Origin of the sequence: Streptomyces violaceorubidus (assembly GCF_000717995.1) — a bacterium.
Classification (GTDB): domain Bacteria; phylum Actinomycetota; class Actinomycetes; order Streptomycetales; family Streptomycetaceae; genus Streptomyces; species Streptomyces violaceorubidus.
The window spans coordinates 1-55,876 of sequence record NZ_JODM01000048.1 but is presented as its reverse complement, the minus strand read 5'-3'; the positions used below and the strand labels follow the sequence as shown (position 1 = coordinate 55,876).

At 72.3% G+C, this 55,876-nt stretch carries 25 protein-coding genes and 3 pseudogenes; 7 read left to right on the top strand and 21 right to left on the bottom strand.

From position 1 onward, the window contains the following. Both IE94_RS41355 and IE94_RS36405 read left to right on the top strand, forming a co-directional pair. On the top strand, positions 1-118 hold a 118-nt coding region (locus tag IE94_RS41355; RefSeq protein ID WP_245235365.1), incomplete at its 5' end, for a CAP domain-containing protein. A gap of 161 nt (positions 119-279) precedes the next feature. Continuing rightward, a pseudogene (locus IE94_RS36405) lies at positions 280-1,735 on the top strand (NF041680 family putative transposase). A gap of 383 nt (positions 1,736-2,118) precedes the next feature. Here the strand turns inward: IE94_RS36405 and IE94_RS0132560 are convergent. The 7 genes and pseudogenes from IE94_RS0132560 to IE94_RS0132535 form a co-directional block, all read right to left on the bottom strand. Then, positions 2,119-2,313: pseudogene (locus tag IE94_RS0132560) on the bottom strand (IS3 family transposase); the annotation flags it as partial. After that, positions 2,311-2,385, bottom strand: a pseudogene (locus tag IE94_RS40675) (GNAT family N-acetyltransferase); the annotation flags it as partial. The pseudogenes IE94_RS40675 and IE94_RS0132560, both read right to left, overlap by 3 nt. Before the next feature lie 609 nt (positions 2,386-2,994). Beyond that, entirely contained in the window at positions 2,995-3,882 is an 888-nt protein-coding gene (locus IE94_RS38640) for an LAETG motif-containing sortase-dependent surface protein (protein WP_245235364.1), read from the bottom strand. 480 nt (positions 3,883-4,362) lie between these two features. Further along, the gene (locus IE94_RS39655; protein ID WP_030191599.1) at positions 4,363-4,923 is read right to left on the bottom strand and encodes an ATP-binding protein; all 561 of its coding nucleotides are present in this window, start codon (positions 4,921-4,923) and stop codon (positions 4,363-4,365) included. Positions 4,924-5,048: 125 nt separating this feature from the next. Continuing rightward, complete coding sequence (locus IE94_RS0132545; RefSeq protein ID WP_037924276.1) at positions 5,049-5,333, bottom strand: WhiB family transcriptional regulator; 285 nt, start codon at positions 5,331-5,333, stop codon at positions 5,049-5,051. Between the two features lie 249 nt (positions 5,334-5,582). Beyond that, positions 5,583-5,906 carry a hypothetical protein gene (locus tag IE94_RS0132540; RefSeq protein WP_030191595.1) on the bottom strand — a complete coding sequence of 108 codons (324 nt, stop codon included), beginning with the start codon at positions 5,904-5,906 and terminating at the stop codon, positions 5,583-5,585. An 18-nt stretch (positions 5,907-5,924) separates the two neighbouring features. Then, the gene (locus IE94_RS0132535; RefSeq protein WP_030191594.1) at positions 5,925-6,329 is read right to left on the bottom strand and encodes a PGPGW domain-containing protein; all 405 of its coding nucleotides are present in this window, start codon (positions 6,327-6,329) and stop codon (positions 5,925-5,927) included. A gap of 329 nt (positions 6,330-6,658) precedes the next feature. Between IE94_RS0132535 and IE94_RS0132530 the strand changes: the two genes are divergently transcribed. Continuing rightward, complete coding sequence (locus IE94_RS0132530; protein WP_030191591.1) at positions 6,659-8,020, top strand: FAD-binding oxidoreductase; 1,362 nt, start codon at positions 6,659-6,661, stop codon at positions 8,018-8,020. A 258-nt stretch (positions 8,021-8,278) separates the two neighbouring features. Further along, a complete protein-coding gene (locus IE94_RS0132525; RefSeq protein ID WP_030191588.1) occupies positions 8,279-9,676 on the top strand; it encodes a CHASE3 domain-containing protein in 1,398 nt (465 codons plus the stop codon). Positions 9,677-9,709: 33 nt separating this feature from the next. Here the strand turns inward: IE94_RS0132525 and IE94_RS0132520 are convergent, their stop codons facing one another. The 3 genes from IE94_RS0132520 to IE94_RS0132510 form a co-directional block, all read right to left on the bottom strand. Next, positions 9,710-11,425 (bottom strand): ATP-dependent metallopeptidase FtsH/Yme1/Tma family protein, encoded by a 1,716-nt coding sequence (locus tag IE94_RS0132520; RefSeq protein WP_051777815.1) that lies wholly within the window; start codon positions 11,423-11,425, stop codon positions 9,710-9,712. Positions 11,426-11,908: 483 nt separating this feature from the next. Continuing rightward, entirely contained in the window at positions 11,909-12,316 is a 408-nt protein-coding gene (locus tag IE94_RS0132515) for an SsgA family sporulation/cell division regulator (protein ID WP_030191584.1), read from the bottom strand. Positions 12,317-12,394: 78 nt separating this feature from the next. Next, complete coding sequence (locus tag IE94_RS0132510) at positions 12,395-13,009, bottom strand: hypothetical protein (protein WP_030191582.1); 615 nt, start codon at positions 13,007-13,009, stop codon at positions 12,395-12,397. Positions 13,010-13,749: 740 nt separating this feature from the next. On the opposite strand from IE94_RS0132510, the gene IE94_RS0132505 reads away from it, so the two are divergent. Continuing rightward, positions 13,750-14,409, top strand: a complete 660-nt coding sequence (locus tag IE94_RS0132505; RefSeq protein ID WP_030191579.1) for a response regulator transcription factor — start codon at positions 13,750-13,752, stop codon at positions 14,407-14,409. 81 nt (positions 14,410-14,490) lie between these two features. Here the strand turns inward: IE94_RS0132505 and IE94_RS0132500 are convergent, their stop codons facing one another. Both IE94_RS0132500 and IE94_RS0132495 read right to left on the bottom strand, forming a co-directional pair. After that, entirely contained in the window at positions 14,491-14,856 is a 366-nt protein-coding gene (locus IE94_RS0132500; RefSeq protein WP_030191578.1) for a response regulator, read from the bottom strand. Between the two features lie 188 nt (positions 14,857-15,044). Next, positions 15,045-15,506, bottom strand: coding sequence for a cupin domain-containing protein (locus tag IE94_RS0132495; protein WP_030191576.1), 462 nt, complete (start codon positions 15,504-15,506; stop codon positions 15,045-15,047). A 262-nt stretch (positions 15,507-15,768) separates the two neighbouring features. Between IE94_RS0132495 and IE94_RS39650 the strand changes: the two genes are divergently transcribed. Beyond that, entirely contained in the window at positions 15,769-16,050 is a 282-nt protein-coding gene (locus IE94_RS39650; RefSeq protein WP_037924270.1) for a hypothetical protein, read from the top strand. Between the two features lie 115 nt (positions 16,051-16,165). Here IE94_RS39650 and IE94_RS0132485 read toward each other — a convergent pair whose 3' ends face one another. The 5 genes from IE94_RS0132485 to IE94_RS0132465 form a co-directional block, all read right to left on the bottom strand. Beyond that, positions 16,166-17,821: an MDR family MFS transporter gene (locus IE94_RS0132485; RefSeq protein WP_245235363.1), complete on the bottom strand. Its 1,656-nt coding sequence runs from the start codon at positions 17,819-17,821 to the stop codon at positions 16,166-16,168. 82 nt (positions 17,822-17,903) lie between these two features. Further along, a complete protein-coding gene (locus IE94_RS0132480) occupies positions 17,904-18,434 on the bottom strand; it encodes a MarR family winged helix-turn-helix transcriptional regulator (protein WP_030191572.1) in 531 nt (176 codons plus the stop codon). A gap of 127 nt (positions 18,435-18,561) precedes the next feature. Continuing rightward, positions 18,562-20,295 carry a ubiquinone-dependent pyruvate dehydrogenase gene (poxB, locus tag IE94_RS0132475; RefSeq protein WP_030191569.1) on the bottom strand — a complete coding sequence of 578 codons (1,734 nt, stop codon included), beginning with the start codon at positions 20,293-20,295 and terminating at the stop codon, positions 18,562-18,564. 288 nt (positions 20,296-20,583) lie between these two features. Next, positions 20,584-21,564 carry a class I SAM-dependent methyltransferase gene (locus IE94_RS0132470; RefSeq protein WP_030191567.1) on the bottom strand — a complete coding sequence of 327 codons (981 nt, stop codon included), beginning with the start codon at positions 21,562-21,564 and terminating at the stop codon, positions 20,584-20,586. An 11-nt stretch (positions 21,565-21,575) separates the two neighbouring features. Next, positions 21,576-21,758: a hypothetical protein gene (locus tag IE94_RS0132465; protein ID WP_030191566.1), complete on the bottom strand. Its 183-nt coding sequence runs from the start codon at positions 21,756-21,758 to the stop codon at positions 21,576-21,578. A 179-nt stretch (positions 21,759-21,937) separates the two neighbouring features. Here IE94_RS0132465 and IE94_RS0132460 point away from each other — a divergent pair, with 179 nt between their 5' ends. Next, positions 21,938-22,375, top strand: coding sequence for a DUF6924 domain-containing protein (locus IE94_RS0132460; protein WP_051777813.1), 438 nt, complete (start codon positions 21,938-21,940; stop codon positions 22,373-22,375). Between the two features lie 88 nt (positions 22,376-22,463). Here the strand turns inward: IE94_RS0132460 and IE94_RS37365 are convergent, their stop codons facing one another. From IE94_RS37365 to IE94_RS0132440, 4 genes are all read right to left on the bottom strand, one after another. After that, a complete protein-coding gene (locus IE94_RS37365; RefSeq protein ID WP_157849418.1) occupies positions 22,464-23,867 on the bottom strand; it encodes an RICIN domain-containing protein in 1,404 nt (467 codons plus the stop codon). A 195-nt stretch (positions 23,868-24,062) separates the two neighbouring features. Then, the gene (locus IE94_RS0132450) at positions 24,063-24,803 is read right to left on the bottom strand and encodes a type VII secretion system-associated protein (protein ID WP_245235362.1); all 741 of its coding nucleotides are present in this window, start codon (positions 24,801-24,803) and stop codon (positions 24,063-24,065) included. 66 nt (positions 24,804-24,869) lie between these two features. Further along, positions 24,870-38,840 carry a hypothetical protein gene (locus IE94_RS36390; RefSeq protein ID WP_157849417.1) on the bottom strand — a complete coding sequence of 4,657 codons (13,971 nt, stop codon included), beginning with the start codon at positions 38,838-38,840 and terminating at the stop codon, positions 24,870-24,872. Positions 38,841-38,943: 103 nt separating this feature from the next. Beyond that, positions 38,944-55,860: a hypothetical protein gene (locus IE94_RS0132440; protein ID WP_030191555.1), complete on the bottom strand. Its 16,917-nt coding sequence runs from the start codon at positions 55,858-55,860 to the stop codon at positions 38,944-38,946. Between the last annotated feature and the right edge of the window lie 16 nt (positions 55,861-55,876).

Sequence of the window (55,876 nt, the reverse complement as noted above, 5' to 3'; positions counted from 1 at the left end):
CTGGATGGACAGCCCCGGCCATCGGGCGAACATCCTGTGCCCGGACTTCGCCACTATCGGCGTAGGCGTCCACATTGGCGTACGGGGCCATTGGTGGACGCAGAACTTCGGCTACTGAGATAACCGCTGGTCAGAGGACTAGCTTGATCTTTAACCTCGGACGTCGAACGGCTTCTCGTACTTGATCACCCGGTCTGGTAACCACCGTACGTACAGGCGGCCTTCCGCTGAGCATGTGCTCCGACCAAGGAACACACACTCAGCACGAAGGCCGTGGGGATGAGTCTGCTGCATGATGCGGTCCGGCAGGATCCGTTCGCGGAACTGTCACGCTTCCGGGGCGAGTTCTACTCCTGCCTGACCAGACGTGCGGACGCTCTGTTCGAGCTGACCGACGCCGTGTTGTGTGCGGACGGCCCGGTCCGGCCGCTGGTGGAGCTGTCGCTGGTGGGCGAACACCGGCGTGGGCACGGCGGGCTCTACGACGCCCTGGCCGCAGGCCGGGTGGAGGTGGCCCGACTGCGTCGGGCACTCGCCGCGGTGCCTTTGCCACGGGCGGCGGACGGGCGGCTGGTGCTCGCCGCCGACATCACCTGCTGGCTGCGGCCCGACGCGCACACCTCACCGCAGCGGATCCTGTGCCACACCTACGGACGCGGCAAGGACCAGCACATTCCCGTCCCCGGCTGGCCGTACTCGGTGATCTGCGCACTGGAGACGGGCCGCAGCTCGTGGACCGCTCCGTTGGACGCACTGCGTCTGGCACCGGGTGACGACGCCGCCACGGTCACCGCTGGACAGATGCGTGAACTGATCGAGCGGCTCGTCGGCGCCGGGCAGTGGCGAGGCGGCGACCCGGACATCCTGATCGTGGTGGACGCCGGTACGACGTGCCCCGCCTGGCCTTCCTGCTCAGGGACCTGCCGGTGCAGGTGCTGGGCCGGATGCGCTCGGACCGCGTCCTGCGCCGTGCGGCACCGCCCCGTGAGCCCGGCACCCGGGGCCGCCCGCCCCGCCATGGTGGCGAGTTCGTCTTCGGCGACCCCGCCACCTGGAACACCCCTGACGCGGCGACCGTGACCGAGACCCGCCTCTACGGCGTCGCAGCCGCCCGGGCCTGGGACCGGCTCCACCCGAGGCTGACACCTCGCTCCGCCTGGACCGCCCAGCTGGGTGCGCTGCCGGTGATCGAGGGCACCGTGATCCTCCTGAGGGTCGAGGGCCTGCCCAGCGGCGCCATCCCCAAGCCGGTATGGCTGTGGTGGTCGGGCACCGACGCCACCGCCGCCCAGGTCGACCTGGTCTGGCAGGCATTCCTGCGACGCTTCGACATCGAGCACACCTTCCGCCTGTTCAAGCAGACCCTGGGCTGGACCTGTCCGAAGATCCGAACCCCGGAGGCCGCCGACCGCTGGACCTGGCTGATCCTCGCGGCCTTCACCCAGCTCCGGCTCGCCCGCCCGCTCGCCGCCGACCTTCGCCCGCCGTGGGAGAAACCGGCCCCGACCGACAGACTCACCCCTGCCCGGGTCCGCCGCGACTTCCGGCACCTCCGCCCGAAGGCCACCTGTTCCGCCAGAGCACCGAAACCCTCCCGCCCCGGTCCGGACGACCACCCGGACGCAAGAACCCCCGGCCGACCCCACGCCACGACGTCCACACAGTCCGCAAAACAGGCATCACGAAACCGAAAGCGAAGAAGTCCGCTTCTCCTCGCCCACGCCGCACAGGTTAAAGATCAAGCTAGGCGCCCTCGTGGGCCGTGTCCGGGTCGTCAGCGTCAGGCTCCCCCTCCGAGAAGACGCGGGCCACGGCGGCCCGGGTCCGGGTCCCGCTCGACGGCCTCAGGTGCGTGTACGTCCGCAGCGTGAAGCCGGGGTCGCGGTGACCCCGGTACTCGCTGCGAGCCTGCGTGCAGGCGGAGACGGCTCTCCACCGACTCACGGGTGAGCAGATCCGGATCTAACGAGGCCATCCACTCAGTGGCTTACTGCTCGAACGTGACGTTGCCAGCTACGAGGTCTACGTAGGCGCCGCGCGACATGTCGGCCTCGATGTTGGCCAACCACTGCTCCGCCTTGCGCTTGGGACTGCTGCAGGGTTGGGTGACAGCGGGGTTTATGCAGCCAGGGCTGCGGCTGGGGTCATGATGGTCTCGTACTCGACGGGGGTCAATCGGGCCAGGCGTCTCTGCCGCCGGCGTCGGTGGTAGGTACGCTCGATCCAGGTCACGATCGCGATCCGGAGTTCTTCGCGGGTGGACCAGGTACGGCGGTCGAGGACGTTCTTCTGCAGCAGCGCGAAGAAGACCTCGGGCTCACGCAGCACGAGCCTCTCGGTCCTGATCGGTGCAGGCGGCCACGCAACGGGTCCGAGATCATTCATGTTGGCCAGCCAATCAGCGGCCAGTGGTGATCAAGACTCACGGTCCCTCTTGACTTCTTATCCTCCTGAGATGACTTTCGGCGCCGCACCCTCGGCGCCGCCGCTGTCGGCCGTCCACTGGCAGACCACCTGTCTCGACGCGGCTGTCTCCTCGCCTCCGGCGCCGGCACGGAGACACGCCGAGCCGTCGAACGCGACCTGCTGGACGCCTATGTCGACGGGCTGAAGGAGGGCCAAGGCGTGGGAAAGTCATCGCGCCGCGTCCCTGTCACCGTTCCTGCTGGCCGTCTTCACGTCCGTCGGGGCGCCGCACAACTCTGCCTTTGAGCAGCCCGGACGCATCCTCCCCTGCGTGATGCTGTGGAGGCCGGACAGCGCCTCCTTATCCCCCCACGGCGAGCCCGTGCGGCGTCGACGCCGCACGGCAGCAGTCTGCCCCGCTGAGAAGTCTCTCAGCGGGGCAGGGCATGGAGCGGCCGGCCAGGCTGCGGTGTGCGCCGAGCTGCCGACTTGGTCTTCACCTGCCTGACAGAGCCCCGAGATGGCCGTTTGTGTCTCGTGATCACGCGAGCGCGGCGCACCGTCACAGCACAGGGAGGAAGGCGGATCTCAGTGCTTGCGGGCCGCCTGCCGGCGACGAGTTGCGAGGAACAGTCCGCCACCGGCGGCCAGCAGGGCTGCCGCACCGGCCATCAGCGGTACCGCGTTGCTGCTGCCGGTATGGGCGAGTGAGCCGCCCTCACTCTTCGACGGACTCGGCAGTGCCGTCGGCGTGGAGGACGAGGAGGTGGCAACGGGCGTGGCCGCCGGAGCCGTGGTAGCCGGCGGAGCGGAAGCAGTCGGCGTGGAGGGCGCCGACGTGGAGGGCGCCGGCGTGGAAGCCGGCGTGGAGGGCGCCGAGGTGGAGGGCGCCGGCGTGGAAGCCGGCGGGACGGAGGCAGGCGGGGACGGCTGGGTTGTGTCGCACGTCTTGGTCCCGCCGTGCCAGGCGGCGATCAGGCCGTTCCCGAAGACAGGGTGATCGGGGCCTTCGGGAAGGTCGGCGCTCACACCGTCGTGCTTGGTGTCACCGACATAGAGGTCGATCTGCGCGAAACATTCGGGGCCGGGCACAGTGATGTCGAGCGTGTCGGTCACACGGTGGGCGACCGTGACGGTGTCGAAGTCCAGGAGCACCTGCTTCCCAGACGTCTGCCATGTCGATCCCTGGGCTCCGTAGGAGGCGAGGGAGACGGTGCACCCGTCGCCCTCACCGCCGCGCACCGCGATGTGTACCTGTCCAGTGCTGTCGGATGCCAGCGCACCCGTGCGGAACTGGGCCGCGGACATCCACGTGTCGCCGTCGAGAGAGAAACGACAGGAGTCCGCGTCGTTCTTGCCGGCACCCAGGCTGGACTGGTAGCTGGTGTGGCCGGCAGCATCCGGGTGTCGGCCCGTGGCGTGCGCGGTGGTCGCGCCTATCGCCGTCACGGCCAGCGCGGCGGCACCAGTCCCCACAAGGGCTCTCAGGGCAGCACGACTTCTTGTTGACATAGATGATCCCATTCATGTTTCGGCGCCCTCGCTGTGCCCGGAGCGGTCGGCTGTACGGGCCGGCGGCGGACACCGGCGGTCAAACGGTGAGCTGTGGTTCGGCAACAGAGAGGAGTCGCCGGTTCCGTTGGGGAATCGACTGCCGGACTACCTGAACGGCCCCTCCGTCCCCGTCACGAAGTCGCCGCCGGCGATCAGCCACGATCCTCCACATCACGTGGACGAAGCATGGCCTGCACGGGTTCACCGCTCTGCAACACGAGTTGATCACGGAGACGGCACCTTTCCTACCACTGCTCGTCCGATGAACCGTGCAGATACGGGTTCGTCAGCAGACCTTCCCCGGTGGATCGGACCTACGGCCGGCTGCGGACACACGGCATGAACGACAGGGCTTTCCACACCACGAACTGCGACCCCGTGTACTGGGCTGACGTGCGCGGCTCAATGCCCGACCTCGTCCCAAGCGGCCGACCGCGCGCTGCCCATGCAGCCCGGCAAGGGCAAGGTCCCCAGCCTGGTTGTGCCGGTGCTGCTCGGGCCGGACGAGACGGCGGACATGTCGAGCCGACCGAGGACCTCGGCGAGGGCGCGGAAGAGGCGGTGCCGCACGGCGGTAGCGTCGTCCAGCGGTTCGGGCGCGGGCGGCAGGTCATCGGCCCACTCGGGGATCAGCGGGCGCAGTGCCCCGCGCAGGCCGCTCAGACCCAGTCCCGCGACGCTGCCGACGCCGTCGGCGCCGCGTCCACTACCGCGCCGAGCGTGGACGGCACCCTCAGCTCCGGGCAGGCACCGACCAGCGCGCGGTATCCGGCGCTCCGCCCGGGTGGCGAGGAACTCCCGCAGCAGGCAGGTCTTGCCGATGCCCGCCTCGCCGTCGAGCAGGACGACGGCCGGCTCTTCGAGCAGCGAGTAGAGCGCGGCCGTCTCGTCCCGCCTGCCGACGAAGCGCGGTGCGCGGAAGGCGGGGTGCTGTCCGGACTCGGTGTCCGTACTCTCCGTCAATGTCCGCCCCCTTGCTCGCGTCGCGCCGTACGCCGTTGCGGACTCTACGGGGTGGGCGGCTTGAGGTGTGAGGTGTCAGAGCGAGGTAATCGGCCCGAAACGGGGGGTGCGGCGGGCGGTGGTCCTCACACGTCCGCCGTGCGGGAGGCGGCAGCGGCCCGGGCGGCGCCACGGCGGATCAGGCGGCGGTCCCCCTCGTCCGTCCCGCCCCATATGCCGTGGACCTCTCCGGCGTCCATCGCCCACCGCAGGCAGGCCTCGGTGACGGAGCACAGGCGGCACACGGCCTTGGCGTCCGCGGCCTGCAAGAGGGCCGGGCCGCTGTCGCCCACGGGGAAGAACAGTTCTGGGTCCTCGCCTCTGCAGGCGCTGCGGGTCTGCCAGTCGCCGGTGAGGAAGTCGCGGTACATCGGTGCCTCGCAAAAAGGGGTCGGGAGACGTCTCCGAGGGCGGGTGTCCTGGAGGGCGTCGCGGCTCGTCGTCGACGGCCGCACGAGGTGGACGGAGCGGGGAAGGCGGACACCGGGCAGGGGTCGACACCTTCGTGAGCAGCACGCAGGTCACGCAATAGACTGTTTATATCAGGCCATTGAGGTACATAGGGCGGTTGTCCGTCATTCGCTCACATGTCATTTACTGACACGGCATCCGCCCACACGTCATTCGCCCCGGTGCCCGCGGGTACGCCGCTGCCGAAACCGCTCCGCGTAACCGACCAGGGCGAACACGCAGGCGACGAGCACCCAGTTGGCCAGGACGAACAGCGCGCCGCGCACGGTGCCGAGGCGGGACCGTGCGGCCAGCGCCATGAGGACGCCGATCGGCGTGCTCGCGCACAGGGCGAGGACGACGGGCCGCCGGGCGGCGAACACCTGGACGACGGTCGGTGGTCTGTCGTTCCGCGCGGCGGCGGCCTCAATGATACGTGTGACCAGGCGTTTCCACCCGGGAGTCATCCGCCGGAGGAAGCCCGTGGATCGCATGTCCCGCATCCTAGGGCCTCAAGGTGTGTGCGGGTGCCGTACCCGGCGGTGGCTCCACACCAGCAGGGCGAGGAGGACCACTCCGGACAGGAGCAGACCGGCCCCCGTGGCCCAGCCGCCGAACGGCAGTCGGGGCCGCAGCCCCCAGGTCAGGCCCGCGGCCAGGAGCGCCGCGCCGGCCAGCACGGAGGCGGCGATCCGCAGGGGCGAGGACACGCTGTCCTCGGCGGCCCGCAGGGCGCGTTCGCGCACCGGGTCCACATACCTGGCGAAGACGGGAAACTGCCGGGAGAGGACCACGAGTCCGGCGAGGACGAGGAGGAGGCCGGGTCCGGGCAGGACGAGCAGCGCGACACCGGTCAGCAGCAGGGCGCCGCCCCCGACGAGGGCGGCGGCGCGGCGCACCGCGTTGCTCTTGTGCATGCCGTTCTCCGTCCTGCCGTACGTCCGCGGGGCGGACGATGCCGGTCCGATCGGACCTGACGGACATTTTCACCACCCCATGCGTCACCTGTCAAGACGGTGACGATATGAGATGTCGGGCAGGCGGGACCGAAGACGTGTGAACTCCGGGTCCCCGCGCTCCGTGCTTGTGGTGAGCAGGCTTTCCCCTCCCCCCGATCCGCCGCGAGACGCGCGCGTGCGATCGGGCCCGGCGGGCGGACGGGCCTCGGCGACCAGGCGGAACCGAGAGGCAGATGAGCGGGGAACTTCGTGGACGGCCGGTGCCGTCCCTCAGGACGCAGGACGTGATGCGACTGGTCCTGCGGGATGTGGCCGGCCCCGTGCTGACTCCCGGCTCGGACGGCTACGCCGCCGAGTGCGCCACCGCCGACCCTGACCGGCCCCTGCGGCCCACCGCCGTGGTCGGGGCCACCGGCGAGGACGACGTGCGCAAGGCGGTCTCCTTCGCCGCCTGGCAGGGACTGCCCGTCGCCGTGAAGTCCGCCGCCCACCAGGTCGTCGGGTCCGCCGACGGCGGCCTGCTCATCACCACCGGACGGATGAAGAGCCTGTCCGTCGAGGCGGCCACCCGCAGCGTACGGGCCGGGGCCGGTGTGCTCTGGGACGAGGTCGTCGCACGCACCGCGCCCCTCGGCCTCGCGCCCGTCATGGGCTCCGCCCCGGGCGTCGGAGTGGTCGGCTACACCCTGGGGGGCGGGCTGAGCCCCCTGCTGGGCCGGACGCACGGGTACGCCGCCGACCACGTGCTGCGCGTCAAGGTGGTCACGGCGGACGGGGAACTGCGCACCGTCACGCCCGAGCGGGAGCCGTCCCTGTTCTGGGCGCTGCTCGGCGGCAAGGGCAACTTCGGTGTGGTGACCGAGATCGAGTTCCGGGTCTTCCCGGTGACCCGCTTCCAGGGCGGGGGGATCTTCTTCGCCGGCGAGCGGCTCGCCGGGGTGCTGGAGGCGTGGCGCCGGTGGGTGGCGACCGTACCGGAGGAGATGTCCTCGTCCCTCGCCGTCCGGCCGATGCCCGGCCTTGCCTCGGTGCCGCGGGCGCTGCGCGGCAGCTCCGTCGTCCATGTCCGCGTCGGCCACCTGGGCGCCGCCGAGGAGTGCGACCGGCTCGTCGCACCGCTGCGCGCGGCGGCTCCCGTCCTGCTCGACACGGTGGGGACCAGGCCCGTCACCGCGTTCGGGGAGATCCACCAGGACGCGGACCCGCTGCCCCCGGTCCACCGCACCGTGGCCCTGCGGGCGTTACCTCGGGAGGCGGCGGACGTCCTGGTGCGGCTGGCCGGTCCCGGCTCCGTCCGCCGACCGGCGCGGCTGGAGATCCGCGCCCTCGGCGGCGCCCTGGACCGGGAGCCGGAGGTGCCCAACGCGGTGGCGTCCCGGGGGGTGCCCTTCGTGGTGGTGGTCTCGGCCGCGGGCGGCGGCGAGCGGGCCGGGGCGCTCGGGGAGGAGCTCGCCCAGGCCGTCGGCGGGCTCGCTCCCTGGGCCGCCGACCGGAGCGTGGTCAACTTCCTGTCGGCGCAGGAGGCCACCGACGAGGAGGCGGTGCGGGCGGCGTACGGCCCGGTGCGGTATTCGAGGCTGGCCGAGGTCAAGCGGCACTACGACCCTGCCAACCTGTTCCGCTTCAACCACAACATCCGGCCGGTCTGAGACGGGGTCGCCGGCCCCCACGGGGCCCCGGTGACCGAATCGGCCCGGTCCGTCACACGGATACGTGTCGCCGCCCGGATGACGCGTCCCGGCCACGGCGACCACGGCCGATCCGCTCGCGACGCGTACGGAGGGATGCCGGGCCGGGGACGCTCCGGATGTGTTTCGGTGCTCACTTTCCGGACATGTCTTCTGCTCTGGCCGGATACATTGCACACTTTGCCTGTCTCATTCTCATCCACGGGGGCAGGGCGGACCATGAGTGCTGGGCGTGACCACAGACGTCGGACGCTGGGGCTGACAAGTCTCACGGTCGCGGCGAGCGGACTGCTCGCCGCGCTGATCGGTGTCGCGTTCGCCGTCCTGCTGTGGGCGATCAACGACGCCAACAACTCGACTTCGGCCCGGCGGGCCTCGCGGACCGCCCTCGTCAAGGCCGGCGGCATGGAACAGCTCCTCGTCGACCTGGAGACCGGGCAGCGCGGCTTCGTGATCACCAAGCACGACGAATTCCTCGAACCGTGGCAGGCGGCGCGCAAGGCGCTGCCCCTGGAGGCCCGGCAGTTCACCGACAGCACGACCTCGGTGGAGCAGCGGCGCGCCGCCGAGCGGATCACCCGGGGGGTGCGGTCCTTCCTCGACGACTACTCGGTGCCGCTGGTCGCCAAGGTCCGGGCGGGAGATCCCACGGCCGGTTCGCTCGAGGAGGCGACCGAGGGCAAGCGGCGGGTGGACGGGCTGCGGGCCCAGTTCGACCAGTACATGGCCGACGAGCGTGTCCAGCTCGCCGAGCGCACCGACGCCGCGGGGGCCAACAGCCACCAGGCGGTGACCGCCGCCGCGGTCGGTCTCGCGGCGTCCATGGCGCTGTTCGCCGTCTTCACCGTCCTCCAGCACCGCGCGGTGGTCCGTCCGGTGCGCGGGGCGGCGTCGGCGGCCCAGGAGCTGGCGGGCGGTGACCTCAGCGTGCGGGTCGCCCCCAGCAGAATCGCGGAGATCGGAGCGCTGGGCACCTCCTTCAACAGCATGGCCGCCTCCCTCCAGGACAGCCGCCGGCGCATCATGGAGAGCACCGAGGCCGTCCACCGGCGCACCGCCCGGGATCTGCACGACGGGGCGCAGCAGCGGCTGGTCAGTCTGATGATCGGCCTGCGGCTGGCGCGCGAGCTGCTGCCCGAGACCGAGACGACCGCGATCGACCTGCTCGACCAGTCGATCGACAACGCGCAGACCGCGATCAACGAGCTGCGGGAGCTGGCCTCGGGGATCTATCCGCTGGTGCTCACCGTCAAGGGCCTGGTGGCGGCGGTGAGGGACCTGGCCTCCCGGTGCCCGGTGCCCACGGTCGTGGAGTGCGAGAACGAGCGCAGGATCTCCTCCACGGTCGAGTCGAACGCGTACTTCGTGGTGGCCGAGGCCGTGACCAACGCGGTCAAGCACGCCCGGGCGTCCCGGATCGACGTCCGCGTGGAGTTCGGGGAGGTTTTGCGGATCAAGGTCGCCGACGACGGGATCGGCGGCGTGGGCAAGGCGACCGCGGGCAGCGGGATGACCGGCCTGGCCGACCGCGTGGCCGCTTTCGACGGCAAGCTGACCATCGACTCCCCGCCCGGCCGGGGCACCACCCTCCTGATCCAGATCCCGATACGGGACTGAGGCGGGCGGTGCCCGGCGCGGCGCGCGCTCGCGTCAGGCGCTCCGGTCGGCCCGCGCGGTGGCCCGTTCCCCGGCGGGACCCGCGGTGAGGGACGGGACGCCCGCGATGCGGTAGGCGTCCGCCTCGTCCAGCGTCTCGTGCTCCAGCAGGGCCTCGGCCAGGGCGTCCAGGCGGTGGCGGTTGTCCCGGAGGGTCCGCCAGGCCTCGGCGTGGCACTCCTCGACGATCCGGCGGACCTCGGCGTCGACCAGGTCCAGGGTCTGCGGGGCGGCCGACATGCCGTACGGCTGCTGCGAGTCGGCGGGCAGCACCGAGACCGGGTCGGCGCCCGGCTGGAGCATGCCCAGCAGGGCGTGCCCGCTCTCGTGGTAGGCGGTGCGCCGGCGCTCCTCCTCCGGCATCACCAGCGGACGCTGGGCGCCGAGCTGGATCTTCTCCAGGGCGTCGGACAGGTCGCCTCCGGTGACCCGGTCCCGGGCGTGCCGGACCGCGCAGAGGGCGGCCTCGTTGGCGAGGTTGGCGAGTTCAGCGCCGGTCATGCCCGGTGTCGTACGGGCCACCCGGGCCAGGTCGACGTCCGGGGCGAGCGGCATGGCGCGGGTGTGGATGCGCAGGATGGCCTCGCGGCCGTCGCGGTCGGGCGGGGAGACGGTCACCACACGGTCGAACCGGCCGGGCCGGGTCAGCGCCGCGTCCAGGATCTCGGCCCGGTTGGTCGCGGCGACCACCACGACGCCGTCGGAGGCGGTGAAGCCGTCCATCTCGGTGAGGATCTGGTTGAGCGTCTGCTCCCGCTCGTCGTGGCCGCCGACCGCCGAACCGGTGCGGGCCCGGCCGATGGTGTCGATCTCGTCGATGAAGACGATGGCCGGCGCGACCTTGCGGGCCTCGGCGAACAGCTCCCGCACCCGGGAGGCGCCCACCCCCACGATCATCTCGATGAACTCGGAGGCGGACGCCGAGAAGAACGGCACCCCCGCCTCACCGGCGACCGCGCGCGCCAGGAGCGTCTTCCCGGTGCCCGGCGGGCCCGCGAGCAGCACGCCCCGGGGCATCTTGGCACCGAGCCGGTGATAGGCCTCCGGGCGCCGGAGGAAGTCGACCACCTCGCTCAGTTCGCCCTTGACCTCGTCGATGCCGGCCACGTCGGCGAAGCTGGTGCGGCCCTCCTCCGCCTGGACCGGCTTGGGCGGCTTGCGGCCCAGCACCCCGCGCGTGCCGCCGAGCCCGCCGCCGGCCCTGCGGGCCACGAACAGCCACACGCCGATCAGCAGGGCGGTGGGCAGCAGCGACACCAGCAGGGACTGGCCGAGACCCGGCCCCCGGGCCACCGGCGAGGCGGAGACCGAGACCTTCTTCTCGGTGATCTCGCGCCACAACTGGGCGGAGTCGGCGAAGGCGGGCTTGTACGTCTTGAACTTCCGGTACGTGGTGCCGTCGCCGTCGCCGGGCACCTCGCGCTCCTTCTTCAGCGTGCCCTGGATCTCGGAGCCGCGGGAGTAGACGGTCCGGACGTTGCCCGCGTCCAACTGCGCGGTGAAGGCGGTGTAGTCGACGGACGTGGTGCCGTCGCCGTGCATGCCGTTGTAGACCAGCCCCGTCGCCAGGTAGATCACGACGAAGATGACCACCTGCGCCAGACAGCCCAGGCGGCGGCGCCGGCCGTCGGGGGGCGGGCCCCCGCCCGGTACTCCCTCGGAGCGCCAGGGGGACCGGGGGTCGGGGCGGGGCGGGACGGGTGCGGCCATCGGACTTTCTCCTTGCGGGGACGCGGGTCCCGTCGGGGGACGGGGCCGGGCGTTGGTACAGCGGTGGGGGGTTCGGGGGGGTGCGGGGCGCCGGCGGTGCTCGGGGCCGGGCCGGCTGGTCGGGGCGGTGGCGCAGGGGGTCGCGGGCGGCGCGCGCCCTTCCGGCGGGCGGTCGTCCCGGCCGGCCGGGACGGCAGGGGAGCGCACCGGGGAGCGGGGCGAGGAGGCCGGGGCCACGCCGCCGGTTCCGGCCGTCCGGCCCGGAGCGCGGGCCACCACCCACCGGGCGACGGCGCCCTGCGCGCACCGGTCACCGCGAGGGCGGCACTCGGGCCGGTCCCGCGCGGCGGGGCCACCGTGAACCGGGTGTCGCCGTCCCCCGGCACGGCCTCGCGGCGCGGGAACCGGGCCGCGGGCGGTGCCGTCCGACTGCCGGTCGTCGTTCGAGGGGCGGCGTCGAACCGGTTCCCGTGGACGGTTGCATCACTCTGCCAGCTGGACGAGCTCGTCCCAGTCGACGCCGTCCAGTTCGGTCCCCAGGGGCACCATGTTCCAGGTGCGGGCGAGCCACTGGCCGACCGGCTCGATGGGGATCTCGAAGAGGGCCGTGCGGTCGCCCGCCCCCACCCGCATGCAGAAGGTGGACCGCTCGCCGTCGCTGTCGAACAGCGGCCAGAGGATGACTTCGCCCTCGCCGACGCGGGAGACCAGGCCGTCGGCCAGGAGCTGGCGGCAGAAGATCCATCGCACCGGCCGTTCGCCGTCGCTGTCCAGGACCAGGGTGACGGCCAGCGGGTCACTGCTGTCGTAGGTGAACTCGCAGTTCAGGTCCAGGGAGAGTTCGGACGTCACCCAGTGGGTGATCTCCAGGGTGAGGTGGCACTTCTTCATGGTCGCCTCCAAGGGGGGTCGGCCGGTCGACCGGCCTGGACGTGTGTGGTCGTGCGCTGCCCCGAACCGGGGCCCGCCTCAGTCGATGGCGCGCAGGGTGCGGGGGTGCCGACGGGCGGCGGCGATCGCCTCGACGACACCGATGACCATCAGTGCCGAGCCGCCGACGTGGGTCAGCGTCCCGAGGGACGAGAAGGGGAACGCGGTCATGAACAGACCCGCCGAGACGATCGCCGCGTTCAGCAGGTCGTCGTAGACGAAGACGTGGCTCACCGAGGAGGAGGTGACGGAGAGGGCCATGGTGAGCCCGCGCAGCAGCCAGCCGCAGCCCGTCCACACTCCGAGCAGGAACACGGTGTCCACCCAGCCGTGGACGAGGGCCGCGCCCAGCAGCAGGGCGGCGACACCTCCGGCGAACAGCAGTCGGCCGACCGGCTTCGACGCCCCGGAGTCGTGGACGGCGAGCAGTTGCAGTGCTCCCTGCACGGCCATGTGCACCCCGAAGAACGCTCCGGCCGCCGTCACCGTGCCGACGGGCGCGACGACCAGTACGCCGCCCACCAGGGAGGAGACCAGGGCACCGGCCAGCATGGCCGCCCTGGTGAGGGCGCCGCCCGGGCCGGCGACCACGCGGCCGCGGGATCGGTCCGGCACGTTCCGGACCTCGTCCCGGGTGGTGTCCAGCCGTGTCATGTCTACTTCCGTTCCTCGGCACATGTGTGCGTGGTTCGCGCGGGGCGTCCTGGTCCTGCCTGGTGGGGCCCGCCGGTGCGGACGGGCCCGGTCGGCCCGAAAGGTTTCCGACGGTGGCGCCCGTGCCTCGTGTGGTGTTTCCTGGTGCTTACCGGAGCGACTCCCTCCGATTCGCTCGGCGGAGCCTGGTGCCTGGTGCCTGGTGCCTGGTGCCTGGTGCCTGGTGCCCGGCCGGGAACTCCCGGTCCAGGCGCCAAGTTTCGGCCGGGGCGGCCACAGGGTCTGTCGTGTGGCCCCTCGGCCTTCCTCGGGGCTCCCCCAGGGCGCCGTAGGGCACACCCCACGTCGGTCCGCGGACACGTCTCCTGACGTGCGGCGCAACCTCCACGCACGGCGCGCCGGGCTGCTCTCGGAGGGGCGGGCGCACACCCGAACCTCGGGTTAACCCCACAACGGACGTGCGGTGTGCCCGCAGGACATGTCAGGTGCCCTTGACAGTCGGCGTGCGTCCGCCCGGCACATCCTGGGACGGACGGATGGCACACATGTGCCCGTCCGGGACGACGCGGGCGGCATGCGCGGGAAGACGGCCCGCGGCCGGCTCGCGGACGCCCCGCACCCGCCGAGGAGGTGAGGTGACGGCCGGGCCGGCGGTCGCCGGGTGCCGCGCCCCGCGAGAGGGCCGGCACCGCATCCGCTCGTCGTATCGGCGCAATATGTGCGCGCGCTAGGATGCCGTCATGAAGGAACCACGTCGGGCGGTACTCGGTGAGGACCAGCCGATCGTCCGCGAAGGCATCGCGACCATTCTGCGCACGGCGGGCATCGACGTGGTCGCCGCCGTGGACAACGCGGTCGACCTCGTGCGCGCGGCCGAGGAGCACCTCCCCGACGTGGTGATCACGGACATCCGGATGCCGCCGGCCCTGGAGGCGGACGGGCTGGACGCCGTGCGCAAGATCCGTGCGGCGCGGCCGGAGACCGCGGTGATCGTCCTGTCCCAGTTCCTCGACGCCTCCTACGCGCTGGACCTGGTCGGGGACGATCCGAGCGGGGTGGGCTACCTGCTGAAGGAGAAGGTGGCCAGCCCCCAGCTCCTCATCGACGCCGTGGAACGGGTCGTGGCCCGGGACTCCGCCCTCGACCCGGACGTCATATCGGCGCTGCTGGGCCGCAAGCGCCCCGAGGACCCCTTGGCCGGGCTGACGCCCAAGGAGCGCCAGGTCCTGGCGCTGATGGCCGAGGGCCACTCCAACACGGGGATCTCCGAGCAGCTCTTCGTGAGCGTGGCGGCCGTGGAGCGGCACGTGACCGGCATCTTCATGAAGCTGGGCCTCAACCAGACGGCGACCGGACAGCACCGGCGCGTGCTGGCGGTGCTGCGCTACCTCGGGCAGTAGCCCGCACGCACGCCGTCACGGCGGCCAGGGGCGGGACGGGGAACCGCCCGCCCCCGCCCGTCCCCGGCCGCCGCCGGGAGGTCAGGGCGTCGGTGCGGTGAACAGGCCCCGCAGATCCGCGTCGAACAGCTTGTCCTTGGCCACGAAGCACTCGATGCCCGCCCGGTCCAGCTCCTCCCGCGCCCACAGGGACCTGTCGGTGGAGGTCAGCACGATCCGCGGCGCGTCCCCCTCCTCGGTCAGACGCCGGGCCACGCTGAGTCCGTCGAGGTCGGGCAGGTGCAGATCCATCAGCACGCCGTGCGGACGGTGCGCCCGCACGGCGTCCAGGGCCGAGGCACCGTCCCATGATTCCGCGACGACACGCAGGCCCCGTGCCGTCAGCAGCGTCGTGGCGATGCGGCGGAACCCCGGGTCGTCGTCTACGACGACGATATTGATGCACATGCTCTCAGCATGCAGGGCGGCGCGGTGCCCGGACCATAGGGGGAGCCCTACGGTTTGTGTATGACTCACGCATGGGAGTCCCGCACCCGCGTCCGCGGCACTCCCCCGGCAGCACCCCGGCAGTTCCCCGGCAGCTTCCGGCGACACCCCGGCAGTTCCCCGGCAGCTTCCCGGTCACCAGGGGGCATCTAGTACGTGGTCACGAGGGGCTTGGTCTCGTCGACCACGTACGTGGAGAGCATCATCGTCGTGACCCTGCCGACGTTGCGGGCGTTGTGGATCACGCCGTCCGGGATGAAGAAGGGGTCCCCGGTGCGCAGGCGCAGGGGCGGCCTGTCGTCGAACTCCATGAGGACGTCGCCCCGGACGATGTATCCCACCTCCACACCGGGGTGGCTGTGCCGGCCGGACTCCTTGTGCCGCGGGATCTGCACCAGCGTCTGTACGGCCTCCCAGCCCTCGGCGGGCGAGGGGTGTTCCTGGAGCAGGGTGCGGGTGACGCCCTCGGTGGGGTCGGTGTCCGAGGGGGCGGGGGCCACGCCGTGACGGGAGGACTCCGCGGCCTCGGCGGAGGCGGGCAGAGCGGCACCGAGTGCGCCGGCCGCTGCCGCGACGCCGCTGGTGCGGAGGAGGGCACGCCTGTCGATCATCTTGGTTCCCTTCGCGCTGAGCGGAAAGCCCGTTCTGTCCGCACACGCAAACACGTGTGCATACGCTCTCGCAAGGGTCAAAGTCGGCCACCGACACATGTGTGCGAAAGCGGGTGTCGGGGCGAAGGACTGCCGCGGGATGTGGTGTCCCGCGGCGTGAACCCCGGGCCGGTGCACTTCCGTTGAGCCACTTGGGGGACTCTCCACGCGCCTGTGACCCCCATGGGTGTAGCGGGCGCCGGCCGGAATTCGAGGAAGAGCCATGCAGTCAGGTCAGGAACCGCTGGAGCGGGCCCGTGCGGTGTACGAGGACCATGTGCGGGAGTGTCGCTTCTGCGCGGGCAGAGGCGCCGTGTGCCAGGCGTCGAAGATCCTCAGACGCACCTACAACAACTTGCTGAGAGCGGCCGGTCCGCGCGCCGAGTCCGTCGGCCCGCAGGCCGCGACGCCCCCGGCCCCCGTTCCCGCACTGCCGGCGTCCGATCCGGCGCACGCCCCGGGTCCGGACACGGCCCCGGTCACCGCTCCGGAGGGAGCGTCCTGACGGGGCGTCCTGATGGGGTGCTCTGACGGGGCGTCCTGACGGGGCGTGCGTCCGGCGCCGCCGTGCCGGTGCTCGGCACGGCGGCGCCGTGAACGGCCTGCCATGAGCAGGGAGGTCAGCGTGTCCGCTCGACCCGGGGGTCCTCGCCCGCGTCACCGGGGGTCCGCGCGGCGTCGGTCTCGGCGGCTTCGTCCACAGCCTCCGCCACCAGGGGCGCGCCGGAAACGGCCTCGGCGTCCTGCATGGCGGCCTGGGCCGCCTGGTCCAGGCCGCTGGAGGCGCGCAGCGGGACCTCCTTGATGAACAGGGTCACCAGGAAGGCGAGGAGGGCGACGGGCGCCGCGTACAGGAAGACGTCGCCGATGCCGTGCCCGTAGGCGCCCTCCAGCCAGTCGCGGACCGGGGCGGGCAGCATCGCGAGGTCGGGCAGCTTTCCGCTGCCGGAGGCCTGCGCGGCGGTCGCCTGGTCCTGCGGGGCGAGCTGGGTGATGGTCTCGCGGGCGTAGTGGCCGATACGGGTGGTGAGGACCGAGCCGAGCACCGAGACGCCGACCGCGCCGCCGAGGGACCGGAAGAAGGTCACCGTCGAGGAGGCGGCCCCCAGGTCGGCCGGGGTGACCTGGTTCTGCGTGCACAGGACCAGGTTCTGCAGGGTCATGCCGACGCCGAGGCCCATCAGCGCCATGCAGGAGGCTATGTACAGGTACGGGGTGTCGTAGCGGAGCATGCCCAGCAGGGCCAGCCCCGCGGTCAGCAGGACGCCGCCCGTGAGCAGCCAGCCCTTCCACTTGCCGGTGCGGGTGATGACGCGGCCGGAGAACGTGGAGGAGAGGAACAGGCCCGCGATGAACGGGATCGTCATCAGGCCCGACTTGGTGGGCGAGTCGCCGCGCGCGAGCTGGAAGTACTGGCTGAAGAAGACCGTGCCCGCGAACAGCGCGATGCCGACGAACAGGGAGGCGACCGAGGCGAGGGCGATGGTCGGGTTGCGGAACAGCCGCAGCGGGATGATCGGCTCGGCGGCCTTCGTCTCGACGAACAGGAAGGCCAGTGTCAGCACGGCCGACAGGCCGACCAGGGTGTAGGTCTGCCAGGACAGCCAGTCGTACTTGTCGTCGGCGAAGGTGACCCAGATCAGCAGGGTGCACACGGCCGCGGTGACGAAGAAGGCGCCGGCCCAGTCGACCTTGACCTTGCGCCTGACCACCGGCAGGTTCAGGGTCCGCTGGAGCACGATCAGCGCGACGACGGCGAAGGGGATGCCGACGAAGAGGCACCAGCGCCAGCCGAGCCAGCTGGTGTCGGTGATGACGCCGCCGAGCAGCGGGCCGCCGACGGTCGCGACGGCGAAGGTCGCGCCCAGGTAGCCGGAGTAGCGTCCGCGTTCGCGCGGGGAGATCATCGCCGCCAGCACGACCTGGGCGAGGGCGGACAGACCGCCGCCGCCCAGTCCCTGGATGACCCGGGCGGTGATCAGCGTCGCCGGGTTGGGGGCCAGGCCGGCCACCAGGGACCCGATGACGTAGACGATCAGCGCCGACTGCACCAGGACCTTCTTGCTGAACTGGTCGGCGAGCTTGCCCCACAGCGGGGTCGACGCGGTGACCGCCAGCAGGGAGGAGGTGACGACCCAGGTGTAGGCGGACTGGCCGCCGCCCAGGTCGTTGATGATCCTGGGCAGCGCGTTGGTGACGACGGTCGAGGACAGGATCGCGCAGAACAGGCCGAGCAGCAGTCCGGAGAGCGCGCGCATGATCTGCGCGTGCGTCATGGACTCCTGGGGTGTTCCTCCCGCGCTGGGGCTTGAGGCCCGCACACCGGCTTGCGGGGTGGATGTCATGAGTGTTCTTTCCTTACGTGGTGACAACGGTCGTCCGGGCGGGCGGGACGCCCGGGGACGTCTCGGAGGGCGGGGCGTCCGGGGACGTCCCGGGGGGCGGGCCGCCCGGGTGGGTCCTCGGGTCGTCGAAGCCGGCCCGGAGCCGGGCCAGGAGCCCGGTCAGCAGCTCGACGTCCTCGTCGCTCCAGCCGCTCAGCCGTTCGGCGAGCAACCGGGCGGTCCGGCCGGAGAGTTCGGTGAGCCGCTCACGGCCCTCGGGGGTCAGGCGCAGGATGCGCGAGCGCCGGTCCGCCGGGTCGGGGCTGCGGTCGATCCAGCCCAGCTCGGCCAGGTGCGTGACGTGGCGGCTGGTGACCGACATGTCGACGGCGAGCAGTTCCGCGAGCCGGCCGATGCGCATGTCGCCGTCGCGGCCGAGCAGCGCCAGGACCGCGGCGGATCCGCTGGAGCAGTCGGCCGGCAGGGACCGGGCCAGCTCTCGGCGTACGGACCCGATGGCGCTCAGCTGCCGCATCAGCTCCTCGAAGTCGGGTTTGCCGGCCACACATGCCTCCAGGTTCATTGCTCAAGGCAACTATGCGGTTAGTTGGTTGATTCAGGCAAATGTTTTGAGGGTGTGCTGCGACACATGTGTGCAGCATGTGTGTGGGTGGATGTGCGGGCTCCGCCGGTCAGCGCAGGATGCGGCGGGCGACGTTCGTGGAGACCAGGTCGAGGAGTTCCCCGCCCCGGCCGTCCAGGATGGTGCGGATGGCGTAGAGGGTGAACCCCTTGGCCTGCTCCACCGTGATCGCCGGCGGCACGGACAGTTCCTGCCGCGCGGTCATCACCTCCACCAGTGCCGGGCCGTCGTGCGCGAAGGCGCCCTTGAGGGCGTCCTCCAGGTCGCCGGGACGCTCCACCCGCCGGGCCCACAGACCGACCGCCGCGGCCACCTCGGCGAGCTGCGGATTGTCCAGCTCGGTGGCGTAGTTGACGATGCCCGCCGCCTTCATCTCCAGTTCCACGAAGTTCAGCGACCCGTTGTTGAAGACGACGATCTTGGCGGGCAGGCCGTTCTGCCGCAGCGTGAACAGCTCGCCGAGCAGCATGGTCAGCCCGCCGTCACCGGACAGCGACACCACCTGCCGGCCCGGGTGTGCCGCCTGTGCGCCCACGGCGTGCGGCAGCGCGCAGGCCATGGTGCCGTGGTTGAACGAGCCGACCAGCCGACGGTGGCCGTTGAAGGTGAGGTAGCGGGCCGCCCACACCACCGGGGAACCGACGTCGACCGTGAAGACCGCGTCCCGGTCGGCGAGGCGGTCCAGGGTGCTCGCCACGAACTGCGGGTGGATCGGAGTGCGCTCGTGGTCGTTGACGGCGAGCGAGTCCAGCGACTTGCGGGTGCGGGCGTAGTGCGCGAGGGCCCCGTCGAGGTGCCGGCGGTCCGTCTTCGCGCTCAGCAGGGGCAGCAGCGCGGGCAGGGTGTCGCGCACACTTCCGACCAGGGGCAGGTCGACGCGGGTGCGCCGGCCGATCTGCTCGCCGCGGATGTCGAGCTGGATCACCTTCGCGTGCTGCGGATAGAACTGCCGGTAGGGGAAGTCCGTGCCCAGCATCAGCAGGGTGTCGGCCTCCTCGATGGCCTTGTAGCCGGAGGCGAAGCCCAGCAGACCGGTCAGACCCACGTCGTAGGGGTTGTCGTAGGCGACGTGCTCCTTGCCGCGCAGGGCGTGCACCACGGGTGCCTTGAGGGTCTCGGCCAGTCGTACCAGGTCGTCGTGGGCGCCGGCGGCTCCCGCGCCCGCCAGGATGGTCACCCGGCGCGCGTCGTCCAGCAGGGCGGCGGCCGCGCGCAGGGAGTCGTCGTCGGGGCGCGTCACGGTGCGGGCCGGACGGACCACGGTGGGCGCGAGGTCGCGGTCCGTCCGGCCGAGGAAGATCTCGCCGGGGACCACCACGACCGCCACTCCCCTGCGCTCGACGGCCGCCCGCATCGCGTTCTCGAGGATGCGCGGACCGAACTCCGCGCTGGTGACGACCTCCGCGTAGACGCTGCAGTCGGCGAAGAGCTCCTGAGGGCGGGTCTCCTGGAAGTAGCCGGAGCCGACCTCGGACCCGGGGATCTGGGCGGCGATCGCGAGGACCGGCACCCGGCTGCGCTGGGCGTCGAAGAGCCCGTTGATCAGGTGCAGGTTGCCGGGGCCGCAGCTGCCGACGCAGACGGTCAGCTCGCCCGTCAGCCCGGCCTCGGCCGCCGCCGCGAGAGCGGCGCTCTCCTCGTGCCTGACGTGCACCCAGTCGACACCGTCGGTGCGGCGGAGGGAGTCCGTCAGCCCGTTGAGCGAGTCACCTGGCAGGCCGTACAGGCGGCGCACTCCGGAGGCCTTGAGCGAGGCGACGACGTGGTCCGCGAAGGTGGGCATATCGGTTGCCTTTCGTCGGGAGCGCGTCCGGTGGGCGGCGGGACGCCGCGCGCGGCGGAAAGCGCCGGGCGAGCCGGACGCCGCTCGGTCTGCGCCCAGTCTCCGGGGGTGGACATTACGCACACATCCGTCGAATGACTGCGTCACGGGTGCCGGGGTGTGTTCCGTCGCTGGGTCGGACTACTGACGTCCGCCCCCGCCCCCTCGGTCACGGTCGCCCCGCACGCGACGTCCCCGGGGCCCGGAGGGGCGCCGGGGACGTCCGTCGCCCCAGGGGGTGTGTGACGGTCAGTGGGTCGGGCCCCACTGCGCGGCGACCAGCACGGGGCCGCCCGGCACCGTGGGGAAGGTCCGTACCTCCGAGGCTCCCGCGGCGGTGAGCGTCTCCACCATGCGGTCGGTGTCCAGCGAGTTGCCGCCGCTGCGCACGGCGTTCCACCCGGCGACGGCCCGGCGCAGGGGGTCGGCCACCGCGGGGTTCGTGCCCACCACGATCCAGCCCCCGGGCCGCAGGGCGTCGGTGAGGCGGGGTACGGCGGCGGTCAGCGCGTCCTGGGACAGGAAGGGGGCGGGCAGCCAGGCCAGGTCGTAGGCGGCCCGCTCGGTCAGGTCCGCGACGTCGAGGTGGCGCAGGGTGACCCGGCCCGCGACCTCCGCCTCGGCGTTCGCCAGTTCCCCGGCGGCCAGTGCCAGGACGCGCTCCATGACATCGATGCCCACGACCTCGGCGTGCGGGAAGCCCCGCGCCAGGGCGAGCGCCAGCGCGGCCACGCCGGTGCCGACGTCGAGGATGCGGCTGCCTTCGCGAGCCAGCCGGTCGGCCAGACCGGGCAGGGCCGGGACCACCCGGCCGGCGAGCGCCCGGCCGGTCATCGCGGAGGCCCGGCCCTGGCTCAGCAGCACGGCGTCGTCCTGGTCCGCCCAGGTGCCGCCCGACCCGTCCGCGAGGCCGGAGGCGGCGCTGACGGCCTGGCGCAGCGAACTCAGACGTGCCTGGGCGGCGCTGTGGGCCGTCGGCCCGTCGGCGTACACCAGGGACGGGTGGGGTGTGAGGGTGTCCCCCGTCCTGCTGACCAGTCGTGCGGCCTCGAGTACGGCGGTACGCGCCGGATCGGCCCTCAGTACCTCGGCAAGGGGCTTCGTCGCCGCCTCCTCGATGGTGGCGACCAGGGCCGCCAGGGCCCATGCCGCGGCGTCCAGCAGGGCCGCCGGATCGTCGCCGAGGGGCAGGGCGGGACCGTTCGCGGCGTCGGGTGCTCCGGGTGCCATGTCCGCGGGGCTCACAGGACGGCGCCGAGATAGGTGACCGCCGCGAGCCGGCGGGTCCTGAGGGTGTACTCCTCAGCCTCGCCGTCCCGGGGCTCCCGCCTGTCGTTGCAGTTCACCCGGCGGAGCAGTTCGTGCAGAGCTTCCTCCTCCCGGCCCAGACGGCCGGGGAAGAGGGGGTACTCGTAGGCATGCATGCGGGGTCCCTTCGTACTCTTCGCTTCTTCGGGTTCACCCTGCCCACCAGAGCGTCACCTGTCAAGGGGGTGACGCCGCGAGTCGGCCACGGGAGACATGTACCTAACATATGTTCCACGTACATACCGAACGACGTTTGCCGCGCCCCCGACACCCGTGCGCACGAGGAGCCCCAGCCATGACGAAACTCCCGAAGAGCGAAGACACCCTGCTGATCCGCACCGACTTCTCCGACGAGGCCGCCTGGCAGGACCTGCGCGTCGCGGTCACCACTCCGACCGACGATGACGCCGACTTCCTCGCCGTGCTCCACATCGTGGACGACCGCGCCTACGAGGGTCTGACCACGCGGGAGATCGTCGCGCTCGCGCCCGAGGAGGACGAACTGCTGATCGTGGCGGACCGGAGGGCCAGGGGCGAGCCCGAGATGCCGCTGCTGGCCGTACATGTGAGCGCGCAGGACGCCGGGGACCGGGACGCGCCATTCGGCGGCACCGACGAGCTGCGGGTCGTCGCGCGCGAGCTGTGGTCCGTGGAGAACAACATCGCCATGGCCAACATGGACTGGGAGGAGTTCGTCGAGGCCGCCGACGACGACGTCTTCAGGGGCTTCTGAGACCCGCGGCCCGTGCTGGACCTACGAGGGTGCCCGCCCCCTCGGACGGAGCGGGCACCCTCCCGGTGCACCTGGGTGCGGAGACCGGCTAGGGAGTGCGCGTGCTCCACTTCTGGTTGGGGGTGCCGTAGCACTGCCACAACTGGAGACGCGCCCCGTTGTCCGTCCGTTGGTCGATCACGTCGACGCACTTGTTGCCGGACTGGGGGTTCGTCAGGTCGTGCGAAGAGTTGAGCCGGAACTGCTGGGCGCCCGAGCCGTTGCAGGTGGTCCAGTTGATGACGGCGCCGTTGTTCGTCGCCCCACCGCTGACGTTCATGCACTTGCCCTCGGACCGCACGGTGCCGTCGACGAACTTCCAGCGCTGGTAGGACTCGTTGTAGCAGTCCCAGATCACCAGCTTGGATCCGACGGGCGCGTTCGGGCTGTTGGCGACGCCGATGCAGCGGTTGGAGGCATGGCTGTAAATCTGGACGCCCCCGGACCACGGATCGCTCGGGGCCTGGCCCGAGTTCTCCGTCTTCGACGAGCCCGAATCAGAGCCGGAACCGGTACCAGAACCGGAAGACGTGTCGGTCGACGTGCCCCCGGAACCGGAGGAGGTGTCGCCCCCGCCCGACGTCCCCCCGGAACCGGAGACGGTCTTGGCCGGCTTCCCCTCCTGCGTGGTGGCGCCCGTCGCGCCCCCTTGCGCGTCCTTCTTCCCACCGCCCGTCGCACTCGCCTTCGGTGACACGGTCACCACGACGGGCTTGCCGTCCGGTCCGGTGGTGATGACGGTCTTCGGCTGCGCGCCGCCCTTCTTGGAGGCGTGCGGCGAGGGCGACTCGGAACCGACCACGCCGGGCGCGGCGCCCGCCAGCTCGTCCAGCACCGTGCCCGGAGTGGCGCCCGGCTTCGCGGACGACCGTCCGTCGTCGCCGTCGCCGCCACTGATCAGGAAGGGTACGGAGATCAGCAGCGCGCCGACGATGGCGGCGCCCGCGAGCAGGCCCTTGTGCGGCCGGCCGGGAGCGGCCTTGACCTTCGTGCGCGCGGAGTCCCCGGCGTCGGTGCCCGAGGACGCTTTCGCCACCGTCTCCGCGGTCTCCGCGGAAGCCTCGGCCGAGGCGGCCTTCCCCGACGCCGCGGTGGCGGACGCCTCCGTTTCGGCGGTCGTGCCCGAAGCGGTCGCCGCGGTCTCCTCCGCTGCCTCCGCCTCTTCCGCCTCTTGTGCTTCCTCTGCTTCCTCTGCCTCTTCTGCTCCGTCTGCCTCTTCTGCTTCCTTTCTCCCTGTGGTCGCCTTCCCTGATACAGGCTCAGGTTCCGGCTCGGCCAAGGCGGACGGCACGGCCGATCGCCCGGTGGACGATACGGAGGTGAGGATGCGCTTCGCCGTTTCAGCGGCGGTTCCCGGCTTCCCCTCGGCTTCTTCGACGGCCTCGGCCCCGGCCTGCGCGGAGGCCACGGCTGTCGGCTCGTCGGGAGAGTCGTTGGGTTTGGAAGTCGTCATGACACCTTTCCGGTGTGGTCGGCGTGACATGTGGTTACGACACTCTTGCAACACGTCGGGCAGGCAGGCCTGGTGCGCCGCTTGCGTCAGCGCACCTGCTGTCGATGCTCTGCCGAGTGTTCAGTGGTTGATTCTAGGGTTCATCGCGATCCTCATGTACACACTTGGTCGGGGACAGGTGTGTACCGGCTTCGCTTACTGCGCCTGTCCGTTCAGCACGTTGACGAGGTGTTGCCGGGTGGAGGCGCCTGCTTCACCCTCCTGCTGAACGGCCTCCGGCTCCGGCTCGGAGTCCGGCAGGTTGAGGTTCTCCACAGGGCGTGCCGGGGAGTCCGTCGCGGCCGGAGCCTCCTGGGGAGGACCGTCGGCGGTCGGCGGCAGCAGGTCCTCGGGGTCGACGGTCATGCTGACCGCGCCCGCAGGGTTCACGAGGACAAGCGTGTCCTCACCCACTTCCCGCACGAGGTCCCGTACCCGGACGGTACGCGCCGCGTAGCGTCCGCCGGCGCGGAGCTGGGGCTCCGACGTGAAGACGGGGACCACTGGAGTGCCGTCCGGGCTGCACGCCTCGACCGGCGCCCCGTCAGGAGCGATCATGACGCCGACCTCCGCTTCGCCGAGCAGGCGCAGGACATCGTCCTCGGAACCGTAGCCGGTCACGGCCAGCTGAATGGCCTCGTCGACCGGATCAGTGGGCCGCGGCCAGCCGTTGGCGTCGGGCGAGGGCCGGTAGTCGTCGTTGTACTGCCACTTCACCACCTCCCCCTCGGCGTTGGACCGGTACTGCCCGACCACCGCCCACCGCGGCGGGACGCCCTCCCCCCGCCATGCCGGATCGACCATGCCGAACCAGTGGTCGGGGGCTTCCCTGGCGGCCTTGAGGATGGACTCGGGAACGTCCGCCAGGGGTTCCTCGCGCTCAGGTGTCTCGGTCACGTCAGGCACTTGTCTCCAACCTCTCACGAACAAAACGGCACATCGGCGGAGCCGTCTCGGCAGGCATCAGGCCGTCACCTCCCCCTCCGGCGCGTCGGTCCCGGCCGGCACCTCGCCCGGGGCGGTGGATCCGATCGCCGGCCGGGGCGAGAAGCGGAGCCACTCGCCGTGCCCACCGTCCGGCCTCAGCAACCCGTCGACCGTCCCGTCAACGGCGTACACCTCCTTCCCGATGTGGTTCGCGACCGTCTGGGCGACGGCCGGCTGCGTACCCTCCTCGATGCCGGCGTTGCAGCAGACCATCACGACAGCCGCCGAGCCCAGGCTGGGGCGACGGCGCAGGAACCGGCCCAGCTCGCCGGGAGCGGCGCGCCTCTCCGCATCCCCATCCAAGGCCAAGCGGACCTTGCCCGTTCGCCCGTGACTGTCCCAGAAGTAGGTTCGCTCCGGTGTCTGCCCGGCGGTCGTCCAAGGCAGCGGCCGCCGCTCGCCCGCCGGGCTCTCATATTCGGTCTGCGTGGGCCACCTGCCCTGGCCCCACTGCGCCCGCGTTTGGAAGGGCCGCAAGTGGGAGGACCGGCCGGTCGGCCGGAAGGTGGCCGGATCCTGCAGGGTGGTCGTCTCTACGTAGGCGTCCGGGAGCACCAGCCCGTCCTCCATCACGACCACGTCGGGTGTCCGGCCGCCCAGCGACGCGTTCCGGAGATCATCCGGTTCGCTGAGGATCCACCTGCCGTCCACGCCGTCCTCGCCGTGCAAGCCGGCGAACGCGGTCACCCGCGTGACGCTCCCGTCCGTGCTCGGGAACACGTCGAGGTCCCGGGTGAAGGCCCAGACCCGACGTCCGCTGCGGGCCGCGAGTCGGCGTGGCGTCTCCAGCTGGCCCGCCCCGCCGTAAGGCACGAGCAGGACGATGGGACCGGGTGCGGTGTCGGAGGGGATGTCGGCGGCGACCAGGGTGGCGAACTCCCGCGCGGAAAGGTCGCGCGTCACACCGTTGTCGAACTGCACGGACGTGTGCTCGGGGACACGGCCCCGGGCGGCCCTCACGAAGAGGGGCCGTCCCTCGAACCGTGTCCAGGGCGCTCCGTCGGGGTCGACGTGAACGGTATGTCCGGTGTCCGGGTAGGTCAGGTGCAGCGAGTCCGTCTCCAGGCCACGCAGCGCGGTGTCCCTGGCGCGGTTGACCGGGGAGTAGTCGAACCCGAGGAGGGCGCCGCCTCGCACGACGGGGGTGCGGACCGGAGCCGGGGGAGTCGACGCAACGAGGGGCGGGCTGCACGGCACGCACCCGACGGCCAGTTCGAGGCCCGTTCCGCGGGCGAAGTCCCCCACTCGCCTCGCTGTTTCCTTGGCTCGCCGCAGTGACTCGGCGTCCCAAAACGGAACGGTCACCACCTCCACGTCCCGCCAGTCCAGTTCGCCCGGGAGTACGAAACCGAAGCGGGTGGCGGTGCCCAGGCGGTCCGCACGGTACTCGCGGTAGAGGACCGGGTCGTGGGCGAACGCGGTCGCCATGGCCAGCGCGAGCCGTACAGCCTCCTCGTCGCCGCGGACGAGGAGGGCGTGCATCGACGTGGGGGTGAAGCAGGTCCGGAAGCCGGCGGGAACCGAGTCGGGGTTCGCTTCGGCCGTGCGGGCCGTGCGGACCGTGCGGGCCGTGACGGGCGTGTACAGGGCGTGCTCGCGCAGAGCGTGCCTCCAGTGGAGGGCGATGCCGTCGTACGGCATCGCCCCCTCGCTCTGCCAGTTCGCCGGCATCAGTTCGCCCACCACCGCCCTGAAGGGCCGCGCGCCGGGAGTGCCCGGGTCCGTCGGCACGCCGAGCAGGTCGTCCAGGCGTACGTCGGGGCCGGCCGTCAGCCGCTCCACGAGGCCGCCGTCCACGTGTGTCACCGGCACCATGTCGGGTGAGGCGAGGTGTTCGTGCAGCGTCGCCAGCAGCGGGCCGGAGCGCTCGGGGTCGTCGAAGGCGTAGGTCGTGCCCCACTGCTGGTTCAGGTGCCGCAGTCGGTGCAGCGCGGCACGCTCCATGTCCGGCCGGAGCTGCTGCGTGTGCAGCTCGGCGGCGACCAGCTCGCGCCGCAGGTCCTGCCCGGCGCCGTCCCACAGGAACTGTCGGTCGGACAGCGCGGAGAAGACACTCCTCGCCAGCGCCAGATCGTCGCGACGCCGGGCCAGTTCGTCCGCGTCGAATCCTGGAAGGTCCGCATCACCACGGCTCCCCCGGCGGATCACCGCGTCCAGGCCCTCGCCAAGGGCCTGCATGGATTCCGCCGCGTCGGCGAGACCCGTCTCGTCCTGGGCCCTGTCCAGCAGCCACTGCACGCGGGGGTCCCGCTCCGCGCTCTGCGCACGGCCGCGTCGCAGCAGTTCCTTGCGGATCCCGGCCGTCTGCCGGTCCAGGAACGCGCTGTAGCGCTGGGCGATCTCCCGGGCATAGTAGTCACCGTCCCCGACGAGCTGCGCCGTGGCGAGTCGCAGTTCCGCGAGCCATTCCTGACGTTCCTTCAGGGCTTGGCGAAGATGTGTGGAGGGGCCGGTCAGGAAGTCCCTCGTGAGCATGGCCGCGGCACGGGCCCGCTCCCTCTCCACGCCTTGGTCGATCAGACGCGTTCTTGCTTCGAAGTCCTCCGACGCGGAGCCGTGGCCCTGGCCGTCCGGGTGGTGACGCCGGGCCCGCGCGACCGTACCCAGCAGGCGCCACGCGTCGAAACGTCGACGGCCGTGCGCGAGCGGGTCGACGCCGAATGCCGCAAGGTCGCGGTGCTGCTGCTCGACGGGCGCGTCCGGGCCCGGGGGCATCTCTCCCAGCATGCGCAGGAACGACATCAGCGCCTCGGGGGAGCCGTCGCCGGGGAAGTCGGGTGTCGCCGTGTCGTCGCTGTCCTCGTCGGAGGACACGTCCTCGTCGCTGCTCGGCGGGTCCTCCTCGGCCACCGGCTGGTCCGGCTCGTTCCCGTCGGGGAACGGCGCGCCGAGGGCGGAGCGGTGTCCGGCCCGGTCCGCCGTCTCGTCGGCGTGGCCGTCGGAGCGTGCGGCGCTGTCCGGCACTCCCCGCGTGGCCAGGTCGCCTGCGGAGCGCCTACCCGGGACGGGGGAGGGGGCGCCACCGCCCGGGGCACGGGCGGGGGACGCGTCAGGCGCCGCTTCGCCGGCCGCCGGTCGCGGGGAGAATCGCAGCCACTCCGGCTGCTCCGCCCCCTGCCGTTCCTCGATGTCCAGGCTGTCCCGTACTGGCGCGTTGGCGGCGAACACTTCGTTGCCCAGTACGTCCGCCACGCGCTGGGCGTACCGCGGGGCGTCGCCGTTCTCCGCGCCCGTCTGACAGCTCACCAGCACGACGCTCGCGGCGCCCACACTGGGACGACGCCGCAGGTACCGCCCCGGCTCAGCGGGGCCCACGTCGACGACGAGGCCGTTGCGCAGCGGTACCTTGACGGCGCTCGGCGTTCCGTGACTGTCCCAGAAGTACGGGGCGTCCCTGGTGACGGCTTCGCCGGAGCGGACCCAGGGCAGGGTCCACCTCGTCCCGGGCTGCTGGGAGTCGGCGGTCCGCACGACGCCGTAGTCGGCGCGCTCGCCCAGGCTCGTCTGTTCGGCCTCGTCCATCTCGAAGGGGACGTGCGCCGATCGGCCGATGGGCCGGAACGTACTTCGGTCGGGGATCGGCGTGGTCAGCAGGAAGTCGTCGGGTACGGCCGAGCCGCTCTCGAGCAGGATTACGTCCGGCGCCGACTGCCCCACGGCTGCCCGCCGAAGGTCGTCTGGAGTGCTGAGTACCCACCGGCCCTGTTTGCCCTCGGGGCTCCCCAAGGCCGTCACCAGGAGGGCCTCGCCACCGGGCTCCCGCACCGTCTCCAGGTCACGGGTGAACGCCCAGACGTGGCGTCCGGTGCGGGCCGCGAGGTGGCGCGGCAGCGTGAGGTGCCCCGCGCCCCCTCCGGGGACGAGCAGGACGACGGGCCCGGGGGCGGTGTCCGCGGGGATGTCGGCGGCGATTTGGGCGGCGAACCGGTGGGCGGGCATGCCGCGGGTGGCACCGCTGCCGTACTGGACGAGTACGTGGTCGGAGACGTCGGAGTGGTCGGCCCGGACGAACAGGGGCCGCTCACCCCCCGGTGACCCCGTCCACGGCGCGTCGCCCGCGGCTCGCACGGTCCACGGCTCCGGCCCCCCGTCCGCCTGCAGCGTGCCCGGTCCGTTCGGAGTGGCCTCGTAGAACCTGTCCGCCACCAGACCGCGAAGCGCGTCGGCCGAGCGTCGGCCCACCGGAAGGTAGTCGAGCGCGAGGCCGTCCTCCCCCAGCCTGACGGGCGTGTGCACCGGCTCGTACGGACCGGACGCCGGAAGCGGAGGCGCCGTCTCGACGACCCGGACCCGGAATCCGACGCCGTGCGCCGCGGAGAAGTCCTCCAGCCGCGCCGCCAGGGCCTGGGCGTCCTCCCGCGTCGTGCCGTCCCAGTGGTTCACCACCACGGCGTCGACGTCCGACCAGCCGAGCGGCCCCGGGAGATACGCCCCGAAGTGGCCGAGGGAGGGGAATCGGCCGCCGGCACGCACCCGCAGCAACGGGGGGTCGTGGGCGAAGTCGGTGGCCTCCGCCAGGGCAAGCCGTACGGCGTCCTCGTCGCCGCGGACGACGAGCGCGTGCAGGGACGTCGGCGTGAAGCCGGCCCGGAAGTCCCCCGGGATGGCGTCGGTGCCGTCCGCGTCGGCGGGGAGGGCGGGCACCGGGGTGTACAGGGCGTGCCCGCGCCGGTCCTGGTTCCAGTGGAGGGCGACGCCGGAGTGCGGGTCTGCCCCGGCCTGGTGCAGGCGCGCCGACATGAGGGCCGCGGGCACCGCGTCGAACGGTGCGGAGTCCGACGGTCCCAGGCGCGTCGGCCGGCCGAGCAGGGCGTCCATCGGCGCGGCCGGATCGGCGAGGAGGTCGAGAAGTACCTCTGTGTCGACGTTGGTCACCGCCGTCATGTGCGACGAGGTGAGGCGGTCGTGCAGCATCCGTAGCAGCTCGGCCGCCCGCCGCGGGGTGTCGAAACCGTAGTTGGTCCCCCACCGCCGCTCCAGGTGACGCAGTCGGTTCAGCGCCGCCTCGATCATGCGGGGCCTCAGCTCGCGCGAGGACAGCTCGGCCGTGACCAGCCCCAGTCGCGCGTCCGGACGCAGCCCGGACCACGGAACGCCTGTCGCGGACAGATCCGAAAGGACGTGCAGCGCGGTGACCACCTGTTCGTGGCGCCGTTCCAGGATGGAGAGGTCGGCTCCCGCGCCCAGGACGCTTCCACGTGTCCGGCGGATCAGGTCGGCCAGCATATGTGCGGTGACCCACATGTCGCGCACGGCGGCAGGCAGCTCCCTCTCCGCGGTCCGCTCCGCGATCCACCGCGCACGCGGATCGCGTTGCCCGAGTCCCGCCGTTTCGCGCTCGCGCAGCTCGGCGCCGAGGAGGGCCAGTTCCTTGCGGAGGTCTTCGACCCGCATGCGGGAGACCCGCCTGCTGTAGGAGTCCTCGGGATCGGTCAGACGCAGGGAGACGTCCAGCTCGGTCAGCCACTGCTGGCGGTCCGCCACGCTCTCGATCAGTTGAGAGGTGGGGTTCCCGGTCAGGAAGCCGGCCGGGAACGCGACACGGGCGTGTTTCCTGGCCTTCTTCCGCGCGGCCTCGACCATCTCCGTCCGGGCACGGAAGCCGGTCGCCGCCGGGTCATCGCCCGTGCCGGCCGGGTCCTGCTCCCGCTGCTCCTTGACCGTGCCCAGGGTGCGCCACAGGAGGTCGCCCTGCCTGACGGCCGGGAGCGGATCGCTGACGAACGGCGCGTCCTCACGGTGGTGCCGGCCGGCCTCCGGATCCGGCACGTCCGGGATCAGCCCGGTGGCCGAATCCACCCACTCGGCCAGCGCGGCCACGCTGCCGTCGCCCGCGACGACGGGGGGCGCCGTGTCGATCGTCCGGTTGGGCGCACCGACCACCACGGCGGTGAAGGCGTCGTCCACGGACGTCTCCGCCACCATGAGGTCATGGAAGGACTTACCGTCCGCGGGACGCACCAGACGCAGGCGCCACGGCCGGCCGCCGTCCCCGAGGCTCTCTCCGTCGAGGATCGCCTCCAAGGCGGCCAGGGCTGCGGCCTCCCGCGCCCGCACGGCGTCCGCGTCGGCCCGGCGGTCGAACGCGGACAGCAGGTCGAGCATCCGTGTGACGGCGGTCAGCCTGGCCTCGGCGTGGGCCCGCGCCTCGGGCGACCCCGCCGCTCGAGACCGCGCGTGCAGAGAGGTGCGCAGGGACTCCAGGCCGTCTCGTCCCAGGCTGTCGATGTTCTGGTAGACCGCGCGCAGGAACAGTTCCCCGCGCGAGCCGTGGTCCGTGAGGTTCTCCAGCGTGATGTGGGAGCCTCGGTCCTCGCTCTCCAGGACGACGACCCCGTAGTGGTAGCCGTGGGTGCCGTCGAACGTGTGCCCGTGCCGGTCGAGCTGCTCGCCCGTCTCCTCCGCGCTGGCGAGGGACTGGAGGACGTAGCCCTCCCCCAGCTTCGCCGTCGCCGCCGCGTTCACACCGAGGTTGCCCGCCAGCCGGCCCAGGGCGTCGCGGCGGGCGTTCAGGTCACGCCTGCGCGGCGGCGCTGACTCCGCGGGCCGGGCGGTGGCCTGGGCCGCCCAGTCCGCGTCGGGGAAGTGCCGGGAGTGGGTTCCCTGCTCCAGGGTGTCGGCCAGTGCGGACGCGAGGTGGTGGAGCTCCTCCAGCCGTCCGGTGGACTCGATGCCGGCCGTCGAGGTGGCGCCGTGGACGTCCCGGAAGACGAGGCGGTCGGGCGGTCCACCGAACGCGAGGGCGGCCAGGGACCGCGCGTCGCCGTCGCTTCGGCCGGGCACCTGGGGTGTCACCCGCAGGAGCCTCAGCGCCTCGCCGCGCCGGCGGCCCGGGACGTCGACATGGCCGCCGTCCGTGCGGAGCCGGACCGCGCTGCCCGCCGCGGCCAGCGCCGCGTTGGCCCGCTCTATGGCTCCGGCGGTCGCGAACGCCGACTGGAAGGGGCCGTCGGAGCTGACGGCGACGGTGCGGTCCCCCGAGTAGGTCAGCCCGGTGTGCCGGTCGGGTCCACGGCGCACCGTGACGAGACCGCCGCCTTCCTCGGGCACGGCGAGTTCGAGGAGGGCGGATCCGGTGAAGGCGGCTTCCGCCGTGTCGGTCACCGCCGCACGGCCATGAGAGGGACTGGGGGCATGCTCATGATTCCCCGGCACCGAATCGTTCGGGTGGGTGGCACCCGGCTCGCTGGACCGGGCGGAGCGTTCGCTCAGGCCGTTCGAGCCCGCGGCCGCGGGCGCCCGAGCGCTTCCCAGGGCGCGCCGCAGGAGTTCCCGTTCCGCCGGGTCGGAGGTGGTCAGGAAGCGGTTCATGAGGGGGCCTGTAACGGGGGCGCCGGTTTGCGCCGTCATAACCAGCGGGTTGTTGCCGTCGGCCCGGGTCGGGACACGGGGGTCCCGCAGGCCGACCACCAGGTCGGCGAGATACTGCGCGCCCTGGCCGACGGGGTCCGCCACGTCTTGGGCGAGTACCTGCACCAGGAGGGCGATCTCCATCTCGTCGGTGAGGGGCCACAGCCGTAGCTCGCCCTCGACGTGCCGGCGCAGGGTGTCGAGGAACTCCTGCAGGGTGACACCCTGGAGCAGGTAGGGCATTGCTTCGCCGCGTTCGGCGGCCAGCGCGGTCCGGTGCTGGTACGCCGCTTCCAGCCGTCCTTGCAGCACCCGGTTGACGGCGCCGGCCACGACGTCGGCCGTCTGCGGCGCGACCGCGGGGCCGGGCTGCTCTGCTCGGGGCCGCTGCGCGGCAGGGCGCGCCGCGAGTCGCTCGGGGTCGGCGGACGGAGACGCACCCGCCCGCGCGGCGGTGGGCTCCGAGGCGGCGGGCAGGGGCAGGTCGGGGTTCTCGGCCCGCAGCCGGGCCACCTCCGCCGCGTCGAGCTCGGCCAGCAGACCCGGGTCGGGCACGGCCGGCGACCAGTGCTCGCCGAACGGTCCCTGCGGGGTGGTCCGGAACTCGCGGACCATGCGTACGACGAGCGGGCCGTCGCCGACCGGGAAGGCGGAGACCTGCGGCTCACCGGACTCCGGGATCGCGAACTGCGTCACCCTGATACGGACGTTCCACAGCATGGCGGCCAGCGGCGGCATCACGTCGCCCGCGGTGCTCATCCACTGTCCCGGCCGGGCGATCAGGTCCGCGAAGGCCTGCCGGTGGGCGTCGGCAACGCCGCCGTCCGCCAGCAGCGCGGCCGTCGCGCTGTCGATGCTCTCCCGCCAGTTCAGTCCGGCGTCACCGGCGCCCGCCTGGTCGGCCAGCGCCATCGACTCGGCGGTGTGCTGCAGCACCGCCGGCTCCAGCACGGGCCACAGCTCGCGCTCCTCGGAAACCCGGCGCAGGTCGTCCATCAGAGCCCGCGCCATGGCGGCGCGGACCTGGGCACCGGTCCACGGCTGGTTCTGGGCCAGCTCCAGCACCCGGGCGAAGGAGGCGACGAAGCAGTCGCCGTCGCCGGGCACCACCTCGGTGCGCAGCCCTCGCCGGGCCGCCGCCCCGGCCACCGTCCACGCTTCGGCGGGCGGCTGAGCGCTCGGGCGGGGGGCCACCGTTTCCGGCCGGGTCCCGGCGCCCGCCTTCTGACGGCCGGTCGTGCGGCCGGTGCGGACCGGGCCGGTGCTGGTCGACGTGGCGGCTGCGGCGCGTGCGCCGCGGGGAGCCCGGGGACGGGTCCCCCAGCGCATGCCCAGCGCATCCAGCTCCGCGATCACTTCGGGTTCCAGGTCGCCACGGCGGGCTCGGGCGTTGCTCAACCAGTGCCCGAGGTTGGCCCGCTGCCCGTCCACAATCTCGTAGTCCTTGTATTTGACGCCCGCGATCGAGTTTCCGTGGTCGGCGGCGTATTGCCGGGCGGCGGCCAGGTGCAGCACGATCTTCGAGGTGGGCCGCCTGGTCCACCGCATGCCCAGCTCATTGAGGATGGCCTCGGTCGCCTGGTCCAGGTGGTGGTTGCCGCGATTGGTGCTGATCCAGTGGCCCAGGGGGACCTCAGTGCCGTTGACCAGCTCGGGGTGGTTAAACGGGACCTCGGCGATCGAGCCGTGTATCGCGTGATACTGGCGGGCGGCGAGAACGTAGACGTCCGTCTTGATCTGCTGCCGTTTGTTCCAGCGCATGCGCAGCGCGTTCAGGGCGTCCCGGGTCTGCGAGGTGATGTCGCGCTCGCCGCCACGCACCCGGTCCAGCCAGAGGCCGAGCTGCACCTCCTGCCCACCGACGACGTCGACATGGTCCAAGGGAACGCCCGCGATGGAGCCGCCGTGATCGTCGGCGTACCGCTGGGCGGCGGTGAGGAAGACGTCGACCGTCGGTTCGTCCAGGTCCCAGCGCATGGAGTAACCGTTCAGCAGGGCCCGGGTAAGACGGTCGATCCGCGCCCGCCCGTTGCGCACGTCATCCAGCCATTGCCCCAGTGGGACCCCGGTGGTGCCAACTTGCTCGACGTGTGTGGAGGGCACGTCGGCGAGCGAGCCGCCTTGGGCGGCCGCGTACTGCCGTGCGGCGGTGAGCCGGGCTCTGCGGGAGGACGACCAGCCCGGCATCCGCAGCCCGACCAGAGCCTCCAGCACCTCATGGGGCACTTTCATTCTGCCGCGGCGTACCTTGCGCAGCCAGTAGCCGAGTTGGAGCGCGGTCCCGTTGACGGTCTCCACGTGCTCACGCGGCATATTCGCGATGCTGTCGCCGTTCCTGGCGGCGTATTGCTGGGCGGCGGCCAGGTAGTCCTGCGGTGAGGGATCCGTCCACCGCATCCCCAGGCGGTTCAGCTCGGCCCGGGCTTCGTCGTCGATCCGGCGGCCATCCCGGACTCTGGACAGCCATCGACCGAGGTAGACATCGACGCCGTTGATCGTCTCGACGCTGTCAACACGCACGTCGGCGATGGTGCCGCCGTGGCTCTCGGCGTACTGCCGGGCGGCGGCGAGCAACCTCTGGGCACGGTTGCCACGGCGGAGGGCGGTCCTCCAGTGCAGCAAGTCGAGGGTCCGCAGGGTCTCCGTGTCGAGGTGGAAGTTTCCGGCGCGGATGCTGGTGAGCCACTGGCCGAGTTCGACGTTCATGCCGTCGACCTCCTCCATGTGTCCGCGGTCGACTCCCCCGAGGGAGCCGCCGTGATCACGCGCGTACTGACGGGCGGCGGTCAGGAGCGTCTCCCAGCGCTCCGAGACGGGCGTGGTCCAGCGCATGCCCAATCCGTCAAGGACTGCCCGGGTGTCCGCGCTGACCCGGTAGTGACCCTCACGGACGTCGCCGAGCCACTGACCCAGTCGCACGGGCTTGCCGTTGACCTGCTCGACGTGCGTGAACGGGGTCGCGGTCAGGGAGCCGCCGTGGGCACGGGCGTACTGGCGCGCCGCGGCCAGGTTCCGCATGAGGTCGAGGTGCCTGCGGCCGTCCTCGGTGGCGCGCCCCAGCGCGTGGTAGTGCTGGTGCAGCCTGTGAATGTCCCCCACGGGGAGCCGGATGCCGTAGGTGGCCCGGATGTGGTCCCACACGCCGCCGACGGAGGCGGCATGGTGGGCGAGGGCGGTGCGGAACACCTCCTCAGTGCGGTGGATGTCCAGCCGCACCGGCACCTTCCCGGCGCGCTGCCAGGGAACCCGCACCGGCGAGGCCACGTGCCAGTGCAGGAACGCCGCCTCGCCCAGGGCGGCCACGGCCTCATTGCTGGGCTGCTCGGCGACGTACGCGTCGACGTCGAAGACCGAGGTGTCGCGGGAGGCGGAGGGCGCCGGAGACGGCTCCCCTGTCGGATCGCGGCGGACGGCGGGGACCGGCTGGCCAGCCGGGAGGATCGGCAGGCCGGCCGGGGGAATCGGCAGGGCTAGGCCCGAGGAGGGCAGCGCCAGCGTGGGGGAGGGCGGCGCGCTGGGGCCGAAGAGGTCGTCGTCCTCCTCGTCCGATGGAGAGAACAGACCGGTGGGTGAGGGCGGTTCGGTCTCCGATTCGGTGTCCGGGTCCACGTCCTCGGGCGCGCCGCCGAGCACCGGAATGCGGGGCGCGGTCAGGCCGAGGGTGTCCCGGGCCTGGATGGCGAGTGCCTCGGCGGCCCTGCCGCCCTGCTCCCTCGCGACGACGACGAGGGCCCGCTCCAGGGTGTGCAGCAATGCGGTGGGGGCACGGCCCACCGCTCCGGGCAGCGGCGGCAGTTCGATGTTCTTGCGCCACATGAGCCGCCGGGCCGCGGCGAACCGGGCGGCCTCCTCAGTGGTGTCCGGGTGCGCCCCGTCCGGGTCGCCGTCCAACTGTGCGGCAAGCCGTTCCAGACGTGCGGTCAGGTTCTCGGCGACGGCCGCGGACTCCGTGGCGGAGCCGGGCTGCGCGGAGTGCTCCGCCAGCCGGGACCATCTCGTCAGGAAGTCCAGCTGGCCGGACTGGACCACGGTCATCCGCTCCCGGTGGGAGGCGAGCCGGTCGATCAGGGCCAGGCTGTCGGCCTCGTGCAGCCGGTTGTCCCGGACCGCGTTCCACAGTGTGGCGAGTGTGCCGGTCACGAACGCGTCCCCGGTGTCGGCCGTCCACACCTGGACCGCCGGGCCCGACGGACCGGTGTCCGGACCGCTGCCGAACGCCTCGGCCATCTCCCGGGCCAGGCCGCCTGCCGCCGCCTCCCCGTTGGCGGTCCGCCCCCTGCGGTGCAGGAAGTACGCCACGAGGTCGACGACCTGCCGCTGCAGTCTGCGGTAGGCGTCCGCCTCGGCCGAGGGATCCTCCGCCGCGGACGGGGGCGCGAGGTGGTGCTCGTCCACGATTCGCCGGGCGCGTCGGCGCAGGTCGTCGGCGTTCTCCGCCTCGGACATGAAGTCACGCGCGTTGCGGAAGCGGTCGGCCCACTCCTCCAGCACCTCGGCCGAGGGCTGTGGCCAGTCCCGCTGTACGGCATCGGTGCCCGCCTCGGTCGGCGGGTGCACAGCGGCTGGCACAGTGCCCTCGGCGCCACCGTCGGTATGGGTTGCGAGCAGCAGGCCCAGCACCCGGCGTTCCACGTCACGGGCCAGGGCGGCGCGTGACTCGGTGTCGGACGCGCGGCTCCAGAGGCGGACCTCGTAGAGCAGGTCCCGCAGCGCCGCCATGTCGCCTGGAGCTCTCACCGCGGTGGCCACGGCATCGTCGACCGCCGTCCAGCCCGTGGGGGGTACGTCCTCCAGCCTGCCCGGCGGCCAGGAGCCGGCTTCGCCGGTCAGCACCTCGTGCAGCCGCGACACCTCCGTCATGGCCCTCGTCCATGTCGCGCCGAACCTCTCCCAGTCGTCGGGAAACGAGGTGTGCACGTGGACGGCGTACTCGGTGAGCCGGGTCTCGAACTCACCGAGGACGCCGGAGGCCTGCGCGCGCTCCGCGCCGGTCAGCGGGTGCTGTACGTCGGCTGGGCCGTCGCCGGTTGCCCCGAGCATGAGGGCTTGGCGCGCCTGGACGGCGATGTCGTCGCGCCACAGGGGCAAGTGGCCGGTGCGGCGGTTGCGGCGATGGCGATCCAGTTCGACCGTGCTGTGGATCAGCCGCTCGAGGGCTCCCCGGTGCGCACCCGAGACCAGTGCTTCGTACGTGGACATTGCCGAGTCGGTACCCCGCGCCTGACGGCCGGCCGCCGCCTCGTACCGCCGGTGGGCACTCTGCTTGAGCTTCTCGTAGGTGGCGCGGGCCTCGGTGACGCCGTACACGGTCGGCAGGTCGCGTATCTCGACGAGCACCTTTCCGTTGTCGAGTTCCGGAAACGCCGTGTTGACCTCGAGATCCAGCGCGGTGACGGTGGTCGGGGGGGCGTGCAGGGTGAAGCTCTGGAGGTAGTCCTGGACCGTCAGGCCCTCGCCGATGGCGACCTCCAGCGGGCTCCAGTCGACGCGCCGGTACAGCACACGACGCGCGTGCTCTGCGAACGTGTCCAGCACGAAGTCGTTGTGCGTGTCGAGGAAGTCGCGTATGTGAGAAGGCAGTTGTCGGGCCAGCACCGCCGGGTCGTGGCGGGACGCGGCAAAGAGGTAGTCCTTGAGCCAGTCCCTCGTCCTGCCCGTGTCCTCGAATTGCGCCATACCGTGCACCCCGGTGACCGCTTGGGTGAACACCAGGGTGAGCAACCCCGCCAGATTTCGGTATTCGACGTCGTCCAGGAGGTGCCAGGCGACATCCGGGGCGATGGTGTCGCCACCTGGTGCGCCGCTCAGGTAGGCGGTCGCCACTGCCTTCGCAAAGTCCGCGCCGACCTCCACGTCCAGAAGGGCGGTACGGACGTCCGTGTCGACCAGTGGCTGCGCGTCGTCGACGAGGAAGTCAAGCAGTTCGGACGGGTGCATGCCCACGGTCCACTGCGGGCCGAGTACCAGCCTGCCGTCGTATCGGTTCACCCGCCGCAGTTCCGCGTCCTGGTGCTGGTCGAAGCCATTGTGAGCGCCGAAGAGGCTGTGAACGTTCGCACCGTCCCGCAGTGTTTGCACCGTCTGTTCGAGGGAATGCCAGAACTCCTCTTCCGTGACACCGTCCGGATCGTTCTGGTAGGTGATGGGACTGCCGACGATCTCCAGGATCGCCGGAGCACCGGGGGCCGTCCGCTCAACCTCCAAGCGCAGTGCGTGGGTGTCGGCCAGGAGTTCTCCGTGTTCGAACTCGTCGGGCACACCGAGCCTCCACCCGGTTTCGAACTCGCCGCCGATCTTGCCGTAGTCGACCCGTGGACGGGTTGGTCGCGCGGACGGAGAGTCCCCATGGGCGGCCTCGGTGAGGCTCGACGTCTCGGACACCGAGGTGTTCCCCGGCGAGTGCCGAGCCGGCGATCCGCCGGGATGGCCGCTCCTGCGCTCCAGGTACGGGAACGCCTCGTACAAGCGGGAGGTGAGGGCCCGGGCGAAGAGGACGGCGGCCGTCCTGCCCCGGGTGTCCAGCACCTGTGCCACGGAGCCCACTACGGACTCGGCCAGGCCGCGGCGTGCCTGGTCCTCCTCGCTCGTGCCGGTCATTACAGGGGGGTCGAACCGTTCGGCTCGGAGGATCACCAAGGCCTCCCGGGTGGACACGTCGTCGTCCAGGCCGGTCTCGGGGTCCGTTGCCCGGCTCTCCTCCTCAGGAATGGGAAAGAGCGGCTTGTCCACCGGAATCGGAGGCATCCTCGCCCGGAACCGGAGGCAGCGGCTTCTCGACCAAAGGCCCAGACGGCGGGTCCTCGCCCGGAACCGGAGGCAGCGGCTTCTCGACCAGGGGGTCCGTCGGGGTGTCCGTGACGGGCGCGGAGGTGCCCGACAGGTGTGCCCGGTATCGGGCGACCAGGCCCACGGGGTCCGAGTGCCCCCATGCGCGCAGGGCGTTCTCGGCCCTGCTCAACCGCAGGCCCGCGGCGGCGAGCGCGATGGCGTTGCCGGGCGCCGCGTCGGAGTCCGGCGCCGGGACGCCACGGGCCTCGTTGGTCCGCCGGTGCCGCTCCGCCGCCCGCAGTCTCGCCTCCTGTTCGTAGGCGGCGAGGTAGCTCTGCCAGGCGTCGTCCCGGGTGGCGGGGAAGTGCTCGGGCTGCTTGGCGACGTTCGGTACGAACCCGTCGGCGTCGTCCTCGAGAAGCTGCGGCCAGGACCGCTGGTCCTCGGGCGCCGGCGCGTCCCCGGGGTCGGCGCCCGCCTCGGGAGCCGCCTGGGGGGCATCGGCCTGTGGGGCGACAGCCGGCTGTGTCTTGTAGAGGACTGGGGTGATCTCGACGCCCAGTTCCTCCTCCATCCGCCGGGCGACCTGCGCGAGCCAGCCGTGGGCGTGCTCCGGCAGCAGACCGGGCCGGATCTTGAAGCTCATGTAGCGGCCGGACTTGTCGCTGATCTCCCAGCGTTCGCGGTCCTGGTTGTAGGCGAGCTCGCCGGAGACCCGCGCGGGACGTTCCCGCGTGGTCCCGCTCTCCGTGAAGCCCGCGGCGACCGTCGGGTGGCCCTGCCCGCCCAGCGCCTCCTTGAGTTCCTCCATGGTCAGGTCGGCGTTGGCCTCACTGCCTCGCATGCCCTCCAGCAGCCGCTCCAGCTCCGCCTGGTCGGCGAGATCGGCCGGCTGCTCGCTGCCGACGGCGATCGAGCCCTCCTCGTCGACCGTGAAAACCCATTGCCCGCTGGTGCGTTGCAGCAGCGCGGGTCTGAAGTCCTCCAGCCGGTACCACAGGGGGTTGAGCCGGATGTCGCCCCGGTCGTCGACCTCGGTGTCCTTGATCCGCTTGGGTCCGGCCAGGGGACCGAAGGCCTGGTCGTCCTCGGCACTGCCGGTGCCCGCGACATGGGTCCGTGGCTTCAGCCGGGGCCGGTCCGACGGGAGCGGGACGACGGGCAGGCCGAGCACCGCGCTCATCCGCTCGGCGGCGTTGCGCACCCATGCGTCGATCTGCGCCGTCTCCGTCCCGGGGCGTTCCTTCGGGCCCATGTAGCGGCTGGACCCGTCGATCTCCCAACGCCGGTCGCGTGCGTTGTACGCGAGTTCGCCGCTCACCCGGCCCCGGCGCAGGTGCGCGGCACCGTTCTCGTCGAACCCGGGCGCGACGGTGGGGACGCCCTGGTCGTTCAGCGCCTGCCTCAGCTGCTCCATGGTGAGCGTGCCGTCGACCCGCCGCATGCCGGCCAGGAGCTCGGCCAGTTCCTCCGGCTCCGCGATCGACGTCAGCTCCTCGCTGCCGATGAAGACGTCGCCGTTCTCGTCGAACACGTACAGCCACCTGCCACCGGTGCGGTCGAGCAGCGCGGGCCTGAACTCGGCCAGCGGGTACCACAGGGGGTTCAGCCGCAGGTCGCCGACGGCGTCTCGCTCGCCGTCCTTGACCTTCCTGACGTCCACCGGCGGTCCGAGCGTGTCGTCGAGCCCGATTTCCTCCGCGGCGGCGAGGGCGGGCACCGTACGCAGCTCCGCGGCGAGCGCCTCGTCGAGTCCGGGTCGCCGCAGCAGCAGGCGGGCCCGGTCCAGGGCGGTCAGGCCGGCCTCCGCGACCCGCACCGTCGCGTCCGGGGTAAGGGCCCACATGACGTCGAGTGCGCCGCTGTGCCTCAGGCCGGCCAGGTCCTGCCGGGAGACGTGTGCGTCCATGAGGGGGGAGGCGTCAAGCCGCCCCTCCAGATGGTCGCCGAGGGCTCCGTCCTTGGTGGGGGACCGCTCCGGCCGGGTCACGGGCTCGGACGCCGGGGCGTGCGGGTTGGCCGCCGGGGCTTCGGCCTCCGGGGCGGCAGGAACCCCGGTGCCGGACGGCGGCTGGACGGCGGCGGGCCGAGGCCGCGCGAGAAGATACTCGTCGCCGCGCCGGAAGAGCGTGATGCGCCGCCCGGAGTGCGGGGCCCCGGCGGTGGGACGGTGGACCTCGTGGGTGCCGTCCTCGCCCACGACGACGATCTCGGCGCCGTAGCTGTTGGCGGCCACCTGCGCGGCGGTGCCCGCGGTGGCCGCGTTCCAGCGGTTGCCCAGGAACAGTTGGGCCTTGATCAGGTCACGGCGCTGGCGCGGAGTCAGTTCCACGTCGTCGGGCAGGCGTCCGCCGTTGGTCCGGAACCGCTCACGCTGGTCGTCGGTCAGCCGCCCCGCGCCGTGCAGGATCGCTTCCCGTTCGGCGGTGCCCTCCCGAGAACGTGGCAGGCCGGCCGGGGACGAGTCGACCTTCGCCCACAGCAGGACCTCGTGGGGGAAGGGGGTCTCCCGGTCGAGTACGGCGCCCTCGGGGAGCCGTTGGGCGATGATCCGGTTGACCGGGACGCGGTCCCGCCGGTCGAGCGACCTTTCCATGCGCTGCCAGAAGGCATCGCCGCCGTCCTCCGGTTGCCCGGCGGGGCCTCCCCCGGTGCCGGAACCGTCCGCGGCCGGGTGATCCGGGGCGAGGGAACTCTCCAGGGCCTGCCAGAAGCCGTTGCCGTCGCCGGTCGGTTCGTGGAGGCGGTACTCGGTGCCGTCGGGGCCGACCAGGAGCGCGGTACCGCGCCGGGTGTAGCCCGTGCCGTCGGCGGACCGGATGTTCCAGGGGGCATGGGTGTGGGCGGGGCGCACCACGTGCGGGAACGGCGTGGACACTGGATCCGCGGGCCCGGACCCGGTGTCCCCGGCGTCCCCCGGCGCCTCCTCGGCGGTGGCCGGGGCATCCTCGGCGGCGAGGACATCACCGGGAGGCGGGGGCGTGGAGCCGGTGGGCAGCGCGTGACGGAAGTGGCCGTCCACCGACTCCAGCACGAGATGCGGCAACCCGGCGCCTGCGGAGCCGCCGGCAGCGTCGGCGTGGTCGGCCGGGTCGGGGCGTTCGGCACCGAACTCCGTGACGAGGCCCTCGGCGCCCACCACGGTCACCCGGGCTCCGAGGACCCGGGCGGCGAGGGCGGGCAGCAGGCCTGCGGCGGTCGCCCGCCAGGCGGCGTCGTCGGCCCGGGTGTCGTCGCGCCGGAGCAGTACGGCGGCCAGACGGGCCCGCTGGTCGGCGGTGAGCCGGTGGTGCAGCGGGAGACGGTGGGTAGCGGTGAACTCCGCGTGCTCGGGACCGCCCTCGCGGAAGGTGATGCCGGCCCGGGTGAGTTCCTCCGTGGTGAGGGTGCCGAACGCCTCCGCGTCCAGGCCCTCCACCAGCGACCGGCCGTCCCGGCCGGTCAGCGTCTCGGCGAACAGCGACTTCCAGGCCGCGACGCCGGTGGGCGCGGCCTGCGCCCGGTCGGCGGGGGCGCTGTGGGCCAGTGCGCCGACGAGGGCGTGGAAGAAGCTGTCGCGGTGCCGGGGGGTGTCATGGACGGTGTACTGCCCCGCGCCGGGCCAGGGGGCGCCGCCGACCGTGTCGGGCGGCGTCAGGGTGCGCGTGCCGTCGTCCGTCGTGCTCCGGCTGAACCGGTCCGGTGCGGGCTTGGGGAGGGCCGGGACGACGCGGGCGGGCTCGTGGTGGACGACCTCGTCCGGCCGGGGGATCCCCTGGCGAGGCGCGTCCGGGGCCGACGCCGTGCCGTCGACCGGGAGTTGGTACCAGCGGGTGAGCCGGTCCGCGGCGGCCCGCACCCTGTGGTACTCGGCCGCCGCCTCCTCGGCCGCCGTGCGCCAGGGAGCCAGCCGCTGCACGTCCTCGTGCAACGCGGCCTGCGAGGCGGCGGCGGCCTCCTGGGCGCGGCGCACGGCCTCGCGGCCCTGGACCGCCTCCGGGGAGCGGTGCCCGAAGTTCTCGGCGTACTTGGACAGCTGTCGTTTGGCGGCGCCGACCCGCCTGCGGGCCTCCCGGTACTCCTCGCGCAGTGCCTCGCGGCCGTCCTGCAGCGAACGCCTCTCGGTCCAGTACGCCTTGTCCGCCGTCTGCCACGCCTTGCCGGCCTTGGCGACCTGGTCCCAGGCCGCGACCACCTCGGACGGGAAGTTGTCGTCGGTGATCAGCCCGTGTCGGCGGGCCACGTCCTCGCTGAGCCAGGTCAGGACGTGGCTGCGGGTCTCGACGGCCTGCGGGCCCTTTCGGACGCGTCCGAAAGGGCCCGGCAGGCCGGAGGCCCACCGCATCGGCCCGCTGTCCTTGATCTGGTGCTGCACCTCGGCCACCGCGAGCCAGGCGGTCGGTACCTCGAACAGGAAGGCCCGGCCGACCGTCGGCTTGAGGGTGGTCTGCCGCGCGTTGGCATCGACCTGCTTGCCGCCCTGGGCCTCGGTGCCCGACCCGTCCGCCGGTGAGAAGCCGGGCAGGGCCCGCCCCGCCTCTGTCGTACTGGCGTGGGCGTTGCCGGCGAGCACCGTCTGCTGATCGTGGCTGATGCCGATCGAACTGTCGCCGCCGGCGGTGTTCCTGACCGTGCTCTCCATCTTGGCCGACGGAACGACCGACATCAGCCGGGCGCCGGTGAGGTCCGGCCGGGAGTAGAGCTGGAAGGCAGCCGTCGCGCTGCCGATCAGCGCGTCGTCCGTCAGCCCGAGGACCTGGTGCCCGCGAGGCGTGGTCGTGTCGTCGTAGAACGCCGTCAGGCTGGCGTTGCTCAGGCCCTCGCGCAACGCCAGCGCGGACGCGGAGCCCGCCCGGGTCAGTCCCGTTGCCCGGGACTTGGCGAGGGCCCTGTCCAGTTCCGCACCGCTCGCCCGCTGCCCTGTGGCGAGACCGGTCCGGGTGCCGTAGGCCCGGGCGACGGCCACGGCCGCGGCTTCCTCGATGACGTCCAGGCCGGTGACCCGCCCGGGGAACCAGCCCGTCTCGGGAGGAGTGAAGGGCTGCCCACCGGGCACACCGCGGGCGCGCCACTCCTCGACGGTCTCGCGGGTGACTTCCGCAGGGGACCACACCGTGACCACCCGCTCCGGCGGCGTCGGGCGCGGCGCGCCCAGGGAGTCGTCCGCGGCCTCTGACCCGTCCAGGGTGCTCGCAACGTCGTCGGAAGGGGGCGGGGCACCGGAGGCGGGCGCGGACACGGCGTCCCCGACCGGCAGGCTCAGGCTCATCGGGACCTGGTCACGGATGCTCCCGACCGGGCCGAAGTGCTCGACGGGCGCTTTGCCGTCACCGCGGTCGAAGGAGAGGTGGAGTTCGTACGGCGTGGATTGCTCGGTGTACGGCTCGTCGAGCGTGATCACCCTTCCCGTCAGGCGCGCCTCGGTCCGGCTGTTCGCGCTCTGGCGGGTACTGGTGCCACGCTCGATGAAACTGGGACCGGAGGCCCGGAACAGACCATGACCGGTGCGGACGTTGTGGGCCACGGCCACCGCGAGGGACCAGTTCCTGATCTTGCCGGAACTGCGTTCGCCGGTCTCGGTGCCCTGCCGGCCGACCCTGAGGATGTTGCCGTGCCCGAGGCCGTCGAATCGCGGCGTGCCGGGCACCAGCCTGATCTCGACCGTCGTGTTGCCCCCGAGGCTGATCCGGGTGACGGACACGCTGGTGCGCACCTGTGTGTGTTTGCCCGTCGAGGACATCTGACCGCGCAGCGCCAGTACGGCCCGGGAACCGACGAGGGACCGCACTCGCTCCCTGCCGGTCTGGCCCACTCCGGCGGCCCGCAGCTTGCGTTCGAACTCGGCGAGCACGGCGCCGGTGTGGAGGCTGTTGACGGGGTGTACCCCGAGCGGTTCACCGGGCAGAAGCGGCTCCCAGCGACGGTCGGTGTAGAGCGGCACCTCGCCCAGATGGTCGTCGAGGAGGCCCAGACGGTGGGCCGTCTTCTCGGAGACGTGGCCGTACCAGCCGGAGGGGACGGTCAGCCGCTGGGCCGCCCAGTGGTCACGGTGCAGGGTGAGCAAGGTGTGCAGGGGCCGGAGCAGCCCATCCGCGTTGACGTGCGCGGCGACCTCATGAACGGTGTCCCCGGCCACCATGACCTGAGGGCCCGTGATGGTCGCGTTGACATCCTCCAGGGCCGAGCGTGCGACCGAGCCGGACACGATCGACGACATGGTCCTGCTGGCGAGTCCGCCGTAGGCCCCGTAGACGCCGGGGCCGGTATCGTGGACATGCCAGAACGACAGTGCCAGACCCCAGACGACACCGTTGATGTGCACCAGCGTGCCCGAGGTCAGGGTGTCGGCACCAAGCGTCTGCTCGATCTCGAGCTCCACCGGGTCCGACACCACCCTCGGGTTCTCCACCCGCAGCCGGTGAACCAGCACGCCACGCCGGTCCAGGTAGGGCCCCGCGCCGAAGAGACCGTTGACGGAGTGGCCGACCGCACTCGTGGACTGGTCATGGTTGGCCGTCAGGTACTGCGACAGCAGCGACCTCAACGCCGCCTCGTACGCGGGCGCGCCGGGCTCACTGACGTGCCAGGACCCCTGGGACGCCTCCCTCAGAGCCGCGGCGGCGGCCTCGGTCAGCTCGGGGTACGCCCCCACTCCCAGGACGTGGAACGGCAGGTCGTCGAAGGGCAGGGCGGGGTCGTCGGTCTGGGATGCGGTGATGAGCTTCCTGGCCGCCTGAGCGGTCAGCCTGGTGACATGCGGCTCCGGCCGCTCCGCTCCCGGCAGACGATCCGCTCCCGGAACCCAGCGCCGGACCGACCCCGCGTGCGGCAGGTTCCTCGGCTGCACGCCTCCGCTCGGCCCGTACGGGCGGTCCAGCGCCTGGTCCGACGGTGCCTCCGGTCCCGGGTCCGAGGGTCCGCCCGGCTCCGTCGCCGGGTCCTGGACGGAGACGGAGCCCGAGATGGAGGCGGAGGCGGAGGCGGAGGCGGGGCCTGAGGTGGTGTGCTCGTCGGACACCGCCAGCAGGACGCGCCCGGTCGTCTCGCCGCCGACCAGAATCGTCTTCGGCTCGAGCACCACGAAGCGCTGGGTGCTGAGCAGCCCCCCTGAGAGGGCCCCCCTGAACAGGCTGCGCAGGCGCCAGTATCCGCCGATCTCCACGTTCAGGGTGAGGAGGTAGGAGTACAGCTGGGAGACGGACCTGCCGATGTGCAGCGTCTCGTACGACGCCGTGGAGCCGTAGCCGGTGCGGCGGCCGGTGCTGAGCAGTCTGCGCGGCCCGACGCCGAGGTAGCCGATGTTCCTCGGCATGTTGAGGTGGTCCGTGTTGCTGTCCCGCACCCCGAGGGTGAGGTCGGCTCCGAACTCGTCCGTGTGCACCACGTTGCGCGCCGAGTCCAGTCGTGCGGTTGCCGTGGTGCCCAGGCGCAGCAGGCGGTCGTCCTGCACACCCTCGTGCCGCAGATCGGTCAGTTCCGCGCTGATCCTGATGTACCGGTGGGCCCGGCTGAGGCGGCCGGGGCCGGGGCCGGGCGCGACCATCGCCAAGTGCACACCCGTGGTGGCCAGGGTCTCAAGGTTCGAGAGGACGGCGTCGGGGGACAGCGCGTTGAGGACGGTGAGGGTGTTCTGCAGCTTCAGCTCGTACCGTTCGATCTCTCCTGTCAGCACCTCCGGCGGCCTCATCCGGCCGCGGGCAGGCGGTGCGCCCAGCGCGCTCAGCGGCGCGATCATGTCCGGGTACCGGACGGCGGCCTCCTCGATGACACGGTCGACGAAGACCTGCAGCGGGGTCGGCTGCGGAACGTCGGCGGCGGGCTCGTCCGCAGCGACCACGGCGTCCGATGCGGCCGCGGCGCCGTCCGAGGTGTCCACGGCGTCCGATGCGCCCCCGGCGTCCGACGGCTCGGTGGCGAAGAGCAGCGCCTCGGGGCGGCTCATGCCCAGGACGACCGGACGGTCCCGCTTCAGGTACTCGGGCGGCACCGGCGCACCACCGTCGCCGGACGAGCGCGTGGTGCCGTCGTCCCACCCGGCGAGCCTGCGGGCCTCCCCGCGCGGCAGCCGGTCGAGGCTCCACACCCGGAACTTGGTGGGCTTCGCGTCGCCCGTCAGGCGTACGTACACGTCCTTGAAGACGATGTACAGCTCGGTGGGGGTGTTCTTGACCTGTCCCGCGATCTTGCGGCTCGCGGTGCCTCCGAACGCGTGCGCCTTCGTGCTGGACCGGGCGTGCCGAAGGTACAGGGCCAGCAGGACCCGCAGGCCCGCCGGTCCGCCGAAGAAGTCGTCGAGGGTGATGCCGGGCCCGGCGCTGCCGAAGACCTGCTGCGCGAAGGCCCTGCCGATCACCTGCTCGTTGCGCACCGCCTGCTGCACGGTGTACCGCATCTCCGCTGCGGTCGTCTCGTTGAACAGCAGGCCCTGCACCGGGACGATCCGGTCGACGACGAACGCGCCGAGCGGGCGCCGACCCTCCTCGCCGCGCAGCGAGCCGGTCGGCACGGGGCCCTGGGCCGCCCGCTGGGCGATCAACTGGAAGTTCTCCGGGGTGAAGAACGTGCTGATCGTCTCGTAGGCCGGATCGCCCGCCCTGACCCCGATCCGGTCGAGGGCCCAGGCGCGGAGCGGACCGACCGGGCCGAACTCCTCGGTACGGGTGAAGCGGACCTGGGCGTCCGGGGCGAACCGCAAGACGCGTGGAGCCCAGTCGCCTGTGCTCGGCAGGGTGATGCTGTCCGGCAGGCGGACGGTCAGACCGGAGCGCACGGCGAAGGAGAAGTGGCTCTCGCCGGGGAAGGTCTCGTCCGTCGCCTTGTGGTCCGGGCTGACGACGTGGACCTCGTAGTGCACGTCGGCCAGATGCAGATGCGAGGCCTCCTGGGACCGGGTCTCGCTCTGCTGCAGGGTCTGGTCGTAGAGGGCGTAGTCGTACGACTTCGTCATCCCCAGGCCCGCGCCGACCCGGACCACCGCCCCCATGCTGCCGGGGCCGGGGCCGAGTCCGAACGAGGGAGCCACGCGCCGGGAGGAACTCTGCAGGACGTTGCCCCCGACGGAGACCTGGCTGCGCTGCGCCATGTCGAACTTGAACGGATCGCCGAAGCCGTCGGCGAAGCGCTCCCAGTTCTCGTGCGGCCGGGTGGTGACGTGCAGGACGCGCGGGCGGCCGTGCCGGTCGAGGAACACCGGTGACCGGTACCCCTCGCCGTGGAACACCGACGGGGTGTCGCGCAGGGTGCGCAGCAGGTCGTCCAGCACGCGGCCCTGACCGGTACCCTCCTCCGTGCGGGACAGGCCGGTCCGAGCGGCGACCTCCTCGACGACTCCGCCCGCGTTGCGGAGCGTGACGTGCGCGTGCCCGTAGGCACCTCTGACGACCTCCGGGTCCCCGTCGCCCGTCACGTAGACCGGCAGTTCGCTGCCGTCACTGAACACCACGCGCCGGCCGTGCGCGGGCGGCGCGGGCAGCGAGTGATCGATGCGGGCGGGCCGGCCCGTGTCGAGCTGCGCGTCGAGGGTGAGTACGGGTGCCTCCGTCACGGGTCCGGGGCGGGTGCCGTCGACGAACCGTACGCGCCTTCCGGCCCGCCCGGGTGCTTCGCCGGCCGACGTGCCGCCCGTCGAGGAGCCGTCCGTCCCGTCGGCGTCCGTCCCGGAGTCCGGCGCGGACGCCGACCGTGCCGGCTCCGTGTGGGTGTCGAGGACGGCCTGGAGGCGGCCCCGCTGTGCCGTGGTCAGTCCGCTCTTGCCGAGTGCGTCCCGCAGCACCTTCTGGTAGGGGTCGCTGCTGACCTGGGCCGTCCTGATGATGACGTCATTCTGAAGGGGACGGGTGCGTGCGGGGGCGGTGACCGGCGGGCGGCCGGTCAGCGTGAGGAGGGCCGGCCCCTGGACGTGGACGGTCGCCGCGTCGAGGACGGCGATCGTCTGGTCGGGGGTGGCGAGCGACTCTGCGATCACCGCGACCTCGGCATCGGCCGGCGCCGCAGGTGACGTGCGGAACCGCTGAGCGGCGGCCTCGGGCGTCGTGGAGAGCACGACGAAGGCGCTGGAGTCGACGTCGTCGGGCCGCGGGAACTCCTCCAGTCCGAGGGGGACGAGGATGACCGGTTCGCCCTCGTAGTCGTGTCGTGTCACCGGAAGCCGGTGCGGATGGAAGACGGGCAGTCCGCCTGTGGTGAACGCGGTCACCCGCGCCGCCACCTCCGGTCTGACCACGCCGTGGTCGATCTGGGTGTCACTGATGTACACGGTTCCGCCCTGGGCGGTGGCGAACCGGTGGAAGCCGCGCTCCGCGGTCGCCGATCGCCACGCGCCGTCGATCCAGAGGTACCGCTGGGCAGCGGCGCTCGCAGCACGATCGCCTTCTGCGGCAGCCCGGTCGGGAGTCTCGGACGTCTGTGGCCGGACGGCAGCCTGTGGAGGGCGGGACACGGCAAGCCGGGGAGGCAGCATGTCCGTCGGCCGCCAGGTGCCGTAGTCGAGGCCCAGCCGCCAGGAGAGCAGGCGGGCCGCCTGCTCTCCCTCGGAGCGGTATTGCGCGGCTATCAGGTGCTGGAACGACTCCAGCAGGGCCACCTTGGCGGTGAGGATCGCGTGCGGCTGCCGCCGGGGAGAGGGCCGCTGGTGGTCGAGGGCCAGGCGCACCGCCGCCCAGGAGAGCGAAGCGGTGATCTCCGCTTCGCTGTGCGTGCCCGGCCGGCGGGCCTCCGTGAGCGCGCGGGTGTCCCGCTCGGACAGTGCGGGCACCGGGGAGAGCCCGGTGGCCCAGGCGTCGTTCAGCTGCGCACGCATCGCCTCCATGAAGTCCTCGGTGGTGGGCAGGTACACCTTGCGCGCCAGCCCGACGTAGTCGGTCGCCGACGCCGACGCCTGCAGCGCCGTGAAGTGGGCGCGGACCGGGTCGGCGCCGAGCAGTTGTCCCAGGAACCCTCGGGTGAAGGTGACGGAGTTGTGCAGGTGCTTGCGGTAGGAGGTCGCGAGATTGCGCAGCGCGTAGTCGTGTCCCGCAAGGAGCTGGAAGGCGCTGACGGGATAGGAGGCGAGCACCTCGACGTCCGGGTCGTACATCAGGTCGGAGGGTTCGACGAAGACTCCGCCGTCTCGGCTCTCCCCCCAGACGGCGTCCTTGCGGACCCGCTCCACGCCGAACCGGAAACCGATCACCCGCGGGCGGCCGGGGATCTGCACGGCGATGGAGGGTTTGCCGTCGGAGCGCGCCATCACGACGACCTCGGCGTCGGCGGCGGAGGGATCGGCCGCACGGGCCGCGTAGGCGCGCAGGGGCTCCAGGAAGCGGGCGACGGTGAGCTGCGCGTGCGAGTAGTGGTGCCGCGAGGTGCCGTACCGGACACCGAGGTCCCGCATCAGGTCGAGCGCCGCCGTCTCGCCCGCCACGCCGCGGCGGTGGGCGGCCAGCAGCGCGAAGTTACCCAGCATGTTCATCTGGCGTTGCTGAGTCGCGGTGGGCCTGCCGCGCACCACGGGACGCTGGTGGTCGATGAGGACCCGGTCCAGGGCCCAGCGGAACTCCTCGGTGGCCTCGTGGTCGCTCACCCAGGCCCGGGCCTGCGCCACGCTCTCCCTGTCCTCCTCAGTGAGTTCGAGGATCCTGGGGTTGTCGGCCCACTCCCGGTGCTGGCCGACGCGCATCTGCTCGATCAGGGATCGTGGCGCGTTGAGGGTGACGTCGGGCAGGGGCTCGCCGGTCACGGCCTCCACGAAGCCCGTCGCGAAGACCACGCAGTTGTTGCGCCGCAGGCGGTAGGTCGACCGGGCGTACAGTGTGGCGAACGCGTGGCCCGCGGCGAGCTGGTCGGCGTTGACCCGGTACGAGCGCAGGATCTCCGTACTGAAGTTGTAGAAGCTGTCCGGTGCTTCCGGAGTGACACCGCCGGGCGCCGATCCGGTCACGAGGGCGGCGTGTGACACATCGCCGGTGGTCCGGAAACCGAAGGCGACCGGCCGTGCCCGTCCGGGGATGCGGACCACGAGGAAGGCGTGCCCGGTGTTCGCGGTGCGGACCGTCTCCACGAAACCGTCGGCGCCTCCTCTGGCCATGAGGAGGACTTCCACGTCCTTGACCTGACGGTCCGTCGCGTTCTCGGCGTGCAACCGCAGGGGCTCCATCAGCGTCCGGAACCGCTCGGGCACGTCGGTGAGCGACGGGGGCGGATCCGCACCGGGCACGTCCCGGGTCCCGGGCTCGGGGACCCGTGCCTCGCCGGCCCCCCGGGGCTGCGTCCCGTCAGCCGGTCCCTCGTCTGACGTCAGGTCCACCACGGAGACGTCGTCCGCCGCCAACTCCTCGACGGACACGTCGTACGTCGGGTCGTCCTCGTCGAAAAGTCGGAACTCCTCGTCGACGTCGTCGGGTTGGCGCAGATCGGAAACGACGCGGAGCCGCTCCATCATGTCTGCGAGGGAGTTCCTGCTGTGCCTGCTCGGTCCCGCGTCCGCGCTGTCCTCGGGGCCGGGGGGCCGCACCTCCGGCTCGGCCCCGCCGGGCCGGCCCGTGGTGCGGCGCGTCCCGTAGCGCCTGGCCAGCTCCAGGGAGAGCGCACGGGTGCCGTCCACGTCGCCGGTGAGCCGACCGTGGGTCACCAGGGTGACGAACGCGGCGAGCAGTTCACGCCGTTCGGCGGCACCCGGGTGCGTGGCGTCGAGGTACCAGGTATGGTCGGAGGACACTTGGACCCGCGCCCAGCGCTCCGCCTGGGCCACCTGCCGGGGATCGACGCCGCGCAGGAAGTCCTCGGCCCGGTCCAGCGCCGACCGGTCCGCCGCTGTCAGCCTGGCGGTACCCACCCGAACGGCACTCGCCCCGGCCGGAGTGGCGGTGTCGTCCTCGGACACGGTGACCCCGGCCGCCCGCGCCCGTTCCATGGCGGCTTCCACGTCCCGCGGGGAGCCACGCAACGTCCGCTGCGCGACGACGGCCACGTGCTGGTCCGCCGGGGGCAGCCGACCGAAGTCGTCGACGTGCTCGTCGAGCCGTGCCACGAACCGGCCCACGTGGTGCGCGGACCCGCCGAGGGCCAGGTACGCCTCGGTGACCGCCGTGAGCACCGTTCCCGGCAGCCTGCGGTCCGCGCTCGTCTTGCCCCAGACGCGTGCGAGCGACCGGAGGGCCTCAGTGTGTTCGACGTCGCCGTCAGACGGGGAGCTGCCGCCGTCTTCCCCGAAGAGCAGTCGGTAGGGGTTGCCGTGCGGCGCACTGACGCGGACCGTGCGTTCCTGATCGCCGTCGGGGTGACCGGGCCGGGGAAAGGCGAACTCCAGCGTCTCCTCGGCCTCCGCCACGGGCGCCACCGAGTTCTTGCGGGAGAAGTTGCGCTCGGCGGTCGGCTTCCTGCGCGGGTGGAAGACTCCGGCGGTTTCCCTGCCCTCCTCCACCGGCCTGATCAGGGCCTGCCGTTTCCCTTCCTCTTCGGCGGTCTCGGTCTTCCACTGGACCGCGGGGCTGTGCATCACCGGGGTGACCGCGGCGACCAGGTGGTCGACGGCGTGCCGATAGGACCGCGGTGACAGATCCGAGCCGCCGGTGGGGGTGAACAGGTCGAAGAGGTCGATGTCGCTGGTGACGGGACGGGGTTCGGCTTCGCCCTCGACTACTTGGTGGACGATGCCGTCGATGACGGGGAAGCGGTCCTTCTTCCGCTCCATCTCGGCGGCGTACTCGGCGAACTCGGCCCTGCGCTTCTCGTAGCGCCGCATGATCTTCGCGCGCTCGGCGGGCCCGTAGCCGGACAGGTCCTCGGGTCTGTGCGGGTCGACGAAGGCGACCAGGCCGAGCTGCTGGGTGGAGAAGCGGCGACGGACCTGCCCCCCGGCCGGCTCCGTCGAGCTGTATTCGAGCGCCAGGTCGTAGACGTTGAGCGACTTGGCCTTGACCTCGAGGGGTTTGGGGACCGCTCCCTCCTCAAGCCGTTGAGCGGCGTACTCATTGGTCTCGCGGGTCACGATCACGATGTTCAGGTCGCGGCTGGCCCGCTGGAGCTTGCCCCTGTTCTTCTCCGAGATGCCCGGGATGCCACTGGAGACCTCGGGCGGTCCGGGCTTCCAGCCGCCGTAGTCGCCGCCGAAACCGCTGCCGACTCCGGGCAGGTCGCCGCCGTCCCTTCGACGCGGGCCGAGGTCAGCGGGCGTGCCCTCGTGGCGCGGGACCACCTGTCCCCAGCCGTAGGTGTCGGAGCCGGTGGAACCGGGCTTGGTGGTCCTGGACGCGTCTCCCCACTGCCATCCCCCGAAAATGTCCGCGGCCGGCGTGACCTCCTGCCGCGAATACTCACCCGGCTGGTCGGGCAGCTCTTCCCGCCGCCCGCGTCCCGCACCCAGCAGGCCGGGGGGTGCCCGCCGCACCCGCGCGAACTGGTCGGCCACCGTCCGGGCCCTGGCCGGTTCTCCCGCCTCGAGCGCGGCGGCGACGGTGTGCACGGCCTGCTCGACAGCCGCGCGCGCCTGAGCGGCCTCGGGGGAGTCTCCGAAGACGGGTCGCACGTCGGCTCCGGCGACGCCCAGCAGTTCGAGGGCCTGGTGCAGATTCCGCCCGGAGGCGTTCGCGAGGCTCGCACCGAAGAAGGGGAACGCCCGGACCGGCTCAGGCGTGGCCGGCAGCGGGAGCCTGGGCTCTCCATCGCGGGGCAGGCTGCGGATCCAGGCCTCGATATCGTCCTTCGACCACTGCGAACCGGTCTCCGGTGCCACCCGGCCGTCCTTGGCCGCGGGCTTCTTGCCGGGCGCCCCGTCGGTGTCCACCAGCGTCTCGCCGCTGTCGGTGAACCCGTCGGCTTCGGCCAGGGTCTCGGCGTCGGCCAGCTCGTCGACGTCGGGGTCCGGTCGGCCCGGCGGCTCGCCGACGGCCGCGTGGGACACCGTGTCGACGACCGTGGCGGCGTCGTCGGTGCCCACGGCGTCCGTGTCGCCCGTACCGGACTGCGTGTCGGGCCGGGACACGGTGGGCATCGGGACGGGAGTGCCGGCATCCTCGTCGGGCCCGGCGGTCTTCTCCGGGGCCACGGACGGGGACCCCTCGGCCTGCTCGGACTGCTCGACCGTGTCGGTCGCCCGGTCGACCGTCCGCGTGCGCGGCCCGGATGCCGGACGGCCAAGGGCTGTTGCGGAGCCGGACTCGGCGAGAGGCGCGCGGGGAGCCTCGGACGAGTCCGGTACGTCGTGCACCGCTGTGCCGTCCTCGGCGGTGGCGTCTGCGGCACGGCCGACGGCGTCGCCGGTCGGTCGGTGGAGGCCCGCCTGGCCCGAGACCGTCGAGACGGTCGAGACGGATGCCGTGGCCGACTGGTTGCCGGGTTGCGTGGAGACAGGAGGCCTCGTGGTCGGAACCCCACCGGACACGTCGACGCGATGCCCTGCGGCGGTCGTCGCGTCGGGGGTGGTCTCCTCGGTCTCCGCGCCCGGCGCCCCGTCGTTGGGAGCGGGCCGGACCGGACCCCCGTCAACAGCGTCGCCGTCAGCGGCCCGGTGGTGTTCCGCGCCCCGGCTGCCGGTGGAGGCGGGGGCCAGCTGGCCCGTCGGAGACGCGGTGTTCGCGCCGGTCCCGGAGACCGCCGTCGCAGCGGTGACCGCAGGGGGCGCGGGCTGAGCGTGAGCGGCGGTGCCGTCCTCACCCTCCTGGCCGGCGCCCTCCTGGGCCGGAATGTTCCTGGGATGCTGCGCCTGGGCGCCCTCCCCCGCGTGGACGGCTCTGCCCCCCGCCGCCGCGGTGTGCGGCGCACCGGACCCGGCGGCACCCGGGGCCCCGGCAGGAGGCGGCGCCCCGGTGTCCGTCCCGGCCGACGGCTGCACCTCCGCAGCGTCATCGGCAGGCGCCTCGAACGCCGCGTCGGACGCGCCGTGCCCGCCCACGGACCGCACCGGCTGGCTCCCACCGCCCGGAACCGTCACAGCACCAGCACCAGCACCAGCACCGACGGACGGCTGGCCGGCACCGGCGGACGGCTGGCCGGCACCGGCCCCGACGGACGGCTGCCCGGCACCGGCGGACGGCTGTCCCGTGCCGGTACCGGCCGGGACCGGCTGCCCCGCACCCGGACCGACAACGGACGTGTCCGGGGCGTCGATCCCGGACACGGTACGCACCGGTACCGACGAACCGGAGGCGGACCCGGGCGAGAACGGCACCCCGCCCGGCACCTGCGGACCGGGACCCGGCACAGCCGGACCCGCGTCCGCACCCACCCCGGCAGCCGGCACCCAACTCCTCGACACACCGGACGGACCGGACAGGCCCGTGTTGAGGTTCTTCAAGAACGACAGGTCCGGCATCTTGATGCCCAGACCCTGGGCCCCCAGAGCAAGCGAGGACATGAAAGCAGTACTGACCGAACCGCCCGCGAAGTCCATCAGGTTGAACCCACCCGTCAGAGCGGCACCCGTGAAGTACTCCGACAGACCCGCACTCGCGGCGTTGAACGTCTGGTCCGCCGACGCCGCCGCGACCTTCAGCCCGGAACCCGACGGCGTCTTCCCGCCCGGATTCACCACCGGCGCGTTCTTCGAGAGGTCGAACTTCCTGTTCAGATCCGGCCCGAGATCCCCCTTGCCCTTGAAAACCGACGTGAAGAACTTCTTCCCACCCTGGAAGAAGTGCTCGAACGCCGAATTCAGAGCACCGGCCGCACCGTTCAGGAACAAGTCCTTCACATCGATCCCGTGCGGCTTGCGGCCCGGGGCCGCGGACGCCATCAGGATCAGACGCGACGCCAGCGCCGTGAACATCTCCTCCAGCATCTCACTCAGCGTCGGCAGGACCTTGGCACGCTGAAGGAAGATCGTCAGATAACCCAGGATCTTGGCCCGCGTCGCGGTGATCGCCGCCGTCTCCGCACCCTTCGTACCCCCGAACACGAAAGGCGCCAAATAT

What these genes read in the sequence shown, in the direction of transcription:
- IE94_RS0132545 (WP_037924276.1), bottom strand. Translation starts at nt 5,333, where the DNA reads ATGTACCGCGACTTCCTCACCGGCGACTGGCAGACCCGCAGCGCCTGC.
- IE94_RS0132540 (WP_030191595.1), bottom strand. Translation starts at nt 5,906, where the DNA reads ATGCGATCCACGGGCTTCCTCCGGCGGATGACTCCCGGGTGGAAACGC.
- IE94_RS0132535 (WP_030191594.1), bottom strand. Translation starts at nt 6,329, where the DNA reads ATGCACAAGAGCAACGCGGTGCGCCGCGCCGCCGCCCTCGTCGGGGGC.
- IE94_RS0132530 (WP_030191591.1), top strand. Translation starts at nt 6,659, where the DNA reads ATGCGACTGGTCCTGCGGGATGTGGCCGGCCCCGTGCTGACTCCCGGC.
- IE94_RS0132525 (WP_030191588.1), top strand. Translation starts at nt 8,279, where the DNA reads ATGAGTGCTGGGCGTGACCACAGACGTCGGACGCTGGGGCTGACAAGT.
- IE94_RS0132520 (WP_051777815.1), bottom strand. Translation starts at nt 11,425, where the DNA reads ATGGCCGCACCCGTCCCGCCCCGCCCCGACCCCCGGTCCCCCTGGCGC.
- IE94_RS0132515 (WP_030191584.1), bottom strand. Translation starts at nt 12,316, where the DNA reads ATGAAGAAGTGCCACCTCACCCTGGAGATCACCCACTGGGTGACGTCC.
- IE94_RS0132510 (WP_030191582.1), bottom strand. Translation starts at nt 13,009, where the DNA reads ATGACACGGCTGGACACCACCCGGGACGAGGTCCGGAACGTGCCGGAC.
- IE94_RS0132505 (WP_030191579.1), top strand. Translation starts at nt 13,750, where the DNA reads ATGAAGGAACCACGTCGGGCGGTACTCGGTGAGGACCAGCCGATCGTC.
- IE94_RS0132500 (WP_030191578.1), bottom strand. Translation starts at nt 14,856, where the DNA reads ATGTGCATCAATATCGTCGTCGTAGACGACGACCCGGGGTTCCGCCGC.
- IE94_RS0132495 (WP_030191576.1), bottom strand. Translation starts at nt 15,506, where the DNA reads ATGATCGACAGGCGTGCCCTCCTCCGCACCAGCGGCGTCGCGGCAGCG.
- IE94_RS39650 (WP_037924270.1), top strand. Translation starts at nt 15,769, where the DNA reads ATGCAGTCAGGTCAGGAACCGCTGGAGCGGGCCCGTGCGGTGTACGAG.
- IE94_RS0132485 (WP_245235363.1), bottom strand. Translation starts at nt 17,821, where the DNA reads ATGACGCACGCGCAGATCATGCGCGCGCTCTCCGGACTGCTGCTCGGC.
- poxB (WP_030191569.1), bottom strand. Translation starts at nt 20,295, where the DNA reads ATGCCCACCTTCGCGGACCACGTCGTCGCCTCGCTCAAGGCCTCCGGA.
- IE94_RS0132470 (WP_030191567.1), bottom strand. Translation starts at nt 21,564, where the DNA reads ATGGCACCCGGAGCACCCGACGCCGCGAACGGTCCCGCCCTGCCCCTC.
- IE94_RS0132465 (WP_030191566.1), bottom strand. Translation starts at nt 21,758, where the DNA reads ATGCATGCCTACGAGTACCCCCTCTTCCCCGGCCGTCTGGGCCGGGAG.
- IE94_RS0132460 (WP_051777813.1), top strand. Translation starts at nt 21,938, where the DNA reads ATGACGAAACTCCCGAAGAGCGAAGACACCCTGCTGATCCGCACCGAC.
- IE94_RS37365 (WP_157849418.1), bottom strand. Translation starts at nt 23,867, where the DNA reads ATGACGACTTCCAAACCCAACGACTCTCCCGACGAGCCGACAGCCGTG.
- IE94_RS36390 (WP_157849417.1), bottom strand. Translation starts at nt 38,840, where the DNA reads ATGACCGGCACGAGCGAGGAGGACCAGGCACGCCGCGGCCTGGCCGAG.